Origin of the sequence: Actinomadura sp. SCN-SB (assembly GCF_043906805.1) — a bacterium.
GTDB lineage: Bacteria > Actinomycetota > Actinomycetes > Streptosporangiales > Streptosporangiaceae > Spirillospora.
In genome coordinates, this window is record NZ_JBIMPP010000013.1 from 1 (window position 1) to 57,322 (window position 57,322).

Annotated in this window: 44 protein-coding genes (1 of these 44 cut by a window edge); 26 read left to right on the forward strand and 18 right to left on the reverse strand. The window is 73.2% G+C overall.

Annotated elements, in window-relative coordinates; genetic code table 11:
* Window positions 1-59 precede the first annotated feature (59 nt).
* The 6 genes from ACGWYJ_RS11130 (at window position 60) to ACGWYJ_RS11155 (ending at window position 15,729) form a co-directional block, all read left to right on the forward strand.
* Window positions 60-11,357, forward strand: a complete 11,298-nt coding sequence (locus ACGWYJ_RS11130) for an amino acid adenylation domain-containing protein (protein WP_395105926.1) — start codon at window positions 60-62, stop codon at window positions 11,355-11,357.
* Between the two features lie 188 nt (window positions 11,358-11,545).
* Window positions 11,546-12,508: an iron-siderophore ABC transporter substrate-binding protein gene (locus ACGWYJ_RS11135; RefSeq protein ID WP_395105789.1), complete on the forward strand. Its 963-nt coding sequence runs from the start codon at window positions 11,546-11,548 to the stop codon at window positions 12,506-12,508.
* 87 nt (window positions 12,509-12,595) lie between these two features.
* Entirely contained in the window at window positions 12,596-13,879 is a 1,284-nt protein-coding gene (locus tag ACGWYJ_RS11140; RefSeq protein ID WP_395105791.1) for a lysine N(6)-hydroxylase/L-ornithine N(5)-oxygenase family protein, read from the forward strand.
* The gene (locus tag ACGWYJ_RS11145) at window positions 13,876-14,070 is read left to right on the forward strand and encodes an MbtH family protein (RefSeq protein WP_395105793.1); all 195 of its coding nucleotides are present in this window, start codon (window positions 13,876-13,878) and stop codon (window positions 14,068-14,070) included. Before ACGWYJ_RS11140 ends, ACGWYJ_RS11145 begins: the two co-directional genes overlap by 4 nt.
* Window positions 14,067-14,813: a siderophore-interacting protein gene (locus ACGWYJ_RS11150; RefSeq protein ID WP_395105795.1), complete on the forward strand. Its 747-nt coding sequence runs from the start codon at window positions 14,067-14,069 to the stop codon at window positions 14,811-14,813. The genes ACGWYJ_RS11145 and ACGWYJ_RS11150 overlap by 4 nt, the downstream gene beginning before the upstream one ends.
* 46 nt (window positions 14,814-14,859) lie before the next feature.
* Window positions 14,860-15,729 (forward strand): EamA family transporter, encoded by an 870-nt coding sequence (locus ACGWYJ_RS11155; RefSeq protein ID WP_395105797.1) that lies wholly within the window; start codon window positions 14,860-14,862, stop codon window positions 15,727-15,729.
* On the opposite strand, the gene ACGWYJ_RS11160 is transcribed toward ACGWYJ_RS11155, so the two are convergent.
* Window positions 15,726-18,254 carry a TIM barrel protein gene (locus tag ACGWYJ_RS11160; protein WP_395105799.1) on the reverse strand — a complete coding sequence of 843 codons (2,529 nt, stop codon included), beginning with the start codon at window positions 18,252-18,254 and terminating at the stop codon, window positions 15,726-15,728. The two genes, ACGWYJ_RS11155 and ACGWYJ_RS11160, sit on opposite strands and share 4 nt — an antisense overlap.
* 110 nt (window positions 18,255-18,364) lie before the next feature.
* Between ACGWYJ_RS11160 and ACGWYJ_RS11165 the strand changes: the two genes are divergently transcribed.
* The 4 genes from ACGWYJ_RS11165 to ACGWYJ_RS11180 all read left to right on the forward strand — a co-directional run bounded on the left by ACGWYJ_RS11165 (window position 18,365) and on the right by ACGWYJ_RS11180 (window position 22,342).
* Entirely contained in the window at window positions 18,365-19,312 is a 948-nt protein-coding gene (locus ACGWYJ_RS11165) for a shikimate dehydrogenase (protein WP_395105801.1), read from the forward strand.
* Window positions 19,309-20,724 (forward strand): Nramp family divalent metal transporter, encoded by a 1,416-nt coding sequence (locus ACGWYJ_RS11170; protein WP_395105803.1) that lies wholly within the window; start codon window positions 19,309-19,311, stop codon window positions 20,722-20,724. The genes ACGWYJ_RS11165 and ACGWYJ_RS11170 overlap by 4 nt, the downstream gene beginning before the upstream one ends.
* Window positions 20,725-21,035: 311 nt before the next feature.
* Entirely contained in the window at window positions 21,036-21,791 is a 756-nt protein-coding gene (locus ACGWYJ_RS11175) for a hypothetical protein (protein ID WP_395105805.1), read from the forward strand.
* A gap of 257 nt (window positions 21,792-22,048) precedes the next feature.
* Window positions 22,049-22,342, forward strand: a complete 294-nt coding sequence (locus ACGWYJ_RS11180) for a sulfurtransferase TusA family protein (RefSeq protein ID WP_395105807.1) — start codon at window positions 22,049-22,051, stop codon at window positions 22,340-22,342.
* Window positions 22,343-22,389: 47 nt separating this feature from the next.
* Here the strand turns inward: ACGWYJ_RS11180 and ACGWYJ_RS11185 are convergent, their stop codons facing one another.
* From ACGWYJ_RS11185 to ACGWYJ_RS11200, 4 genes are all read right to left on the reverse strand, one after another.
* Window positions 22,390-23,307 (reverse strand): NADP-dependent oxidoreductase, encoded by a 918-nt coding sequence (locus ACGWYJ_RS11185; RefSeq protein ID WP_395105809.1) that lies wholly within the window; start codon window positions 23,305-23,307, stop codon window positions 22,390-22,392.
* On the reverse strand, window positions 23,304-23,765 hold the full coding sequence (locus ACGWYJ_RS11190) for a PPOX class F420-dependent oxidoreductase (RefSeq protein WP_395105811.1): 462 nt from the start codon (window positions 23,763-23,765) through the stop codon (window positions 23,304-23,306). Before ACGWYJ_RS11190 ends, ACGWYJ_RS11185 begins: the two co-directional genes overlap by 4 nt.
* Window positions 23,765-24,364 (reverse strand): methyltransferase domain-containing protein, encoded by a 600-nt coding sequence (locus ACGWYJ_RS11195; RefSeq protein ID WP_395105812.1) that lies wholly within the window; start codon window positions 24,362-24,364, stop codon window positions 23,765-23,767. The genes ACGWYJ_RS11190 and ACGWYJ_RS11195 overlap by 1 nt, the downstream gene beginning before the upstream one ends.
* Window positions 24,365-24,454: 90 nt before the next feature.
* The gene (locus ACGWYJ_RS11200; RefSeq protein ID WP_395105814.1) at window positions 24,455-25,852 is read right to left on the reverse strand and encodes a glycoside hydrolase family 5 protein; all 1,398 of its coding nucleotides are present in this window, start codon (window positions 25,850-25,852) and stop codon (window positions 24,455-24,457) included.
* A gap of 188 nt (window positions 25,853-26,040) precedes the next feature.
* Between ACGWYJ_RS11200 and ACGWYJ_RS11205 the strand changes: the two genes are divergently transcribed.
* Window positions 26,041-27,078, forward strand: coding sequence for a LacI family DNA-binding transcriptional regulator (locus ACGWYJ_RS11205; RefSeq protein WP_395105927.1), 1,038 nt, complete (start codon window positions 26,041-26,043; stop codon window positions 27,076-27,078).
* An 8-nt stretch (window positions 27,079-27,086) separates the two neighbouring features.
* Here ACGWYJ_RS11205 and ACGWYJ_RS11210 read toward each other — a convergent pair whose 3' ends face one another.
* On the reverse strand, window positions 27,087-27,923 hold the full coding sequence (locus tag ACGWYJ_RS11210) for an NAD-dependent protein deacetylase (RefSeq protein ID WP_395105816.1): 837 nt from the start codon (window positions 27,921-27,923) through the stop codon (window positions 27,087-27,089).
* 258 nt (window positions 27,924-28,181) lie between these two features.
* On the opposite strand from ACGWYJ_RS11210, the gene ACGWYJ_RS11215 reads away from it, so the two are divergent.
* From ACGWYJ_RS11215 to ACGWYJ_RS11230, 4 genes are read left to right on the forward strand one after another with little or no spacing between them, the layout of a single operon-like run.
* On the forward strand, window positions 28,182-28,871 hold the full coding sequence (locus tag ACGWYJ_RS11215; protein WP_395105818.1) for an SDR family oxidoreductase: 690 nt from the start codon (window positions 28,182-28,184) through the stop codon (window positions 28,869-28,871).
* A gap of 2 nt (window positions 28,872-28,873) precedes the next feature.
* Window positions 28,874-29,758 (forward strand): amidohydrolase family protein, encoded by an 885-nt coding sequence (locus ACGWYJ_RS11220; protein ID WP_395105820.1) that lies wholly within the window; start codon window positions 28,874-28,876, stop codon window positions 29,756-29,758.
* On the forward strand, window positions 29,758-31,392 hold the full coding sequence (locus tag ACGWYJ_RS11225) for an AMP-binding protein (RefSeq protein WP_395105822.1): 1,635 nt from the start codon (window positions 29,758-29,760) through the stop codon (window positions 31,390-31,392). Before ACGWYJ_RS11220 ends, ACGWYJ_RS11225 begins: the two co-directional genes overlap by 1 nt.
* A gap of 14 nt (window positions 31,393-31,406) precedes the next feature.
* Complete coding sequence (locus tag ACGWYJ_RS11230; protein WP_395105823.1) at window positions 31,407-31,862, forward strand: MaoC family dehydratase; 456 nt, start codon at window positions 31,407-31,409, stop codon at window positions 31,860-31,862.
* A 61-nt stretch (window positions 31,863-31,923) separates the two neighbouring features.
* Here ACGWYJ_RS11230 and ACGWYJ_RS11235 read toward each other — a convergent pair whose 3' ends face one another.
* A complete protein-coding gene (locus ACGWYJ_RS11235) occupies window positions 31,924-32,808 on the reverse strand; it encodes a PaaX family transcriptional regulator C-terminal domain-containing protein (protein WP_395105824.1) in 885 nt (294 codons plus the stop codon).
* A 215-nt stretch (window positions 32,809-33,023) separates the two neighbouring features.
* Window positions 33,024-35,024, reverse strand: coding sequence for an acetoacetate--CoA ligase (locus ACGWYJ_RS11240; RefSeq protein ID WP_395105825.1), 2,001 nt, complete (start codon window positions 35,022-35,024; stop codon window positions 33,024-33,026).
* Between the two features lie 100 nt (window positions 35,025-35,124).
* On the opposite strand from ACGWYJ_RS11240, the gene ACGWYJ_RS11245 reads away from it, so the two are divergent.
* Window positions 35,125-35,910, forward strand: coding sequence for a putative protein N(5)-glutamine methyltransferase (locus ACGWYJ_RS11245; protein ID WP_395105826.1), 786 nt, complete (start codon window positions 35,125-35,127; stop codon window positions 35,908-35,910).
* Here ACGWYJ_RS11245 and ACGWYJ_RS11250 read toward each other — a convergent pair.
* Window positions 35,907-36,842, reverse strand: coding sequence for a carbohydrate kinase (locus tag ACGWYJ_RS11250; RefSeq protein ID WP_395105827.1), 936 nt, complete (start codon window positions 36,840-36,842; stop codon window positions 35,907-35,909). The two genes, ACGWYJ_RS11245 and ACGWYJ_RS11250, sit on opposite strands and share 4 nt — an antisense overlap.
* Window positions 36,843-36,926: 84 nt before the next feature.
* Here ACGWYJ_RS11250 and ACGWYJ_RS11255 point away from each other — a divergent pair, with 84 nt between their 5' ends.
* From ACGWYJ_RS11255 to ACGWYJ_RS11265, 3 genes are all read left to right on the forward strand, one after another.
* The gene (locus ACGWYJ_RS11255) at window positions 36,927-37,796 is read left to right on the forward strand and encodes an NAD(+)/NADH kinase (protein WP_395105828.1); all 870 of its coding nucleotides are present in this window, start codon (window positions 36,927-36,929) and stop codon (window positions 37,794-37,796) included.
* Between the two features lie 115 nt (window positions 37,797-37,911).
* Complete coding sequence (locus ACGWYJ_RS11260; protein ID WP_395105829.1) at window positions 37,912-38,055, forward strand: hypothetical protein; 144 nt, start codon at window positions 37,912-37,914, stop codon at window positions 38,053-38,055.
* 73 nt (window positions 38,056-38,128) lie between these two features.
* Window positions 38,129-39,211: a C45 family autoproteolytic acyltransferase/hydolase gene (locus ACGWYJ_RS11265; protein WP_395105830.1), complete on the forward strand. Its 1,083-nt coding sequence runs from the start codon at window positions 38,129-38,131 to the stop codon at window positions 39,209-39,211.
* 22 nt (window positions 39,212-39,233) lie between these two features.
* Here ACGWYJ_RS11265 and ACGWYJ_RS11270 read toward each other — a convergent pair whose 3' ends face one another.
* The 3 genes from ACGWYJ_RS11270 to ACGWYJ_RS11280 are packed head-to-tail and all read right to left on the reverse strand — an operon-like array spanning window position 39,234 to window position 42,414.
* A complete protein-coding gene (locus ACGWYJ_RS11270; protein WP_395105831.1) occupies window positions 39,234-40,304 on the reverse strand; it encodes a LacI family DNA-binding transcriptional regulator in 1,071 nt (356 codons plus the stop codon).
* Window positions 40,301-41,503, reverse strand: a complete 1,203-nt coding sequence (locus ACGWYJ_RS11275; protein ID WP_395105832.1) for an MFS transporter — start codon at window positions 41,501-41,503, stop codon at window positions 40,301-40,303. Before ACGWYJ_RS11275 ends, ACGWYJ_RS11270 begins: the two co-directional genes overlap by 4 nt.
* On the reverse strand, window positions 41,500-42,414 hold the full coding sequence (locus ACGWYJ_RS11280) for an ABC transporter substrate-binding protein (RefSeq protein ID WP_395105833.1): 915 nt from the start codon (window positions 42,412-42,414) through the stop codon (window positions 41,500-41,502). The genes ACGWYJ_RS11275 and ACGWYJ_RS11280 overlap by 4 nt, the downstream gene beginning before the upstream one ends.
* Before the next feature lie 163 nt (window positions 42,415-42,577).
* Between ACGWYJ_RS11280 and ACGWYJ_RS11285 the strand changes: the two genes are divergently transcribed.
* From ACGWYJ_RS11285 to ACGWYJ_RS11315, 7 genes are read left to right on the forward strand one after another with little or no spacing between them, the layout of a single operon-like run.
* Complete coding sequence (locus ACGWYJ_RS11285) at window positions 42,578-43,822, forward strand: amino acid ABC transporter substrate-binding protein (RefSeq protein ID WP_395105834.1); 1,245 nt, start codon at window positions 42,578-42,580, stop codon at window positions 43,820-43,822.
* A 3-nt stretch (window positions 43,823-43,825) separates the two neighbouring features.
* Window positions 43,826-44,704, forward strand: coding sequence for a branched-chain amino acid ABC transporter permease (locus tag ACGWYJ_RS11290; RefSeq protein WP_395105835.1), 879 nt, complete (start codon window positions 43,826-43,828; stop codon window positions 44,702-44,704).
* The gene (locus ACGWYJ_RS11295) at window positions 44,701-46,599 is read left to right on the forward strand and encodes an ATP-binding cassette domain-containing protein (protein WP_395105836.1); all 1,899 of its coding nucleotides are present in this window, start codon (window positions 44,701-44,703) and stop codon (window positions 46,597-46,599) included. The genes ACGWYJ_RS11290 and ACGWYJ_RS11295 overlap by 4 nt, the downstream gene beginning before the upstream one ends.
* A 1-nt stretch (window position 46,600) precedes the next feature.
* Window positions 46,601-47,440, forward strand: a complete 840-nt coding sequence (locus tag ACGWYJ_RS11300) for an ABC transporter ATP-binding protein (RefSeq protein WP_395105837.1) — start codon at window positions 46,601-46,603, stop codon at window positions 47,438-47,440.
* Complete coding sequence (locus ACGWYJ_RS11305) at window positions 47,377-48,453, forward strand: alpha/beta hydrolase family protein (protein ID WP_395105838.1); 1,077 nt, start codon at window positions 47,377-47,379, stop codon at window positions 48,451-48,453. Before ACGWYJ_RS11300 ends, ACGWYJ_RS11305 begins: the two co-directional genes overlap by 64 nt.
* Before the next feature lie 31 nt (window positions 48,454-48,484).
* Entirely contained in the window at window positions 48,485-49,543 is a 1,059-nt protein-coding gene (locus ACGWYJ_RS11310; RefSeq protein ID WP_395105839.1) for an NAD(P)-dependent oxidoreductase, read from the forward strand.
* A 1-nt stretch (window position 49,544) separates the two neighbouring features.
* The gene (locus tag ACGWYJ_RS11315) at window positions 49,545-50,792 is read left to right on the forward strand and encodes a M24 family metallopeptidase (RefSeq protein WP_395105840.1); all 1,248 of its coding nucleotides are present in this window, start codon (window positions 49,545-49,547) and stop codon (window positions 50,790-50,792) included.
* Between the two features lie 35 nt (window positions 50,793-50,827).
* On the opposite strand, the gene ACGWYJ_RS11320 is transcribed toward ACGWYJ_RS11315, so the two are convergent.
* The 6 genes from ACGWYJ_RS11320 to ACGWYJ_RS11345 form a co-directional block, all read right to left on the reverse strand.
* Window positions 50,828-51,793, reverse strand: a complete 966-nt coding sequence (locus ACGWYJ_RS11320; RefSeq protein WP_395105841.1) for an NAD-dependent epimerase/dehydratase family protein — start codon at window positions 51,791-51,793, stop codon at window positions 50,828-50,830.
* Window positions 51,794-51,908: 115 nt separating this feature from the next.
* On the reverse strand, window positions 51,909-53,726 hold the full coding sequence (locus tag ACGWYJ_RS11325) for an ABC transporter ATP-binding protein (protein WP_395105842.1): 1,818 nt from the start codon (window positions 53,724-53,726) through the stop codon (window positions 51,909-51,911).
* Between the two features lie 139 nt (window positions 53,727-53,865).
* Window positions 53,866-54,093: a hypothetical protein gene (locus ACGWYJ_RS11330; protein ID WP_395105843.1), complete on the reverse strand. Its 228-nt coding sequence runs from the start codon at window positions 54,091-54,093 to the stop codon at window positions 53,866-53,868.
* Between the two features lie 17 nt (window positions 54,094-54,110).
* Window positions 54,111-56,192, reverse strand: a complete 2,082-nt coding sequence (locus ACGWYJ_RS11335) for a molybdopterin cofactor-binding domain-containing protein (RefSeq protein ID WP_395105844.1) — start codon at window positions 56,190-56,192, stop codon at window positions 54,111-54,113.
* On the reverse strand, window positions 56,189-56,650 hold the full coding sequence (locus ACGWYJ_RS11340) for a (2Fe-2S)-binding protein (RefSeq protein WP_395105845.1): 462 nt from the start codon (window positions 56,648-56,650) through the stop codon (window positions 56,189-56,191). The genes ACGWYJ_RS11335 and ACGWYJ_RS11340 overlap by 4 nt, the downstream gene beginning before the upstream one ends.
* Window positions 56,647-57,322, reverse strand: partial view of a GntR family transcriptional regulator gene (locus ACGWYJ_RS11345; RefSeq protein ID WP_395105846.1) — the 3' portion only. It continues 101 nt past the right edge of the window; the window shows 676 of its 777 coding nt (coding positions 102-777); its start codon lies off the right edge, out of view; its stop codon occupies window positions 56,647-56,649. The genes ACGWYJ_RS11340 and ACGWYJ_RS11345 overlap by 4 nt, the downstream gene beginning before the upstream one ends.

The following is a 57,322-nucleotide window of genomic DNA, read 5'->3' on the forward strand; positions in this document are numbered from 1 at the left end:
GGGGCACCCCCCCCGGTTACGGCGGCCGCCCCCCCCCCCCCCCCCCCCCGCCGCTCGACCTGCCCGCCGACCGCCCGCGCGGCGCGACCGTGTCCGAGCGGGGCGCGCGGGTCGCGCGGCGCTTCGACGACGCCGTCACCGACGGGATGCGGCGGCTCGCGGCCGAGGAGAACCTGACCCCGTACATGGTGATGATGGCCGCGTACGCGGTCCTGCTGCACCGCTACACCGGCGCCACCGACATCTCGATCGGGTCGTCGGTGATGAACCGTGAGCACGCCGATGTGCAACGGCTCGTCGGGAACTTCGGCAACACGCTGCCGCTGCGCACCGATCTGTCCGGCGCGCCCACGTTCCGCGAGGCGCTGCGCCGCGTCGGCCGCACCGTCGAGGAGGGCTTCGCGCACCAGGCGCTGCCCTACGACGCGATGGTGCGGGAGCTGCGCCCGTCCCGGACCGGCGGACGGTCGCCGTTCTTCGACACGATGCTGCTGTTCCTCGTCCAGGAGATCGGCGAGCTTGACCTGCCCGGCGTCACGACGAGCTGGACGCACATCCACAACGGCACGACGCACTTCGACCTGTCGCTGGAGGCGTTCGTACGGCCGCAGGGGATGACGGTCGAGGCCACCTTCCGGCGCGAACTGTTCGACGACGCGCGCATGGAGTCCCTGCTCGCCCACCTTGAGACGCTGCTCGGCGCCGCCGCCTCCGACCCCGACCGCCCGATCGGCGCCTACGACCTGCTGGCCGCCGGCGACCGCGCCGTGCTGGACAAGGCGAACGACACCGGACGCGACGTGCCCGCGACCACCGTGATGGAGCTGTTCGCCGAACAGGCCGCCCGCACGCCGCACGCCGTGGCCGTCGAGGGCGACGGCGGCTCCCTCACGTACTCCGAGTTGGACGCACGCGCCTCCGCGATCGCGACCCACCTGCGGCGCCGCGGTGCCGGGCCCGGCACGGTCGTCGCCATCGCGATGCCGCGCACGCCCGACCTGGTGGCGGCGCTGCTCGCCGTGCTGCGCTCGGGCGCCGCGTACCTGCCGCTCGACCTCGACCATCCCGCCGAACGGCTCGCCTACATGCTCGACGACGCGGACCCGATCTGCGTCGTCGCGACCGCGGAGACGGCCGGCAGGCTGCCGGACGACACCGACGTCCTGCTGCTCGACGGCACGCCCGGCACGGCGCGCCCCGGCGAGCCGTGGCCCGTGCCGTCACAGGACGACCTGGCCTACGTCATCTACACCTCCGGATCGACCGGCAGGCCCAAGGGCGTGGCCATCCCGCACGGCGCGCTCGCCAACTTCCTGCTGATGCAGCGCGAGGAGCTGGCGCTCACCCCGGCCGACCGGCTGGTGGCCGTGACCACCATCGCGTTCGACATCGCGGCGCTGGAACTGTACGTACCGCTGATCAGCGGTGCCACGGTCGTCCTGGCCGGGCGCGCCGCCGTCCGCGACCCGGCCGCGCTCGCCCGGCTGCTGGAGGACGCGACGATCGTCCAGGGCACCCCGTCGCTGCTCGGATCGCTCGACCCGGCGGCGCTCACGGGGCTGCGGGTGCTGGTCGGCGGCGAGGCGCTTCCCCCCGCGCTGGCCGAGACGCTCGCCCGGGTCGCGGCGCGCGCCACCAACGTCTACGGCCCGACCGAGGTGACGATTTGGGCTACGTCCACGGATCTTCCTGCCGAGGGGATCGGGCGGCCGTTCTGGAACACGCGGGCGCACGTCCTGGACGCCTCGCTGCGTCGCGTCCCGGTGGGGGTCCCGGGCGAGCTGTACCTGTCGGGGGCGCAGCTCGCTCGCGGCTACGTGGGGCGGCCGGACCTGACCGCCGAGCGTTTCGTCGCCGACCCGTATGGCCCGCCCGGCACCCGCATGTACCGCACGGGGGACCTGGCCCGCTGGAACCGCGACGGGTCCCTGGAGTACCTGGGACGCACCGACGACCAGGTGAAGATCCGCGGGTTCCGGATCGAGCCCGCCGAGGTGCAGGCGGCGCTGGCCGCGTGCCCGGGGGTCGCGCAGGCGGCCGTGGTCGTGAGGGAGGACCGGCCGGGCGACCCGCGCCTGGTCGGCTACTACGTCCCCGGGAGCCCGGTGGAGGAGAGCGCGCTGCGCGACGCGCTCTCCGCGACCCTGCCCGACTACATGCTGCCGAGCGCCCTGGTGAAGCTGGACGCGCTGCCCCGCACCGTCAACGGCAAGCTCGACCGCGCCGCGCTGCCCGCCCCGTCCGCCGAGGCCGGGGCGGGGGGACGGGAGCCCCGGGACGAGCGTGAGGCGTCGCTGTGCGCGCTGTTCGCCGAGACGCTCGGGGTCGAGCGGGTCGGCATCGACGACGACTTCTTCGCGCTCGGAGGGCATTCGCTGCTGGCGACGAAGCTGGCCGCCCGCGTCCGCGCGGTGATGCGGGCCGACCTCACCATCGCCGACGTCTTCGAGGCCCCGACCGTGGCGGCGCTGGCGCCCCGTCTGGTACGGGCGGAGGGCACCCGCGTCCGGGACGTCGTCCGCCCCGAGGTCGTCCCCGCGTCGGCGGCGCAGCGCGGCCTGTGGTTCGAGGAGCGGCTGCGCGGACCGTCGCCCGCCTACGCGCTGCCGCTCGGGCTGCGGCTGCGCGGCGAGGTCGATCCCGGCGCGTTGCGCGCCGCCTTCGGCGACGTGGTCGACCGGCACGAGGCGCTGCGCACGCTGCTGGTCGAGGACGCCGACGGCCTGCCCGTCCAGAAGATCCTCGACCCGGGAACGCCCGCGCCCTTCGAGGTCGTGGACGCGCGCGGCCGGACGCCACACCGGCCGGCCCAGGCCGTGGCCGAGGCCACGGGGCACGTCTTCGACCTGGGCGCCGACCTGCCCATCCGCGCCACCCTGATCCGGACGGGCGACGAGGACTGGGTGCTGGTCCTGCTCCAGCACCACGCCGCGGCGGACGAGTGGTCGTTCACCCCGCTGCTGGCCGACCTGTCCCGCGCCTACACCGCCCGGCTGGCCGGGAACGCCCCCGGCTGGGAGCCGCTGCCCGTCCAGTACGCCGACTACGCGACCTGGCAGCGCCAGGTCCCCGAGCCGCGGGACGACCTGGAGTTCTGGGAACGGACCCTGGCCGGGCTGCCGGAGGAGGTCACGTTCCCGCCCGACCGTCCCCGTCCCGCCGAGGCGAGCCACAAGGGCGGGCTGGTGGAGTTCCGGCTGCCGCTCGACGGGGTGCGCGACCTGGCGCGCCGGACCGGCACCAGCGTGTTCATGGTGCTGCACGCCGCCGTGGCCGCGCTGCTCCACCGCTCGGGCGCGGGCGACGACATCGCGCTCGGCTCGCCCATCGCGGGACGCGCGGACGACGACCTCACCGACCTGGTCGGCGTGTTCGTCAACCTGCTGGTGCTGCGCACCGACCTGTCCGGCGACCCGACCTTCGCGGAGCTGCTCGACCGGGTGCGCCGCGCCGACCTGGACGCCTTCGCGCACGCGGCGGCGCCGTTCGAGCGCGTGGTGGAGCGGCTGGCGCCGGAGCGCTCGCTGGCCCGCAGCCCGCTGTTCCAGGTGATGATCGTCCACCAGCGGCTGGACGACGTGCGGCTCGCGCTGCCGGGCGTGCGCGCCGAGCCGTTCCTGCCCGAGACCGGCGGGGTCAAGTTCGACCTGGACCTGTACTTCGCCGAGGGCGAGGACGAGGTGGAGGGCTTCGCCGCCTACGCCACCGACCTGTTCGACCGCGAGACGATCCAGGAGCTGCCCGCCCGGCTCGCCGAGCTGCTGGCCCAGGTGACCGCCGACCCCGGGCGCCGGCTGTCCACGCTGGGCGGGGAGACGAGGCACCCGGACACCTCCCGCGCGTTTCCCGTCCGTACGGCCGCCGGCCTGGTGGAGGCCCAGGCCGCCCGCACCCCGGACGCGACGGCCGTGGTCTTCGGCGACACGTCGCTGACCTACGCCGAGCTCGACCAGCGGGCCGAGATCCTGGCCGACCGGCTCGCCGCCGCGGGCGCCGGACCCGAGCGGATCGTCGGGCTGGCGCTGCCGCGCTCACTCGACCTGGTCGTGGGACTGCTGGCCGTGCTCAAGACCGGCGCCGCCTACCTGCCCATCGACATGACCTACCCGAAGGCCCGGATCGAGTTCATGATCGACACGGCCCGGCCGCTGCTGGTGCTGGGCCTGAGCGATCCGCTCCCGGACGCGATGCCGCGCACCCGGCCGGACGTCCGCCCGGACCACCCCGCGTACGTCGTCTTCACCTCCGGCTCCACCGGCACGCCCAAGGCCGTCGTCGGCACGCAGCGGGCCCTGGCCAACCGGCTCGCGTGGGGCATGGAGCTCACCGAGCCGGGCGGCGTGCGGGCCGCCAAGAGCTCGCCCGCGTTCATCGACGGCACCACCGAGCTGCTCGGCGGCCTGGTCAACGGCGACACGGTGGTCATCGCCGACGACGCCACCGCCACCGACCCGCTCGCCCTCACCGCGTTCCTGGACCGGCACGGGATCGGCACGGTCACGCTCGTCCCGAGCCTGCTGTCCGCGCTGCTGGAGACCGGGCCGCCCGCCACGGTGCGCACCTGGATCAGCAGCGGTGAGGCGCTGCCCGCCGCGCTGGCCGGGCGCACCCCGGGGCGCCTGGTCAACCTCTACGGCTGCTCCGAGGCGGCGGGCGACAGCCTGGCCGCCGAGGGCGCGGGCGGGCTGGTCCCCATCGCCAACACCAGGGCGTACGTGCTGGACTCCGCGCTCCGAGAGGTCCCGGTCGGCGAGCTGTACCTGGCGGGGGACGGCCTGGCCCGCGGCTACCTCGGGGATCCGGCGCGCACCGCCGAGCGGTTCGTCGCCAACCCGTTCGGGCCGCCGGGTTCGCGGCTCTACCGGACGGGCGACCGGGTGCGGCGCCGCCGCGACGGCTCGCTGGAGTTCCTGGGACGTGCCGACGACCAGCTCAAGCTGCGCGGCTTCCGGATCGAGCCGGGCGAGATCGAGACCGTCCTCGCCGCGCAGCCCGGCGTCCGCCAGGCCGCCGTCACGCTCGCCGGGGGATCCGGGGCGTCCGGGCCGCGGCTCGTCGGCTACGTCACCGGCGAGGCCGGCGACCCGGACGCGCTGCTCGACCGGCTGCGCGCGCTGCTGCCCGGCCATCTCGTCCCGTCCGAGCTGGTCGTGCTGGACGCGCTGCCGCTCAACCCGAACGGCAAGGTGGACCGGCGCGCCCTGCCCGAGCCCGGACGGCGGCCCGGCGCGGGCCGTCCGCCGCGCACGGGGAACGAGCTGGTCCTGGCGGGCCTCGCCGGCCGCCTGCTGGGCCGCGGCGACCTGGCCGCCGACGACGACTTCTTCCGCGCCGGGGGCGACAGCATCAGCGCGGCCCTGCTGGTGGCCCGTGCCCGCCGCGCCGGGCTGGAGTTCACCGTCCGGGACGTCTTCCGCCTGCGCACGATCGAGGCCCTGGCCGCCGCCGCCACGACCGCGGCCACCGCCGGACCGGTCTCCGCCCGGGAGGAGGAACCGGCGGAGCTGCCGCTGTCGCCGCTCCAGGAGGGCCTGCTCTTCCACCTGATGATGGCGGGCGAGGGCCGCGACATCTACGTGCAGCAGGCCGTGGTGGAGCTGGCCGGGCCGGTGGATCCGGAACGGATGGCCGCCGCCGCGCGGGGCGTCCTGGAGAAGTACCCGAACCTGCGGGCCGGGTTCCGCGCCGACGGCGCGCGCACCGTCCAGTTCGTCCCGGACGAGTTCGAGCCGCCCTTCACGTTCGCGGAGGTCGGCGGTGAGGACGAGCTGGAGGCGTTCATCGAGGCGCAGCGCGCCCGGCCGTTCGACCCCGGGAGGCCGCCGCTGATCCGGTTCGGGCTGGCCCGGCTCGGGGAGCGCGACCACCGGCTGGTGCTGACCTCGGAGCTGATCCTGCTGGACGGATGGTCGGGCGGGCTCCTGGTCACCTCGCTCCTCGGCTTCTACACCGACGCCGCCGCCGAGGCCGCCCGCCCGGTGCCGTCCTTCCGCGCCTACCTGGACTGGGTGAACGGCCGGGACCGGAGGGAGTCGATCGACGCCTGGCGCCGCGAGCTGGACGGGTTCGACGAGCCCGCGCTGCTGCGTCCCGGCCTGCTGGACCGGGCCGCCGACCTGTCCACGGCGGGGGAGGTGCGCCGCGACCTGCCCGCCGGGCTCGCGGAGCGGCTGGACGCGGTGGCGCGCGAGACCGGCGTCACCCCGGGCACGCTGTTCGAGACCGCGTGGGGCCTGGTGCTGATGGGCCTGACCGGGCGTGACGACGTGGTGTTCGGCGCCTCGGTGTCGGGCCGCAACCCCGAGGTCGAGGGCGTCGAGTCGATCGTCGGCCTGCTGTTCAACACGATCCCGGTCCGGGTCCGCGCGGGCGCCGCCGACCCGCTCGCCGCGGTGCTGGAACGCGTCCAGGCGTCCCGGTCGGAGCTGTTCGACCACGACCATGTGGCGCTCGCCGACGTCCAGCGCGCCACCGGCCTGGGGACGCTGTTCGACACGCTGTTCGTCTTCCAGAACTTCCCGGGCATGCCCACCGGCCGCGGCTTCGGCCCGGACGGCGGGCTGCGGGTGCTGGGCCGCGAGGTCCGGGACGCCACGCACTACCCGATCACGATGGTGGTGGAGCCGGGCGCCGGGCTGCGCGTCATGTACCGGGGCGACGCCTTCACCGAGGCCGAGACCCGGCGGATCACCGACCGGTACGTGCGCGTCCTTGAGCAGATCGCCGCCGACCCGGCGACGCCGTGCCACCGGCTGGACATGCTCCTCCCCGAGGAGCACGACCGGCTGCGCGGCGCCTGGGCCGAGGCCGAGAGGCCCGTGCCGGAACGGACCGTCGCGGAACTGCTGGCCGAGCAGGCGGCCCGCACCCCGGACCGGACGGCCCTGGTGTCGCCGCCCGACGTCTCCCTCACCTACGGCGAGCTGAACGCGGAGGTCAACCGGCTGGCGCGGCTGCTGCGGCGGCAGGGCGCCGGTCCCGAACGGGTCGTCGCGCTCGCCCTGCCCCGTTCGGCCGAGATGGTCGTCGCCCTGTTCGCGGTGCTGCGCACCGGCGCCGCGTACCTGCCGCTGGAGCTGGACTACCCCGCCGACCGGCTCGGCTACATGCTGGCCGACGCGGGCCCCGTCTGCATGGTCTCGCACGCGCCGATCGCCGCCGGGCTCCCGTTCGACGGCCCGGTGATCGCACTGGACGACCCCGCCGTCCGGGACGTCCTGCGCGACCTGCCCGGCCACGACCTGGGGCCCGGCGAGCTGCCCGGATTCGCCCCCGGCACGCCCGGACGCATGGACCGTCCCGCGTACGTCATCTACACCTCCGGCTCGACCGGACGGCCCAAGGGCGTGGTCACCCCGTACCGGGGCCTGACCAACATGCAGTACAACCACCGCGCCAACATCTTCGACCCGGTGGTGGCCTCGGCGGGCGGGCGCGGGCTGCGCATCGCGCACACCGTGTCGTTCTCCTTCGACATGTCGTGGGAGGAACTGCTGTGGCTGATCGAGGGCCACGAGGTGCACGTCTGCGACGAGGACCTGCGCCGCGACGCCGAGGCGCTGACCGCGTACCTGCGGCGGCACCGCATCGACGTCATCAACGTGACCCCGACCTACGCTCAGCACCTCCTCGACGAGGGCCTGCTGGACGGCACCGCGCACCGGCCGCCGTTGGTGCTGCTCGGCGGCGAGGCCGTCCCGCCCTCGGTGTGGGAACGGCTGGCCGAGGCGGACGGCGTGCTCGGCTACAACCTGTATGGGCCGACCGAGTACACCATCAACACGCTGGGCGGCGGCACCGAGGACAGCGCCACGCCCACGGTCGGCAAGCCGATCTGGAACACCCGCGGCTACGTGCTGGACCGCTGGCTGCGTCCCGTCCCGCAGGGCGCGCCCGGCGAGCTGTACATCGCGGGCGCCGGGCTGGCCCGCGGCTACCTGGGCCGCCCCGACCTGACCGCCGAGCGCTTCGTCGCCGACCCGTTCGACACGTCCGGCGGGGGCCGCATGTACCGGACGGGCGACCTGGTCAGGGTGCGCGAGGACGGCAACATCGACTTCCTGGGCCGCACCGACGACCAGGTGAAGATCCGCGGCTACCGGGTGGAGCTCGCGGAGGTCGAGGCCGCGCTGGCCGCCGAGCCGGGCGTGGGACAGGCCGCCGTCGTGGTCGCCGGAGGGTCTGGCGAGGCGGACGCGAAGCGGCTGATCGGGTACGTGGTGCCGGACGGCTCCCGCGAGGGGGTCGCGGAGGAGCGGATCGCCGAGTGGCGGCAGATCTACGACGCGGAGTACACCGAGGTCGGCACGGTCGTCCACGCGGAGGAGTTCGCCGGCTGGGACTCCAGCTACGACGGCGCCCCGATCCCGCTGGAGGACATGCGCGAGTGGCGGGAGACGACCGTCGAGCGGATCCGCGCGCTGAACCCGCGCCGCGTCCTGGAGATCGGCGTCGGGACGGGCCTGCTGCTGACCCGGCTCGCGCCCGGTTGCGAGGAGTACCATGGCACCGACTTCTCCGCGCCCGTCATCGCCAAGCTGGAGGCCGACCTCGGCCCGGACACCCACGTCCGGCTGAGCTGTCGTCCCGCGCACGACCTGTCCGGCCTGCCGGAGGAGCACTTCGACACGGTCGTCGTCAACTCGGTCGTCCAGTACTTCCCCGGACCCGGCTACCTGGCCGACGTGATCGGGAAGGCGATGCGGCTGCTGGCGCCGGGCGGCGCGCTGTTCATCGGCGACGTGCGCGACCTACGCTCGGTCCGCGCCTTCCACGCCGCGGTCCAGCTCGGGCGGGGCGGCGAGGTGGACCTGGCCGCGGTCGACAGGGCCGTCCGGATGGAGAAGGAACTGCTGCTCGACCCGGCGTTCTTCGCCTCGCTGGAGGGACCGGCCCGGGTCGAGGCGCGCACCAAGCGCGGCGTCCACCACAACGAGCTGACCCGCCACCGGTACGACGTCGTGCTGTGGAAGGCGCCGTCGCCGCACCACCCGCCGGAGACGCCGGTCGTCGACTACACCGGGCCGGACGACCTGTCCGCCGGGGGGCCGCTGCGCGTACGCGGGATCCCCGACCCGCGGCTGTCCGGTGAGCTCGCCGCGCTCCGGGCCCTGGAGGACGGCGCAGGCCCCGACAAGGCGCGCGAGCTGCTTCGGGCCGAACCCGAAGGCGTCGAGCCCGAGACCCTGTACGCCATCGACCCGGGTGTCGTGACGACCCCGTCCGACCAGGTCGGCCGGTACGACGCCGTCTTCGGCGGCGGCGACGCGTCCCTGCCGCGGACCGAACCCAGCGCCTCGCACGCCAACAACCCGGCCGCCGCCCGGGACCACGGCGTGCTGGCCGCCCGCGTCCGGGAGGGGCTCAAGCGGAAGCTGCCCGGCTACATGGTGCCCAGCGCGATCGTCACCCTCGACGCCCTGCCGCTGACGGTCAACGGCAAGCTCGACCGGCGCGCCCTGCCGGACCCGGCGGGGGCGTCCGGCGGCGGGCCGCGCGCCTCGGGACGGCCGCCCCGCACCCCGGTCGAACGGCTGCTGTGCACGCTGTTCGGCGAGGTCCTGGACGTCGCGAACGTCGGCATCGACGACGACTTCTTCGACCTGGGCGGGCACTCGCTGCTGGCGACCCGCCTCATCGGGCGGGCCCGTGCCGTGCTGCGGACCGAGCTGGCCATCCGCGACCTGTTCGAGGCGCCGACGGTGGCCGACCTGGCGGAACGCGTCCACCAGAAGGCGGAGGGCGAGCTGCGCCCCGCCCTGACGCGCCGGGAACGGCCCGAGCGCGTCCCGCTGTCGTTCGCGCAGCGCCGCCTGTGGATGCTCGACCAGCTCCTGCGCGAGGACGACGGGCCGCGCGACGCCTACCACCTGCCGCTGGCCGTCCGCCTGCGCGGCGACCTGGACAGGGCGGCGCTGGAGGCGGCGATCGGCGACGTGGTCACGCGGCACGAGAGCCTGCGGACGGTGTTCGCCGAGCACGACGGCGCCCCGTACCAGCGGATCCTCCCGCCGGACGAGGCCCGGCCCGCGCTGGAGATCGCGACCTGCCCGCCCGAGGAGGTGATCGCGCGGCCGTTCGACCTGTCCCGCGACCTCCCGCTGCGGGTGGCCGTCTTCCCCGAGGGCGAGGACGAGCACCTGCTGCTGGCCGTCTTCCACCACATCGCGTTCGACGAGTGGTCGTTCGGGCCGTTCGCGAGGGACGTGGCGGAGGCGTACGCGGCACGGCTCGGCGGCAAGGCGCCCGCCTGGGAACCTCCGCCCGTCCAGTACGCCGACTACACGCTGTGGCAGCGCGAGCTGCTCGGCGACCCCCTCGACCCGGGCTCGCCGCACGCCCGTCAGCTCGCGTACTGGACGCGGGCGCTGGCCGGCCTGCCCGAGGAGATCCCGCTGCCGGTGGACCGGCCGCGTCCCCCCACGGTCGGGCAGCGCGGCGCCACGCTCACCGCCGACCTGCCGCCCGCGCTCGTCGACGGGCTGCGCAGGCTCGCGCGGGCGCACGGCGCCACGATGTTCATGGTGTGCCAGGCCGCGGTCGCCGCGCTGCTGCACGGCACCGGGGCGGGCGACGACATCCCGCTCGGCAGCCCCGTCGCGGGCCGCACCGACGACGCGGCGGGCGACCTGGTCGGGTTCTTCGTCAACACGCTGGTGCTGCGCGCCGACCTGTCCGGCGAGCCGACGTTCGCGGACCTGCTCGGGCGGGTCAGGCGGGCCGTGGTCGCCGGGCTGGCCCACCAGGACCTGCCGTTCGAGGCGGTGGTGGAGGCGCTGCGCCCGCCCCGCGTCCCCGGCCGCAACCCGCTGTTCCAGGTGATGGTCGGGTACGAGAACCAGGGCGTCGGCGACGTCCGGTTCCCGGGGCTGGAGCGGCGGGAGGCGCTGTTCGGTCCCGGGGCCGCCAAATTCGACCTCGACTTCATCTTCCGCGAGGGCCCCGGATCCTCGCTCCGGCTGATCGTGGACTACTCGGCCGACCTGTTCGACGCGTCCACCATCGGCACGCTCGCCGACGGGCTGCTCGGCCTCATGGACACCGTCACCGCCGACCCCGGCGTCGCCGTGGGCTCACTGCCGTCCGTCCTGCGGGCGCGGAGCGTCACCTCGGCGGAGGCCGCGGTCACGGGCCCGCGGGACGGCGACCGCGAGGCCACGTTCTGCCGGATCTTCGCCGAGGAGCTGGGCGTGGACGAGGTGGGCCCCGACGACGACTTCTTCGACCTGGGCGGCCACTCGCTGCTGGCGATGCGGCTGGTGCGCAGGCTGCGGCGGGAGCCCGGCTGCGCCGATCTCAAGATCGCCACGCTGCTGGCGGCGCCGACCGTCGCCCGGCTGCTGGACCGGCTCGCATGAGCCCGGCGATCCGGCCAGGGCGCGACAGACCACCCCGGAACCGGTCCGGGACCGATCACCCCGTGTCAGGAAGGACGACGCACATGCGCGGTATCACTGTGGAGGGGCGACCCACCACGTCCCCCACGCCACCCGCGAGAAGAGGCGCCTCATGGATGCGCCGATTGACCGCCGCCTGCGCTCTGCTCGTGAGCCTCGGACTGGTGGCGGCGTGCGGTGACGACGAGCCCGCCGAGACCTCCTCCGGAGGCCAGGGCGCCGGGACCTACCCGGTCACGATCACCCACAAGCTCGGCACCACGACCATCAAGGAGGCGCCCAAGCGCATCGTGGCGCTCGGAGAGGTCGACCAGGACGCCCTGCTCGCCCTCGGCGTCCAGCCGGTCGGGATGACCGAGCTGACCGGCATCCAGCAGGACGGGCTCGCGCCCTGGTCCGCGCCCAAGATCACCGGGGCGCGGCCCAAGCTGCTGAAGATCGGCGAGTCCGGCTTCAACCTGGAGGAGATCGCCGCGCTCAAGCCCGATCTGATCCTCGCCGCCGGCGACTTCACCATCGACAAGGAGTACGCCAAGCTCTCCCGGCTGGCGCCGACCACCGCGTACCAGACCGGCCCCGCCGAGGACACCTGGCAGCAGATCACCCGGCAGGTCGCGCAGGCGGTCGGGCGGAAGGCGGACGGTGACCGGCTGGTCGCCGACGTGGAGGCCAAGATCGCCTCGGTGCGGACGGCGCATCCGCGGCTCGCCGGGAAGGGCTTCGCGCTCACCAGCATCATGCCGAACGGGAACATCGGCGTGATGAAGTCCAAGGACGACATCTCCGTCAAGCTGCTGGAGCAGTTCGGGATGACGCTGCCCGACACCCTCGCCAAGCTGCCCGGCGAGGGCTTCGCCGCCGAGCTGAGCATGGAGAAGGTCTCGACCCTGGACGTGGACGTCCTGCTCAGCCACTACAACGACGACCCCGCCACGCAGCGGAAGGTGGAGGGCAACAAGCTGTTCTCCGGCCTGGACGTGGTGAAGCGCGGCTCGTACGTGCCGCTGGACCTCAGGTCGTTCTGGCCGCTGCGCACCCCCACCGCGCTGGCCGCGCCGTACGTGGTCGACCAGGTCGTACCGAAGATCGCCGCGGCCGCCGGCAAGGCGTGACCGGCGGGCGAACCGATCTCCCCTCCGCGGCCGACCGGGGCTGGACGGCCGCGGAGGGGTTCCGCAGGACTACCAAGAGAGGCGCAAATGGCGACACCCGTCCATGACGTCGTGGGCATCGGATTCGGGCCCTCCAACCTGGCGCTCGCGGTCGCCCTTGAGGAGGAGTTCGGCGCTGGCGTGGACGCGGTCTTCTTCGAGAAGCAGCCGGCCTTCGGCTGGCACCGCGGCATGCTCCTCGAGGGCGCCACGATGCAGGTCAGCTTCCTCAAGGACCTGGTCACGTTGCGCGACCCGACCAGCAGGTACTCGTTCATCTCCTACCTGCACGCGCACGGCCGCCTGGCCGACTTCATCAACCACAAGACGATGTTCCCGACCCGGCTGGAGTTCCACGACTACCTGGAGTGGGTGGCCGCCGCGTTCTCCGGGTCGGTCCGGTACGGATCGGAGGTCGTCGCGGTCCGCCCGCGGGACGACCGGACCCTGGAGGTGGTGGTGCGGCGCGACGACGAGCTGCACACCTGCCTGACCCGGAACCTGGTCATCGGCGCCGGCCTCGAACCCGTCCTGCCCGACGGCGTCCGGCAGGGGGAGCGGGTCTGGCACACCGAGGACCTGCTGCCCCGCCTGGAGACCCTGCCGCCAGGGCCGCGGCGGCTCGTGGTCGTCGGCGCCGGGCAGAGCGCCGCCGAGGCCGTCGCCCACCTGCACGACCGCTATCCGTCCACCGAGGTCTGCGCGCTGTTCGCCCGGTACGGGTACTCGCCCGCCGACGACAGCTCCTTCGCCAACCGCATCTTCGACCCGGAGGCGGTCGACCACTACTTCCAGGCGCCGGACGAGGTCAAGCGGATGCTGTTCGGCTACTCCCGCAACACCAACTACTCGGTCGTCGACCTCGACCTGATCGACGAGCTGTACCGGCGGGCGTACGCGGAGAAGGTCGCGGGCGCCGAACGCCTGCGCGTCCTCAACGTCTCCCGCCTGGTGGACGTGGACGCCGGTCGTGACGGCGTCCGGCTGAAGGTCGAGTTCATGCCCACCGGCGAGGTCACGGACCTGGAGTCCGACGCCCTGATCTGCGCCACCGGGTACCGCGAGCGCAACCCGCTCGACCTGCTCGGCGAGGCGGGCGAGCACTGCCGCACCGGCCCGGACGGCCGCCTCCTCGTGGACCGTGACTACCGCCTGGTCACGAGCCCCGCCTGCTCCTGGTCGGTCTACCTCCAGGGAGCCACCGAGCACACCCACGGCATCACCTCCTCGCTCCTGTCGGTGGTCGCCGTCCGCACGGGCGAGATCGTCGCGTCCATCGCCGCCCACACCACCGGCCCCGCCACCCGCGTCGCCCAGGAGGCCCAGTCATGACCAACCCGTTCGACGACACCGAAGGCCGCTTCCTCGTCCTGGTCAACGACGAGAACCAGCATTCCCTGTGGCCCGAGTTCGCCGACGTCCCCGCCGGGTGGACGACGGTCTTCGGCCCCGAGGAACGCGAGCGGTGCCTGGAGTACGTCCGCGTCAACTGGACGGACCTGCGTCCCAAGAGCCTGACATGAGCTACGGCCACTACACCGCCCACGTCACCCGGGTGACGGACCTGACACCGCATATGAGGCGCGTCACCCTCGGGGGGCTCACCGGCTTCCCGGGCGCCGGGCTGGACCACCGCGTCAAGGTCTTCTTCCCGCTCCCCGGCGAACCGCGTCCCATCTATCCCACGGGTGACGACTGGTGGGAACGCTGGCAGGTCGAGCCGGTACGGGCCGTGTTCCGCACCTACACCATCCGCAAGCACCGCCCGTCCCGAGGCGAGGTCGACATCGACTTCGTCCTGCACGGGGACGGCGGCCCCGCCTCCCAGTGGGCGATCCAAGCGGCCCCCGGAAACGAGGTGGGCCTGTGGGGTCCGCGCGCCGAATACGCCCCGCCCCCGGACACGGACTGGGTGCTCCTGGCGGGTGACGAAACGGCGCTCCCTGCCATAGGCGCCGTCATCGAATCAATGCCCGCCCACACCCGGGGCCGGGTCATGGTGGAGGTCGCGGACGCCGCCGAGGAGCAGCCGCTCGACACACCGGAAGGCGTCCACCTCGAATGGCTTCACCGCGACACGGGCGGCTCCCTGACCACCGCCCTACCCGGAGCGGCCCTGCCACCGGGAACCCCGTACGCCTGGATCGCAGGGGAGTCCAGCGCGGTCAAGCACCTCCGCCGTCACCTGGTCAACGACCGTAAGGTCCCGCGCGAGAACATCTATTTCTCCGGATATTGGCGTCGCGGAGCCGCGTCGGTCGCGTAACGAGAGTCACAAAGGCCGTAGGTGAACTGCGGGTGACAATTGGCGCATGGCGGCGGTCACCGGAGCCTCCGGGCTCCAGCTTTCGGTGTCGCTCGCGGTTCTGGGCGCGGCGGTCGTCCACGCCACCTGGAACGCCATCGCCCACGGCATCAAGGACCGGCTGGTCGGGTTCACGCTGCTCGGAGTCGGCGGCGGGCTCTGCGCGGCTCCGCCGGCGGTCCTCGCGCCGTTCCCCGACGCGCGCAGCTGGCCGTACCTGACCGCCTCGGTGGGGCTGCACATCGGGTACGACCTGATGCTGATGAGGTCGTACCGGTTCGGCGACTTCAACCAGGTCTACCCGCTGGCCAGGGGGACCTCGCCGCTGGTGGTGACGCTGCTGGCGATGGTCTTCGTCGGGGAGTACCCGAGCCTTCCACAGCTCGTCGGCGTCCTGTCGGTCACGGCGGGAATGGGCAGCCTCATTCTCGTCGGGGGACGGCCAGGGAAGGCGGACCGGACGGCGATCGCCGCGGCGCTCGGCACCGGTCTGATCATCGCGGCCTACACCGCCGTGGACGGCGTGGGCGTCCGCCATTCGGGCAGCCCGGCCGGCTACACCGGGTGGCTCCTCCTGTTGCAGAGCCCGGCCGTCCCGATCGCCGCCTTCGCCCTGCGCGGGCGGGAACTGTTCGCGCAGGCGCGTCCCGTGCTGGCCGCGGGGATGACGGGTGGAGCGCTGATGGTGGTGGCCTACGGCCTGGTGCTGTGGGCGCAGACGCGGGGAGCGCTGGCCCCCATCGCCGCGTCACGGGAGACCAGCATCATCTTCGGGGCCATCATCGGGGCGGTCGTGTTCCACGAGGGGTTCGGGCGGGCCCGCGTCGTGGCGACCGTGTTCGTGGCGGCGGGGATCGTCCTGCTGAACGTGCCCTAGCGGCCGGTGCCGGCACCGGTGAGGTAGGCGACGACCATCTCGCCGACCATGGCGCGGTGGCGGGCGCGGTGCTCGGGCGCGGTCAGGTCGCGTCCGAACAGGGCGCCGAAGGTGTGCTGGTTGGCGATGCGGAAGAAGCAGAACGCGCTGATCATCATGTGCACGTCCACCGCGTCGGCCTCGGCGACGAACTCGCCGGTGGCGCGTCCCGCGTCCAGGATCTGCGAGATCAGCCCGGTCACCGGGCCGCCCAGGTTGGTCAGCGCCTCGGACTTGCGCAGGTGCTCGGCCTGGTGGATGTTCTCGATGCTGACCAGCTTGATGAAGTCCTGGTGCGCGTCATGGTGGTCGAAGGTCAGCTCGGCCAGCGTGCGGATCGCGTTGACCGGCGCCAGATGCGCCACGTCGATGCCGGCCTCGGCCGTCCTGACCTCGGCGTAGACCTTCTCCAGGACGGCGATGTAGAGCTTCTCCTTGTTGCCGAAGTAGTAGTAGATCATGCGCTTGGTGGTGCGCATGAGCTCGGCCATGTCGTCCACCCTGGCCCCGGCGTATCCGTGGCGCGCGAACTCCCGCTGGGCCACCTCCAGGATCTCCGCCCGGGTCCGTTCGGCGTCGCGCCGCCGCTCGCCTGCGGGCGTCATGGGCTGTGTCGGCATGGGACTCCACGGGACGGGGGAGCGGTCGGCTCTCATCCTAGGAGCTGTGCGCGTGCTGGGCGGCGAGGCGGATGGGGGCGTTGGGCGCGCCGTAGCCCCGGTACCCGCCGATACGCTGGACGATCTCGAAGAAGACCCGCCCGGTGGTGACGGTGTAGCAGTGCAGGAACTCGCCGTGCTCGTCCCGGTCGTACAGCAGTCCCAGCTCGCGCAGCAGGCGGAGCCGTCCCCGGCCGAGGTCGTGCCGCGCCTCCAGGTCGTCGTAGTAGTTGCCGGGAACGGGCAGCAGCGCGGCGCCGCCGGAGGCGCCGAGCCGGCGGGCCGTGGCGACGATGTCGCGGCTGGCAGCGCGACGTGCTGCCAGGCCACGCCCCGGTCGTGGCTCCCGACGTGGGCGACGTTGACGGCCATGCGGACGCGCCCGTCGTCGGTGGAGACCGCGCGGCTCCGCAGCAGCCCGTACGGGTCGGGCAGCTCCAGGCTCTCGTGCGGGCGAAGGCCCAGGACGCCGCGGTAGAAGAGGGACGCCTCGTCGAAGTGGTGCCAGGGCTGGGTGAGCGCCACATGGTCGATGTGGGTGATCTCGCCGGACGGCTCCGGCGGTGACGAGGGGGCGGAGCCGTCCGTCCGGAAGTCGTCCGTCCAACTGGAGTGGTCGGGACGCGCGGTGCGGCAGAAGAACAGCTCCGTGCCGTCGGGCGCGGCGACGGAGTCGAGCGGCGCGTCCCGCGGTCCGCGCCGCCGGGGCAGGACGGGTGACAGCAGCGCCTCGGCGCGCCTGACCGAGCCGGCCGGGTCGGGCGACTCCAGCCCGATCGCGGCCAGCGCCGGGCCGTCCTCGCTCTCGGCGCTTCCCGTGTTGAGCAGGATTCGGGCCTCCCCCTGCTCCCACAGCTCGACGGGCTTGCCGGAGTGCGTCCCGGTGCGCGTGAAGCCCAGCGCGGTGAGCTGGTCGCCGAGCGGCCCCGTCTCCGGGACGGCGAGTTCGGCGAAGGCGAACCCGGTGGGGACGACGGGCGGCGGCGGAGGGGTGAGGCGCGACGCGCCGCCGAGCCGCCGCCCGGCCTCCTCCTCCAGGTGGATGAGGGAGCGCATGGCGTCCTGCGCGGTGCGCATGGCGGCGGCCTGCCGGAAGATGTCGTTGAACACCTCCAGGGACAGCGGCCCCTCGTAGCCGGCGCGCAGCACGTGTGCCAGCAGGCCCGCCACGTCGAGGTCGCCCTGCCCGGGGAAGCAGCGGTAGTGACGGCTCCAGTACAGGACGTCCATGGGCAGCGCCGGGGCGTCGGCCAACTGGAGGAAGACGATCTTCTCGGCGGGAATGGTCTCGATCGCGTACGGGTCGGCGTCCCGCGCCAGGATGTGGAAGCTGTCCAGGCACACCCCCAGGTTCGGATGGTCGGCCGCCCGGACGATCCGCCAGGCGTGCCGGTAGTCGCTGACGTGCCGTCCCCAGGCCAGCGCCTCGTAGGCGATCGTGATGCCGTGGCGGGCGGCGCGGTCGGCCAGCGCGCGCAGCTGCTCGGCGGCGAGCGCGTCGTCGTCGACCGCGTCGGGCGAGACGCTGGAGCAGACCAGCAGCCGGGTGGCGCCGAGCCGTTCCATCACCGCGAAGGTGTGCTCGGCGCGGCGCAGGTTCTCGGCGAGCAGCCGCGGCGGTACCGCCTCGAAGTCGCGGAACGGCTGGTAGAGCTCGACGGCCAGGCCGAGGTCGGCGGCGCGCGCCCGGACCTCCTCCGGGCTCATCGGGGAGACGACCAGGTCGTTGTGGAAGATCTCCACGCCCTGGAAGCCGGCGGCGGCGACGGCGGTGAGCTTGTCGGCCAGCGTGCCGCTGAGCGAAACCGTCGCGATGGATCTGCGCATCTCTCCTCCATGCCCGTCCGGATCACCCTTGAGCGTACGTACTAGTTCGTACATCATGTGGGAGTGACGCACCAGACGCGTGCGTCGGTGGTGACCTCTGAAGGAGCGGCATGGCGGACGACCGGGCGGACGGGCACCGCGGCGGAGACGTCCCGGCGCGCGTCCCCTGCCGGTACGGCCTGATCGGCTCGGGCATCGGGGCGTCGCTGTCGCCGGCGCTGCACGAGGGCGAGGGCCCCCACCACGGCCTCGACCTGACCTACGAGCTGATCGACGTCCAGGCCCCGGACACCCCGGACGACCTGGACCGGCTGCTGCGCGAGGCCGAGGAGGCGGGCTTCGCCGGGCTCAACGTCACCCACCCCTTCAAGCAGCGGGTGATCCCGCGGCTGGACGGGCTGTCCCGCCAGGCGGAGGACATCGGCGCCGTGAACACCATCGTGTTCTCCGGCGGGCGCAGGGTCGGCCACAACACCGACGCGGCCGGGTTCGCCGAGTCGTTCGCGCGGGAACTCCCCGGGGCCGCGACCGGGCACGTCGTGCAGCTCGGCGCCGGGGGAGCCGGTGCCGCCTGCGCCCACGCCCAGCTCACCGCGGGCACCGGACGGCTGACCATCGCCGACCCCGACCCGGCCCGCCGCGCCGCCCTGGTCGGGCGCCTGACCGCCAGGTTCGGCGCCGGACGCGTCGCCGGCATCCCGCCGTCCGGCCTGGAGACGGCGCTCGCCTCCGCCGACGGGGTCGTGAACGCCAGCCCCGTCGGCATGCGCTCCCACCCCGGCACCCCCATGCCCGTCGACCTGCTGCGCCCCGGGCTGTGGCTGGTCGACATCGTCTACATGCCCCTGACCACCCGCCTGCTCCGGGCGGCGCGCTCCCGCGGCGTGCGCGCCATCGGGGGAGCCGGCATGTGCGTGTTCCAGGCCGCCGCGTCCTTCGAGCTGATCACCGGCCGGGTCCCCGACACCGGCCGGATGCTCCGCCACCTGCGCGCCCTGCTCGACGAGCGCCGGTCGCGCCCGTGCCCCACCCCCGCAACCCCCCGGAGGACCCCATGACCCGCCCCGTCAAGCCGCCCCGCCCGCCCGTGCCCCCGGCCGCCGTCCGCGACCTGCCCGACCCCATGCCGCTGCGGCGGATGGTGGGTCCGGGCGTCGTGGCCGTCGGCATCGGCATGGCCGCCGGAGAGATCATCCTGTGGCCGTACCTGACCGCGATCGGTGGCCTCGGCCTGCTGTGGCTGGCCCTGGCCACGCTGGCGATCCAGTACGTCATCAACATGGAGATCGAGCGCTACACCCTGGCGACCGGGCAGACCGCCGTCGCCGGCTTCTCCTCCTGGTGGACCGGCTGGGGCGTGGTCATCTGCCTGGCCGGTGCCTTCCAGTACGTCTGGCCCGGCTGGGCGACCAGCGGATCGACCGTCTTCACCTACCTGGTCGGCGGCGGCGACGCGGTGTGGATCACCGTCGCGGCGCTGATGGTCATCGGCGTGCTGCTCACCTTCTCCAAGGTGATCTACAAGACGGTGGAGCGGGTCGAGACGGTCAAGGTCGCGCTCACCCTGTTCTTCCTGGCCGTCGCGGTGGTGTTCGTGATCTCGCTGTCCACCTGGGGAGAGGGCGCGGAGAAGACCGTGACCGGGTTCGGGCGCATCCCGGACGGCATCACCTTCACCATGATCCTCAGCGCGCTGGGCGCCGCGGGCGCGGGCGGCGTCCACAACCTGGTGCTGAGCAACTGGATCCGCGACAAGCGGTACGGCATGGGCGCCCACGTCCCGCGCCTGATCTCGCCCATCACCGGGAAGGAGGAGGCGTCCGGCGGCGACCGCTACACCTTCCCCGACACGCCGGAGAACCTCACCCGCTGGCAGGTCTGGTGGAAGCGCGCCAACATCGAGCACTTCACCACGTTCTTCCTGGTCTGCCTGGTCACGATCGGCATCATGTCGCTGCTGGCCTACGAGACCCTCTTCGGACGCGACGACCTGAAGAGCGACCCGTCCTTCCTGCGGGTGCAGGGCGAGGTCATGGCCGGTGAGGTCGGCGAGTGGCTCAAACCGCTGTTCTTCGCGATCGCCGCGGTGTCCCTGTGGGCGGCCGCGATGGGCCTGCTGGACGTCATCGGCCGTGTCGCGGGCGACTTCCTCAGGCGCACCTACCTGTCGGGCTCGTCCCGCTGGACCGAGGCCCGCCTCTACCTGGCGGTGGTCTGGGCCGAGATCGTGCTCGGCTCCCTCATCCTGCTGGCGGGCTTCGACCAGCCGATCGCCCTCCTGATCGTCTCCACCTGCGCCGCCTCGGTGGTGACCCTGCTGTACTCGATCCTGCTGGTCCGGCTGAACACCAGGGACCTCCCGCCCGCCGTCAGGCTCCGCGGCGCCCGCCTGGCCGGCATGCTGATCGCCATCGCCTTCTACGGCTTCTTCGCCCTGGCCATGGTGGTCACCCAGATCCAGGACCTCTAGCGCCCCCTCCCGCCGGGGTGAACGCCCACCCGAGTGCCCTTCCGGGGGCCTCGGGTGGAACTCACCCTTCGTTTACCGGTGCTGGGCCTTACCCGCGCCTGATCGCTGGCACGTTGTCGGCGTGATCGCCAGTCTCCGAGAGGCTCCCGACCGGAAACGGAACGGCACCGCGTCGGCACGAGGAAGGGGCGTCCCGTGGGGGCGGCTGCTACCCGCCGCGCTGCTCCTGGCCTGGCTCGCCGTGCTGCTGGCCCACCTGCGCGTCCCGCAACCCTCGCACCTACCGGGACCTGCCACGGTCGGTCTACCTGATGCGGCTCCCGCGAACGCTGATCGACGAGTACCCGGACGGGCGCCTGCTGGTCGGGCTGATCGGCCTGACGCTGGCGGGAGCCCTGGTCCGGCCCCGCCGGCTGGCCCTGCTCGCGGGGGCCTGCCTGCTGACCTGGGTGCCGCTCACGCTGCTGGGAGGCGTGATCGACCCGTCGGCGCCCAAGCTGCGGCTGCAACTGATCCGGTACTGGTTCCCTATCTTCCCCGCGTTCGTCCTCGGCGGACTGGCCGCGCTGTGGCTGCCGGCGGCCGTCCTGACCGGGCGCCTGCCCGGAGGGCCGCGCACGCGGGCGGTCGTGCCCGCCGTGGTCGTGCTGGCCGCCGCCACGGTCGTCACCGGCGTCGCGGCGCGGTCGTGGTGGGCGTCCGGGGCCACGCGGCTCGGCGGCGCCACCCAACTGGAGGCGTTCCGGTCCTGGATGCACGACCATAACCGCGCGTACGGCCGGGTGTGGGCGGACTCCCGGACCGCCTCCGTCCTGAAGGTCTACAGGTCGGGCCCGTTCGGCGGCCGGGACTGGGACGCCCCCGTTTTCGCGCTCCGGGAAGGCGCGCCCTTCACGCCCCACCGCGGCGACCTCGTCGTGTTCTTCGACGCCGACAAGGGAAAGCTGTGCCCGTGGTGCAAGAGCTCGGCGCGCCGCGTCTGGGGAAGCGTCTCCGGGGACAGGCCGGGCTGGAGTCAGGTCTACGCCACGCGGGACGGCGTCCTGCGGGTGTACGCGATCGGATAGCGTCGGTGGTGTGCGCGCACGACGGCTCGCCGAGGATCTCCGACCGTCACCCCGGACAGCGGGGCGGCGGACCGTGGTCGTCGTGACCGGCGACGCCCACCGCACCGACGCGCCGATGATCGGCGTCATCACCGTCTCGCGCCTGCTGACCAGCCTTCTGGCCGCCGGTTCCGGCCTTTCACCATGAACCACGCGGAGCGCCGCGATCCGCCTATGATCGCCTCACGGGACGGACGGACGGTCGCGGGGGGCGAGGCATGACGGGGGAGCACGACGCGCCGGTGATCATCGACGGCGGCGACAAGTCCTGCGTGCGGCTGCTGCTGGAGCTGCGCGGACGCCTGGCCGAGCTGCCCGCCGGAACGATCGTGCACCTGATCGCGTCCGACCCGGCGGCGCCCCTGGACCTGGCCGCCTGGTGCCACATGACCGGCCACGGCTATCTGGGCACCGTTCCGCCGCCCTACGGCGACACCCCGGCCTACGCCCTCAGCGTCGCCGCCGCCCCGCGCCCCACCGAGGCGTCCAGCCCCTGGCGGCCCCGGGACTGAGCCGCCCCGGGACGGCCGCGGTTCCGCGGCCGTCCCGGGGCCGCCGCTCAGCCGACGGTCAGAATGATCTTGCCGGTGGCGCGGTTGGTCTCGCCGCGCTCATGCGCCCGGGCCGCCTCCTCCAGGGGAACGACGGTGTCGAGCTCGGCCCGCAGCCTCCCGGCCTCGGCCAGCGCCGCGAGCTCCTTCATCCCCTGGTGGTCCGGCTCCACCAGCAGCACCTCGCTCCGGATGCCGGGCGTGTCGGGGACCCGGACGTCGCGGGGCGTGAGGGTGACGATGACGCCGCCGGGGCGCAGCGTCCGCACCGAACGCGGCCCGTACTCGCCGCCGATCGTGTCGAGCACCACGTCCACGTCCCGCACCGCCTCGGCGAAGTCGGTGGTGCGGTAGTCGATCAGCTCGTCCGCGCCCAGCCGCCGCAGCAGCGCGTGCTTCGGCTCGCTGGCGGTGCCGATGACGTACGCGCCGCGCGCCTTGGCGATCTGCACCGCCAGATGCCCCACCCCGCCGGCCGCGGCGTGGATCAGGACCCGCTGCCCCGGCCCGACACCGGCCGTGTCCACCAGGGCCTGCCAGGCGGTCAGCCCCGCCAGGGGGATTCCCGCGGCCTGCACGTGGTCCAGGTTGCCGGGCTTGCGCACGAAGTACCGGGACGGGGCCGTCACGTACTCGGCGTAGGCACCCGCGCCCTGCGGGTACTTCAGCATCCCGAACACCGCGTCGCCCGGCTTGTGCAACGTCACGCCGACACCGGTGGCCTCCACCACCCCCGACAGCTCCCACCCCAGCACGAACGGGGGCTGGAGATAGATCCCGAACGCCCGGTGCTTCCAGTCGGTCGGGTTGACCCCCGCCGCGTGCACCCGTACCAGTACCTCCGTCGGACCCGGCTCGGGCTTGGGCAGGTCGACCTCCTTGAGCACGTCGACGCCCCCGAGCACGTCCTGGCTGATCGCCCTCATGCCAGGTGGGGCGGGAAGCCGCCGGTGGCCACCGGGCCCCATCGCTCGGGAGTGACGCGGATGATCGACTTGCCCTGGTCGATCATGGCGGCGCGGTACTCGTCCCAGTCGGGGTGCTCGCCGGAGATGTTCCGGTAGTACTCGACCAGCGGCTCGACCGAGTCGGGCGCGTCGATCACCTCGGCGGTGCCGTCGATCTGCACCCAGGGGCCGTTCCACTCGTCGGAGACGACGATGACGCTGGCCCTGGGGTCGCGCTTGGCGTTGCGGGTCTTGGCACGTTCCGGGTACGTCGAGACCACCACCCGGCCCGCGTCGTCGACCCCGCAGGTCACCGGCGAGCCCTGCGGCCTGCCGTCGGCGCGGGTGGTGATCAGCAGGGCGCGGTGCCTGGGCCGGACGAAGTCCAGCAGGTCCGGCAGCGCCACCGTGGTGTTGGTCGCGATCGGCCTGGCCATCAGCGGCCCTCGGAGAATGAGTCCATGGCGCGATTATCCCGGGCCAGCATGCGCCGCTTGCCATGGGGAACGTCCTCCTGGAGGAGAACGGTGAACGTGTCCGGCAGCAGGGACGCGGGCTCGTCCTCGCCCAGGCACCACTCCGCGGGCAGGTGGGGGCGGTCGCGCAGCGCCTCCCGGGTGAACGCCTCCCACGCGAGGACTCCGCCGGGCGCCACCGCCCCCACGGCGGGGCCGAAGACGGCGCGATCCCAGAAGCCGGTGCACAGCACGAGCGCGAAGGCGGCCCGGGGCGGCGTCCACGTGCCCAGGTCGGCATGGACGAGCGTGATCAGATGGCGCAGGCCGCGGGCCTCGGCCTCCCGGGCGAGCAGGTCGAGGGCCACCTCGGAGACGTCCACCGCCGTCACGGGGCGCCCGGACGCGGCGGCCAGCAGGGCGCCGCCGGACGGGCCGGACGCGAGGTCGAGCATCGGCCCGTCCGGGGGCGGCAGGGCCAGTGCCCGCTCCGCCAGCGGGTGGGCGGTGAACGAGGCGCCCGCCTCGTACTTGGCGTTCCACCTCAGCCGGTCGGGATGGCCTGGCGGGACATGGCTCATGAGCGGCGCTCCAGCGGTAGGGCGAGCAGGCGGCGGCCGGCGGCTCGCCGATCCGCGTCCCCCATTCCAGGCACTGACGTCAGGCCGGTGTCAAGCGTGCTCCCGGGTGTGGCGTGCGAGGATCTCCGCCAGCGGCTCGCGGTGGTCGCAGGCGGCGAAGGCGAACGAGGCCGCCAGGGCGTCCAGCTCCCCGTCGTCCAGGCCCCGGAACAGCTCGGCGTACTCGACCGTCAGCGGCTGCGCGAACAGGATGTGCCGCACCAGGTCGTCGGCGAACTTGCGGCGCCCGGACGGGTAGGGGTCGAAGCCGGGGAACTCCTCGTCCATGAACGCGCGGATCGGTTCGATCAGATGCCGCACGCCCTCGTCCGTCGAGCCCCAGTGGTCGGCCCCCAGCCGCGCCTTCTTGGCCTGGAAGTCACCGAACCGCCTCATGTACGGGCTGTCCACGCTGGTGTGGACCAGACCCTGCACCCCGATGTCCTTGTACGTCCAGATCGACCACCCGGCGTCGTAGGCGTCGTAGATGGCGAGCTGGTCGCGGAGGATCTGGTAGCGCTGCGCGTCCCGGTCCGGGTCGCCGGTGTAGACCGGGCCGAACTCGCCCACCCAGATGGGCGTGCCGGTCCGCCGCATGTAGTCGCTGCGTTCGAGGAACTTCTCCTCAAGCCTGTCGCGATCGACCCATTCCCCTTCGGTGTACCCGGGGTACGGGCCGCCATGGACGAAGCCCGCCAGCGCGTAGTCGTGGCAGGTGTAGACGGTGTTGTCCGGCGGGTCCCCGAACATGTCGAACCGGGTGGAGTAGGTGTTGCCGTCCAAAAAGATCGTGTGGCGCGGGTCCACCTCGCGGACCGCGCTCACCAGCCGCTCGTAGAACGGGCCGATGACCTCCCCGGAGACGTCGGCGGGCTCGTTCAGCAGGTTGTGCCCGGCGACCCAGGGATGCTCCGCGTACCGGTCCGCGATCACCTGCCACAGGTGGACGAGCCGGTCCTGGAAGTGGGCGTGCTGCCAGAAGGACGGCAGGTGCGTGGGGTTGTCGCTGTGCCAGTGGTGGTTCTGCGCGCCGGGAGCCGCGTGCAGGTCCAGCACGGTGTAGAGGCCGTGCCGGGCACAAATGTCGATCACCCGGTCGAGGTGGCGGAACCCCGACTCGAGGATGGTGAACGGGGCGCGGTCGTCCTCGAAGTGCCGGTAGTTCAGCGGCAGGCGGACGCAGTTCAGCCCGAGCGAGGCCAGGTAGGCGGCGTCGTCCTCGCCGAAGAAGGCGGTCAGCAGCCGGTCGAAGAACCGGTGCGCCCGGTCCTCGCCGAGCACGCGGCCCACCTCCGCCCGCATCAGGCTCTCGGTGGACGGGTAGCCGGTGATGAAGTTCTCCATGTTCATCCAGCCCCCGAGCCCGACGCCGCGCAGCCGGACCTTCGCCCCGGTCCCGTCGGTCAGCGAGGTCCCGCTGACGCGGAGGAACCGCGCGTCGTCGGTCATGTGCTCTCCTTCCGCCACGCTCATCCTTCTCGGCTCACCCCGCCGCCTCTCGAAACTTTGTCGATACATTTCGGAAACTAGGGAGCGACGGTCCCGGGTGTCAATAGCCGAGGAAGCCGTGGCGGGAGACGGGAAGGCCCCGAAACATTTCGGAGTAGGATGCCACCAATCAGAAGGCGAGGTCTGTGTTGACGAATCGGATCCAGCGGCGAGTCACGATCACGACGATCGCCCGCGAGGCGGGGGTGTCGGTCTCCACGGTGTCGAAGGTCCTCAACGGGCGTGCGGACGTCGCCGACGGCACGCGCACGCGGGTGGAGGAACTGCTCGAGAAGCACTCCTACCCCCGGGCCCGGCGGCGTGGCTCCGATCCCGCGGGGCTGATCGACCTCGTCTTCGACGAGCTCGACAGCCCCTGGGCCGTGGAGATCATCCGTGGCGCCGAGGAGGTGGCGCACGCCGCGGGCGTCGGCACCGTCGTCTCGGCCATCCACGCGGCCGTCGAGCCGAGCCGTTCCGAGCCCGCCCGGCAGTGGCTGGACAACGTGGAACGCCGCCGCTCCGAAGGCGTCATCCTGGTGCTGGAGGAGCTGACCCCCGAGCAGCGCACCCGGCTTGAGGCGCTGAACGTCCCGTACGTGCTGATCGACCCGCGCGGCGAGCCCGACCCCGAGGTGCCCTCGATCGGCGCCGCCAACTGGGCCGGGGGGCTCGCCGCCACCCAGCACCTCATCGACCTGGGCCACCGCCGGATCGGCCTCATCGGCGGCCCCGCCGGAGTGCTGTGCAGCCGCGCCCGGCTGGACGGCTACCGGGGCGCCCTGGACACCGCCGGGCTGGCGCTGGACCCGGCGTTGATCCTGTACGGCGACTTCCACCACGAGAGCGGCTACATCCAGGGCGGCCGGCTGCTGGAGCTGCCCGACCCGCCGACCGCGATCTTCGCCGCGTCCGACCAGATGGCCTACGGCGCCTGCGAGGCCGCCCGCGAACGCGGCCTGCGCATCCCGCAGGACCTCAGCATCGTGGGCTTCGACGACCTGTCGGTGTCCCGCTGGTTCTCCCCGCCCCTGACCACCGTCCGCCAGCCCCTGGCCGAGATGGGCACCCTGGCCGCCCGCATGCTCTTCCGCCTCTCCCGCGGCGAGACCCTGGAGACCACCCGCGTCGAGCTGGCCACCCAGCTCGTGAAGCGGGAATCGACCGCCCCGCCGCCGGCGGCCTAGCCGTACACCTAGGCGAGGGCGGCGACCAGGTCCGTGAGGGTCCGGCCCAGCGGGGCGTCCACGCGCACGAGCGCCTCCCCGTCGCCCCGGGTGGGGCCCCGGTTGACGATGGCGACGGGGATGTTCAGGGCGGCGGCGTGGCGGACGAAGCGGTAGCCCGACATGACGGTCAGGGACGAGCCGAGGACCAGGAGGGTGGCGGCCCGCCCGGTCAGGTCGAAGCAGGCCCGGACGCGAGGTGCGGGAACGTTCTCCCCGAAGAAGATCACGTCGGGTTTGAGGACGCCGCCGCAGTGCTCGCAGCCGACCACCTGGAAGCCGGCGACCTGGTCGTCGTCGAGGGCGACGTCGCCGTCGGGGTTGACCACGGCGCTCTCGGCGTGCCAGCCGGGGTTGGCGGCGGTCAAGCGTTCGTGCAGGTCCTGACGGGGGCTGCGCCGGCCGCAGCCGAGGCAGAGGACGCGGTCGAGGGAGCCGTGCAGCTCGATCACGTCGCGGGCGCCGGCGGCCTGGTGGAGGCCGTCGACGTTCTGGGTGATGATCCCGGTCACCAGGCCGCGCCGCTGGAGTTCGGCGACGGCGCGGTGGCCGGCGTTCGGCCGGGCACGGGCGATGTGCCGCCAGCCCAGATGGCTGCGCGCCCAGTAGCGGCGGCGGGCCTCGGCGCCTCCCACGAACCGCTGGTACGTCATCGGCTCGGCCCGCCGCCTGCGCCCGGTCTCTCCCCGGTAGTCGGGGATGCCGGACTCGGTGGACAGGCCCGCGCCGCTCAGCACCACCACGTCGCCGTCGGCGACCAGGTCGGCCAGCAGTTCCCCCGGGGCCGCCTCAACCTGCGTTGTCACCCCTCCATGGTGCACGATCAGGGGCGGACGTCGATCCGGACCATCGGAGCCGGGGAACGGGAAGGTGCGGTCAGCCTCGGCAGCGGGTCGGAGAGAGCGGCCGGAACACCGCGCCCCGCACCGGCCTCAGCCCCTTGGACGGCAGCACGTGGTCGGCCCGCAGGTTGCCCGCCCCCGGCCCGGTAATCAGGCAGATTATTGACGGCCGTAACAGGGATGACTAGCGTCATGGGCAGGCCGGATTCTCGGGAGGGACGCATGCTGGAGGGCAAGGTCGCCGTCGTCACCGGCGCCGGGCGCGGGCTCGGCCGCGCCTACGCGCGGGCGATGGCGGCCGCGGGGGCCGCGGTGGTCGTCAACGACATCGACGCCGACGTGGCCGACGAGACCGTCGCGCTCATCGCGAGTGCGGGCGGGAAGGCCGTCGCCGAGCCCGGAGCCATCGGCGCGGCCGAGACGGCGGACGCGCTGGTCGCGCGGGCGGTGGAGGAGTTCGGCAGGCTGGACGTGATGTGCGCCAACGCGGGCGTCCTGCGCGACCGGACGCTGCGCAACACCTCCGACGAGGACTTCGACATCGTGATCCGCACCCACCTGCGCGGCACGTTCCAGCGCGCGGATCGGGGTGAGCCCGTCCCCGAGGCGATGCGCCGCCGCGGGCTCGGCACGGCCGACGACGCCGCGCCCGCGGTCGTGTTCCTGGCCTCCGACGCCGCGGCGGGCGTCACCGGGCAGTGCCTGGCCGCGGGCGGCGACCGCCTGGCACTGTGGTCCCACCCGCAGGAGGTGGCCGTCGCGGTACGGGACGGCGGGTGGACGCCGGAGACCGTCGCGGCGATCTTCCCGTCGGTGTTCGAGCCGCGCCTCCAGGACTACAAGCAGGCACCCCCGCCGGGAGCGGCCACGCCACCCGGAACCAGCACCCCCGAGAAGAAGGGCGCCCAGTGACCATGGCGATCGACCCAGGCGCCGTCACCGCCATCGATGTCCACGTCCACGTCCACGCCTCCGTCCGCTCCGGCGGTGCGAAGGACGGCGGCGAGACCCTGAAGGACATGGCCGCGTACTTCAAGGCCGGTGACGTCAGGGCCAACACCACCCGCGACATCGCCGCCTACTACCGCGAACGGAACATGGGCGCGGTGGTGTTCGGCGTCGACGTCAAGGGGCAGCGGAACGAGCACGCGGCGAGCAACGCGGAGATCGCGGAGCTGGCCGCCGAGAACGCCGACGTGCTGATCCCGTTCGCCAGCATCGACCCCACGCGCGGGGCGGACGGCGTACGGGAGGCCAAGGAGCTGCTCGCGTCGCACCCCGGCATCCGCGGGTTCAAGTTCCACCCCAACTCGCAGGGCTTCTTCCCCAACGACCGCGAGGTCTACCCGCTGTACGAGGTGATCGCCGAGCACGGCCGGATCGCGCTGTTCCACACCGGGCACACCGGGGTCGGCGCGGGCACCAGAGGCGGCGGCGGGATCCGGCTGAAGTACTCCAACCCGATGCACGTCGACGACGTCGCGGTCGACTTCCCGGACATGCCGATCATCCTCGCGCATCCCTCGTTCCCCTGGCAGGACGAGGCGCTGTCGGTGGCGTTGCACAAGCCGACGGTGCACATCGACCTGTCGGGATGGTCGCCCAAGTACTTCCCGCCGCAGCTGATCCAGTACGCCAACACGCTGCTCAAGGACAAGGTGATGTTCGGGTCCGACTATCCGGTGATCACGCCGGAGCGCTGGCTGGCCGACTTCGACAAGCTGCCGGTCAAGCCGGAGGTCCGGCCGCTCATCCTCAAGGACAACGCCGCCCGCCTCTTCGGGCTCGGGGGCGAATGATGAACGAGAACTTCGCCACCGTGCTGGAGACGGTCGCCGACGAGGCCGGCGACCGCGTCGCGATCATCCACGGGGACACCCGCAGGACGTGGGCCGAGCTCGACGAGCGCGCGTCGCGCCTGGCCGGGTTCCTGTCCGGCCGGGGCGTCGGGCACGGCGACCGGGTGGCCATCGCCATGTACAACGGCCCCGAGTACGTGGAAGTCCTGCTCGCCACGATGAAGGTGCGGGCGATGCCGGTGAACGTCAACCACCGGTACCGGGCACGCGAGCTGACCGAGATCTTCGGCGACTCGTCCGCCTCCGCGCTGTTCGTGGACGCCTCCCTCACCGGGGAGCTGGCCCGCGCCGAGGCGCCCCTGCTCAAGACGATCGTCCGGTTCGGGGAGCACGAGGGCGGCGAGGACCCGCTCGGCGGCCGGGCCGTCCCGTTCGCGGAGGCGCTGGCCGGCGAGCCGATGCCGCGCGTCCCGCGTTCCGGCGACGACCACTGGCTGATGTTCACCGGCGGCACGACCGGACGGCCCAAGGGCGTCCTGTCGCGGCACACCACGCTGTTCTCGATCGCCATCTCCAACGGCTACCGCGTCATGGAGGCCGAGACGCCCTCGGACCTGGAGGGGCTGCGCGCCTCGACCCGGCGGCTGCTGGAGCACCCGCGCCGCATGACCTTGCTGGTGCCGCCGCCGCTGATGCACGCCACCGGCGTCTACACCTCGTTCGGGGCGTTGCTGGCCGGCGGGACGGTCGTCTACCTCACCTCCCGCTCCTACGATCCCGAGGAGCTGGCGGAGCTGGCCGTCCGGCACGGGGCGACCGACCTGTGCCTGGTCGGTGACGTGTTCGCCCGCCCGCTCGTCGCCACCCTGGGCCGCGCGGCGCGGGAGGGACGCCCCTACGACCTGTCCTCGCTGCGCCGCGTGTTCAGCGTCGGGGTCACCTGGAGCGCGGAGGTCAAGGAGCAACTGCTGGCGTACTGCGACGCCATCCTGGAGGACGTGATCGCCGCGTCCGAGGGCGGCCCGTTCGCCCGCTCGGTGACCACCCGGCGCACCGGCCGGGTCCGCTCCACCTTCGAGCTGATGCCGGGCGCGCGGGTCCTGGACGACGAGGGCCGCGACGTCGAGCCTGGCTCGGGCACGGTCGGGAAGCTGGCCGCGCCCTCCTCGACCGAGGTCCGGTATCTGGACGACCCGGAGAAGAGCGCCGCGACGTTCGTCGACATCGACGGAACGCGGTACGTCATGCCCGGCGACCTGGCGACCCTCCAGAAGGACGGCTCGCTGGTCCTGCTCGGCCGCGGCAGCCGGGTGATCAACACCGGGGGCGAGAAGGTGTTCGCCGAGGAGGTGGAGCAGGTGATCGCCCGCTGTCCCGGCGTGGCCGACGTGATCGTGGTGGGCGTGCCGGACGAGCACTGGGGCCACCGCATCGCCGCCGTCGTCTCCCGGGAGCCGGGCGCCGGCGAGGACCTGGACGCCGAGACCATCAGGAACGCCGTGGCGGCCGAGCTCGCCGGCTACAAGAAGCCGCGGGACGTGGTGTTCGTCGAGCGGGTGCGCCGCAGCCCGTCCGGCAAAGCGGATCTGGCCTGGGCGCGTGACGCCGCGGCGCGAGCGCCGCAGGCGGGTTGAGAGAGGAGAGCGCAATGGCGACCACCGCCGTCGGAGTCGAGGGCCTGAAGGCCCTGGAAGGGCAGCACCTCGGTCACAGCGACTGGCTGGAGATCACCCAGGAGCGGGTCAACCGGTTCGCCGAGGCGACGGGCGACCACCAGTGGATCCACGTCGACGTCGAGCGCGCCGCCGCCGGGCCGTTCGGCGGGACGATCGCGCACGGCTACCTGACGCTGTCGCTGGTCCCCGTGCTGATGCCGCAGATCCTGAAGGTCGAGGGCTTCGCGATGGGGATCAACATGGGCACCAACAAGGTGCGGTTCCCCTCGCCCGTGCCGGTCGGCGCCAAGCTGCGCGCCGGCGCGTCCCTGGACCGGGTGACCCCGCTCCAGGGCGGCGTGCAGAACACGATCACGGTGACGTTCGAGGTCGAGGGGGCCGACAAGCCCGCCTGCGTGGCCGAGGTCGTCCTGCGCTACTACACCTGATGGCGGCCGCGCCCCCGGTGGCCGTGGGCCGCGCGCTGGTGCCGGTGACCGCGCGGACGAGTTAGGACGCCTCCAGCCGCGGCGCCCACTCCAGGACCCGCTCGGCGATGCGCTGCGCCGGGGCCTGGTACCGCCGCCGCAGCCGGAGCGTGACGTGCTCGGCGCGCACCGCGGGCCAGTCCGCGGGCAGGTGCTCGACGGGCAGCCGCGGGTCCTCCCTGACCAGCATCAGCCACTCGGTGAGCAGCAGCAGCTGGCGGGCCAGGTCGTCGCGCGCCTCGGGCAGCGGGTCGGGACGGTCCCAGCGGTCGAGGAACGCGCGGTAGCGGGCGGCCAGCGCGTCCAGGTCCCAGGCGTCGGCGATCATCTGGTCGACGTCGGTGGGGGCGAGCATGGTGGCGCGGAACGCCTTGACGTGCTCGACCACGTCCAGCCCGTCCAGCAGCCGGTCGACGTCCACGGCGGCGGGGGTCAGCCACAGCCCGTTCTGCAGCAGCCCGAACCCGGCCCACGACAGCCGGGAGCGCAGCAGGTGCCGGTCGCCCCGCTGGCGTTCGGGGAGGGAGAAGCCCAGCAGCGTCCAGTGGCCGTCCCAGTCGCGGTTGACCGCCGGCTGCCGCCAGATCCGCTCCTCGCCCTCGCGCAGCACCTCCCGGGCGCGGCCGGTGAGCCCGTAGTAGACGCGCTTGCCGTACCGGTAGCGGACCAGCAGGTCCCGGCGGGTCATCCGGGCCAGGGTGGAGCGCGCGGCGTGCTCCTTGACCCCGACCCGGTCGAGCACGTCGACCAGCGCGCCGGAGAACACCGCGTCGTCCGGCCGCCCGTACAGGTGGGTGCCGCAGAAGGTGAGCAGCAGCGACTGGGGGCGCATCCAGGGCGCGTCGGGGGAGCCGCGGCCCGGGGCGCCGCCGGGTGCCGCCTCGCGCAGGTCGTCGCCGCTCGTCACGGTTCCCCATTGTCGCGGTCGCGCGTGCCGGCGCGCGCCCCGCGGCGATCAATCGGCAAAGTCTTGACGCCCGTCATCAGAATTTCAGTGTAATGCCGATCGGCGCGCACGCCCGCCTGGTGGCGCCCGAGGTCTTCTACGCCCACCGGGCCCAGCCGGGACCGCGGGGCCGTCTTCACCCGGTGCAAGCCCGCCGCCGCGGCGGCGGGCCGGCCTCACCCGGCGCCGGCGAACCGCGCGGCGAGCCGCTCGAACACGTCGAGGAGGGCCGGGTCGTTGACGGCGCCGTCGCTGACCACCTTCGCCCGCGGGAGGCCCTGCAGCAGCCGCTTGACCGGGATCTCCAGCTTCTTGCCCGTGATGTTGTACGGGATCCCCGGCACGTCGATCATCTCGTCGGGGACGTGCCGGGGCGAGCACCGGGCGCGCAGCTCGGCGGCGATGTGCTCGCGCAGGCCCTCGTCCAGCTTCGCGCCCTCGACCGGCGCGACGAACAGCACCAGCCGCCCCGGGCCGCCCTCCGGGTCCTCCAGGTGCACCACCATGCTGTCGGCGACCTGCGGCACGTCGTCCAGGACGGCGTAGAACTCGGAGGTGCCCAGCCGGACCCCGCCGCGGTTGAGGGTGCCGTCGGACCGTCCGGTGATCCGGCACGAGCCGTGCTCGTCGAAGATCACCCAGTCGCCGTGCCGCCACAGCCCCGGGTACATGGAGAAGTAGGTCTCCCGGTACCGCACGTCCCCCGGGTCCTTCCAGAAGTAGATCGGCATCGACGGCATCGGCTTGGAGATCACCAGCTCGCCGGGCTCGCCGATCACCGGGCGCCCGTCGGCGTCCAGGGCCTCGGCCAGGACGCCCAGGTTGCGGCAGGCGATCTCGCCCGCGCGGACGGGCAGCATCGGCGACCCGCCGACGAACCCCGTGCACACGTCCGTGCCGCCGCTGCCCGACTGCATGTAGAGGTCCGGGTTGACGTGCGTGTAGACCCAGCGGAAGCCCTCGGCGGGCAGCGGCGAGCCGGTGGACAGCATCCCGCGCAGCCGCGACAGGTCGAACATCCTGCCCGGCTCGTGCCCCTTGCGGCGCGCCCGCATCAGCATCGCCGCGCCGCAGCCGAACGTGGTCACCCCCGTGTCGGCGATGACCCGCCACAGCTCCAGGTCGTCGGGATGGGCGGAGCTGCCGTCCATCAGCACGATCCCCGCCCCGACCAGCAGCGCGGCGATCACGTTGTTCCACATCACCCAGCTGGTCGTGCAGTAGACGAAGTAGCGGTCGCCGGGGCGGATGTCGGCCTGGAAGCTCTGGTTCTTCAGCTTCTCGATGACGATGCCGCCGTGCGAGTGGACGATCGCCTTGGGCAGCCCCGTGGTCCCGGAGGAGAACAGGATCCACAGCGGGTGGTCGAAGGGCACGGCCGCGTACGCCGGCGGCGCCGGCTCGGCGAGCAGCGCGTCCCAGGTGAGGTCGCCGACCGCGCCGCCCTCCTCCGGGTCGAGGTACGGGACGGCGACCGTGGTGCGCACGGTCGGCAGGCTCGCCCGGATCGTCGCGACCTCGCCGCGCCGGTCGATCTCCTTGGTCCCGTACCGGTAGCCGTCCACGACCAGCAGCACGACCGGCTCGATCTGCTGGAAGCGGTCCAGCACGCTGCGCGTCCCGAACTCCGGCGCGCAGGCCGCCCAGATCGCGCCGAGGCTCGCGGTGGCCAGCATCGCGATCACCGCCTCGGGGATGTTGGGCAGGTACGCCGCCACCCGGTCGCCCTCGCGCACGCCCAGCTTGCGCAGGCCCTCGGCGGCCCGCGCGACCGCGTCGCGCAGCTCGCCGCGCGTCAGCTCGCTCGGCCCGCGGGTCTGCGACCGGGCGATGACCACGGTCTCCTCGTCCGGTCCGCGCAGGCAGTTCTCGGCGAAGTTGAGGGTGGCGCCGGGGAACCAGCGGGCGCCGGGCATCGACGCGTCGGCCAGCACCCGCTCGGGCGCCGAGTGCGCGATCGGCTCGAAGAAGTCCCAGACCGCGCCCCAGAAGCCGGTGAGGTCCTGCACCGACCAGCGCCACAGCTCGTCGTAGCCGTCGAACGTCAGGCCGCGCTCGCGGGCGGCCCACTCCAGGAACCGGCCGAGGCCGCTGGCCGCGATCGATTCGGGCGTCGGTGTCCACAGGATCTCGCCACGGGTCTCACCGGACGCGGATTGCTGCACATCGATGCTCATGAACGTCCTTCTCGGGACGGGAAATGCACGCGTTCACCATGCGTTACCGGCGTACCGTCCCGAAAGTCGCCTTCCGCCCTCCGGTAGGGTCGGGGTCCTCATGCCGACACCTCCATCCCTTTCCCCGTCCGCGGTGGCCGCGCGCCTGCGCGCCGCGGGCTGCGTGTTCGCCGAGGACGAGGCGGACCTGCTGATCTCGACGGCGCGCACGCCCGGCGAACTGGAGGAGATGGTCGCGCGGCGCGCCGCAGGGCTGCCCCTCGAACACGTCCTGGGATGGGCGGAGTTCCACGGCCTGCGGATCGCCGTGGACCCCGGCGTCTTCGTCCCGCGCCGCCGCACCGAGTTCCTGGTGGACCAGGCCCTCGGGCTCGCCGCGTCACCGCGCGTCGTGGTCGATCTGTGCTGCGGCTCGGGCGCGGTCGGCGCGGCGCTGGCCGCCTCCCTGGGCCCGGTGGAACTGCACGCCGCCGACATCGACCCCGCCGCCGTCCGCTGCGCGCGCCGCAACCTCGCCGGTGTGGGGCGCGTGTACGAGGGCGACCTCTACGAGCCCCTCCCGGACGGCCTGCGCGGCCGGGTGGACATCCTGGCGTCCAACGTGCCCTACGTCCCGACCGGCGAGGTCGCCCTGCTGCCCGCCGAGGCACGGCTGCACGAGCCGAGGACGGCCCTGGACGGCGGCGCGGACGGGCTGGAGGTCATGAGGCGGGTGACCGAGGGCGCGCCCGAGTGGCTGGCACCCGGCGGGATCCTGCTGTTCGAGACCAGCGAACGGCAGGCGCCCGCGGCCCTCGACGCCGTCGCGGACGGCGGCCTGGAGACGCGGCTCGCGTCCTCCGGCGACCTTCACGCCACCGTCGTCATCGGGATCCGCGCCCCCTAGACGTCGCCGCGCCACGGCGGGTCCGCGCCGGGGACCAGGCAGGTCCGCGCCGCGTTCTGCACGGCGAACTCCACGGCCCGCTCCACCTCGTCCAGCGTCAGATCGGGCAGGCGCCCGCCCAGCCTGCCGTGCTCGTCCAGCCAGTGCAGGAGCCCGGCGTTGAACGCGTCCCCGGCCCCCACCGTGTCCACCGGGTCGATCGGGGGCGCGGGGACGGTGACGCGGGCGCCGTCCAGCGAGGCCAGGGCGCCCCGCGCGCCGAGGGTGACGACGACGAGCCGGACGCCGTCGCGGTGGAAGGCGTCGCAGGCCCGCTCCGGCGCGGCGCCGGGCCACAGGTGCTCCAGGTCCTCGTCGCTGAGCCGGAAGAGGTCGGCGAGCGACGTCCACCGGCCGAGCCGCTCGCGGTACAGGTCCGGCGCGACGAACGACGGCCGGACGTTCGGGTCGATCGAGACGGTCGCCCCGGCCTCCCGGGCCGCGCCGAGCAGGGTCTCGATGAGCGGGCCTCCCGGATCGCGGGCCAGGGCCATCGACCCGGCGTGCACGCACCTCACCCCGCCCGGGTCGAGGCGGGCGAGCTCGTCCGGCGTCCACTGCCAGTCGGCGGTTCCGTCGGCGTAGAACGCGTAGGCGGCGCGCCCGCTCGGGTCGAGCGAGGCGATGGCGAGGGTGGCGGGCTCGGGGGCGGCCACGGCGGCGGACAGATCGACCTTGGATCCGGCCAGGTGGTCCCGGATCAGGTCGCCGAGCGGCCCGGTGGCCAGCCGTCCCAGGAACGTGGTGGGCGTGCCGAGCCGGCTCAGGCCCACGGCCGTGTTGACGGGGCTGCCGCCGGGGCGCACCCGCAGGTTCAGGACGCCCGTCCCGGCCTGACCGGACGGGAGGAAGGCGTCGGCCACCGCCTCGCCGATCACCGCGATGTGGTTCATGGGCCAAGCCTCCCGCGAAGGCGTCCGGCGGGAAAGGCCGGGTCGGCCGTCGCCGCGGGCGGCCCCCTCCCGTACGGTGCTGGCATGGGGGAGATTGGCACGGTCGGCCTGGTGCTGCATCCCGAGCGGAACCCGCAGACCGCCGTCAACACGATCGTCGGATGGGCCACGAGCCGGGAGGCCACCGTGCTCGGCCTGCCCGACGAGGTGGACAGGATCGACTGCGCCGCCGTCCCGGTGGAGGAGCCGGAGCTGGTGGACCGCGCCGACCTGGTGGTCAGCCTGGGCGGGGACGGCACGATGCTGCGGAGCATGCGGCTGGTCTGCGGACGTCCCACGCCGGTGCTCGGCGTCAACCTGGGCCGCCTGGGCTTTCTCGCCGAGATCGACGTCGACCAGCTGCCCGACGCGCTGACCTCCATCGACCGGAACCGCTACACGGCCGAGCCGCGGATGGCGGTGATCGCCACGCTGCCGGACGGACGGTCCCTCCCCGCGTTCAACGACATCGCCATGGTGCGCTTCCCCGGCGACGGGCTGACCGCCGTGGACGTGTCGGTGGGGGGCCACTCGTTCGTCCGGTACTCCGGGGACGCGGTGATCGTGGCGACGGCGGCCGGGTCCACGGCCTACAGCTTCGCCGCCGGGGGGCCGATCGTCTCGCCCGCCGTGGAGGGCTTCCTGGTGATCCCGGCCTCGGCGCACTCGGCGTTCAACCGGGCGATCATGCTGTCGGCGGAGGAGCGGGTCACCCTGGAGCTGCTGCCGACCTCGGGGACGCTGGCCCTGGAGGTGGACGGCCAGGTCCATGCCCATCTGGAGGTGGGGGACCGGGTGACCGTCGCCGCCATCCCCGCCGCGGCCCGGGTCGTCCGGCTCGGCGTCAGCACCTTCTACGAGCGGGCACGCCGCAAGCTCCGGGTCAGCGGGAGCGTGGAGGCCGACATCCTCTAGGGTCCCTTCGCCCCAAGATCCTTTACCCGGTTCGGATGGGAATTTTTCGGATGTCCTCCGACTTGGATGGGGTGTCCCGACGACGTACTCTCTCGTTCAAGGAGGTCAGCGACCCATGAGCGCGTCTCTCGCCAACCCCCGCCGCACGCGCCTTGATCACTGGCCCGTGCGCGTTCCGGCGCCCAAGCGCGACGAGGACCGCGACCGCGAGCGCGACACCGCGCCTCGCGAGGAGGACCGGCGGCCCGAGGCGGCCTGACGGCCCTTGGCGCCGCCGTCCCCGGCCCCGCCGCCCATGGCGGGCGGCGGACCGCGCGCCCAGTATGGGAGGCATGGCCTTCCCCGCGTACATCGGCACCGGCACCACCGATCCCGCTCGCCGCGGCAGGGACTTCGGCGAGCGCGCCCGTGACGGGATCCGCCGGACGTTCGACTCCTACCTCGACCTGTTCGCCCTGATGGGCGGCGACGACCGGGCCGCGATCCGCGGCTGGGGCGAGCAGGCCCTGCACCGCACCGCCCTGTGGGCGCCCGCGCTGGCGGACGAGATCGCCGCGATCGCGGCCGGGGCGGACCTGCCCGCCTGGCGGATCGGCGCCCTCAACGCCCGCACCGAGATCCTCGCCGCCCTCCGCGCCGGGAACCGGGGCGAGTGCTCCACGGCGGTCGCGCTCCCCGGACGTGGCCTGCCTCCCCGCACCATCCAGACCTGGGACTGGCACGTCCGCATGCGGCACGTGGGCGTGCTCCGCGCCTACCGGCCGCGGGAGGGGCGTGAGGTCCGCACCTTCACCGAGTTCGGCGTGCTCGCCAAGATCGGGGTGAACTCCGCCGGGCTCGGCGTCCACTTCAACATCCTCAAGCACACCGCCGATGGCGACGGGATCGGCGTGCCCGTCCACCTGGTGGCCCGCCGCATCCTGGACGAGGCGTCCACACTGGACGAGGCGATCGGCATCGCCGGCGACGCGCCCGTCTCGGCGTCCAGCGCCATCACCGTCGCGACGTACGACGGCCGCCAGGGCGACGCCCGCGTGCTGGAGCTGTCACCCGCCGGGCTCGGCGTCGTCCCGCCGGGCGGGGACGGTTTCCTCCCGCACACCAACCACTTCCTCGACCCGGCGCTCGCTCCGGGGGAGTGGCACACCGACGACCGTCCCGGCAGCCACGACCGTCTGGCGCTGCTGCGGAAGCGATCGTACGCGCTGGCGAGCCGCGATCCCGGACTGCGGGCCGGGGCCCTGCTCAGCCACGCCCCCGGCCCTCCCGTGTGCGCGCACGCCGACCCGTCCCGGCCGCCGGACGAGCACTGGGAGACGCTCGCCACGATCATCCTCGACCTGAAGGACCACCGCCTGCGCGTCCACGAGGGCGGCCCGTGCGAGGCGACCCCCGCCACCTGGCAGACGTTCTAGCCGGCCGTTCTGGCCGGCCGATCTAGCCGGCAGCGTTCGGGGGAGCGGTGGAGTCACGGACGATCAGGCTCGCCGGAAGCAACAGAGAGCGAGGCGGGCGCTCGGGGTTGTCCAGGCAGTCGAGCAGCATGCGGGCGGCCTCGGCGCCGAGCTCGTGGTGCGGGACCCCGATGGTGGTGAGCGGCGGGCGCAGCTTGTCCAGGAACGGCATCCCGTTGTACCCGACCACGCTGATGTCGCGCGGACAGGCGATGTCCCGCTCGGCGAACACGTCGTAGCAGCCCAGCGCGATCAGGTCGTTGCCGGCGACGACGGCGGTGAACTCCGCGCCGCCGTCCAGGAGCAGGCGCATCGCGGCGGCGCCGTCGTCCTCGCTCCAGTGCGCGCATTCGACGATGAGCTGCGGGTCGTCGTCGAGCCCGTGGTCGCGGACGGCGTGCCGGAACGCGCGGGCGCGCGTCACGCCCGTGGACGTGTTGAGCGGCCCCGCCAGATGCGCGATGCGGGTGTGGCCGAGACCGGCGAGATGGGAGACGGCCAGCGCGACGCCGGCCGCGTCGTCCCCGGCCACGAACGGCAGCGCCGGATCCTGGACGCGGCGGTTGACCAGCACCATCCGCACGTCCTGCTCGCGCAGCCTGCGCAGCAGCGGGTGGTCCAGCACCGCGGTGGCGATGATCAGTCCCTCGACCTGCCGGGACCGCAGCGACTCGATCAGCGACCGCTCGCGCTCCGGATCGTTGTCGGTGTTGACGATCAGCGCGCTGTAGCCCGCGTCCTCCAGCACCGCCTCGATGCCGCGCACGATCGGCGGGAACAGCGGGTTGGTCAGGTCGGGCAGGACCAGGCCGACCGTGGCGGACCGCGCGGTCTTGAGGCTGCGCGCGATCGGGTTGGGCTGGTAGCCGAGCGCGTGCGCGGCCCGCGTCACGCGCCGCACCGTCTCGGGGCTCACCAGGTCGCGCGCCTTGGGGTTGAGCGCGCGGGACGCGGTGGCGGGGTGGACGCCCGCGGCCTCGGCGACGGTGCGGAGCGTGGGCTGCCTCGGCTCGCCGGAGCCGCCCGGCTCCTCCTGGGGCTGGTCCGGCTTCATCGTCCGTGCTCCCCCTCCGGCCGTGTCCAGCGGGTGCGTCCCACGGTCGCGGCCAGGCCGAGCGGCACCGCCAGCGCCGCGGCCATGGCGAAGATCTCGGCGTACCGTCCCGCCTCGGCGTACCCCCCGGCCAGGACGGCGGCCAGGGCGCTGCCCAGGAACAGGGCCATGGCGAAACCGGCGATGACGGTGGCACGCGCGCAGGGCAGCACCTCGGTCGCCCAGGTCTGGAGGGACGAGTGCATCGACACCCACGCCAGGCCCAGCAGCGCCGCCGCGGGCAGCGCCAGCTCGGGAGCGCGCGACAGCGCGGTCAGCGCGCAGGCCGCCGTGGCCGACACGGCGCCGAACGCGATGAGCCTGGACGTGTGGACGCGCTGCGCCGCCTTCCCCGCGAGGCGCGCGCCCCCGAGCACGGCGATCCCGTACGCGGCGGTGACCGCGCCCGCGACCGACCCGCTCGCGCCCGTCGCCTCCACGGCCGCGGGCAGCAGGGTCAGCGCGCCGAGCACCACCATCCCCTCCACGAACGCCAGCCCGAGCACCATCAGGGTGGGACGGGAGCGGGCGACGGCCGCCACGGGGGCGAGCACGCTGGCGTTGGCGCGCAGCAGCGGCGGCTCCGGGACGCGCCCCAGCGAGGCGGCGAGCAGCAGCGCCGCGGCGCCGGTGATGGCGAACACCAGCCGCCAGCTCGTGTACTGCGCGAGCGCGCCCGCGCCCGCCGAGGCCAGCGCGGTGCCCAGCGCCGCCCCCGTCATCAGGTTGGTGATCTGCGGCTGGCGGCGCGGTGCCGGGACCGTGTCGCCGACGTACACCAGGCACGCCGGGATCGCCGCGCTGAAGCAGGCGCCGGCGAGCCCCCGGGCGATCGCCAGGCCCGGCGCCGACCCGAGCGTCGCCGCGACGGCCGTCGCGGTGGCGGCCAGGACGAGCGCGGTGCGCATGGTGCGCACCAGCCCGAAACGGTCGGCGATCATGCCCCACAGCGGCTGCGTCAGCCCGTACGCCAGGAAGTAGGCGCTGGCCGCGTGCACCATCGCCGACAGCGGCGTGCCCAGGTCGCGGGCCATCGCGACCAGCATCGGCGCCATCGCGAACCGGTCCAGCGTGCTGACGAAGGTGACCAGGAGGAGCTGGCGGGGCGCCCGTTCGGGGCGGTCGCCGGGGGCCTGGCCGCGCCGGCGGGTTCGCCTCATCGGGCGTTCGCGGCGGGCAGGTCGAACAGCCCGCGGGACGGGTCGAGCGCGCCCGTGAGCGCGTCGCCGCCGCCCCGCCCGCCGGGCAGGTGACGGCGGCGCAGGGCGATGGCGGCCTCCAGCGCGGGCAGGTCGACGGATCCGTCCGCGATCAGCCCCTCGTGCGGGTCCTTCAGCCGGTCGAGGTAGCGGACCGCCAGCGTGCCGTCCAGGCCGAGCGCCGCGGCCGCCTCCTTGGCGACGACGTCGTCGGCGGTGCCCGTGGCGATCCGCCCGGCGGTGTCGCGGAGCGCGGCGGCGAGGGCGTGCACGGCCTCGCGGTCGCGGTCGCCCGCCATCGCCAGCACCGTCCCGAGGTACGGGCGGGGGACGCTCGCGATGCGGAGGGCTCCGGCGTCCTCCGCGCGCAGCTCGTTGCCCGCGTTCAGCATCGTGGCGTCGCAGCGTCCGGACAGCAGCGCCTGGAGCCTGCGGGGCGTGGAGCCGAGCGGCAGCACGCGGTAGGCGTCGCGGTCCAGGCCGAACGACTCCAGCAGCGCGTACATCGCGAGCGCGAACCCGGAGGCGGACACGTCCACCCCGATGGTCGCGCCGCGCAGGGCGTGCGCGGAGACGACGCCGGGACGCCCGTACAGCGCGAGCCCGAGACCGCGGTCGACGCCCGCGACGATCCGCACGTCGGCGGTGGCTCCCAGCGGGTTGTCCGGGACGAAGCGGTAGGCGATGACGTTGTCGGGGCTGGTGAGCGCCGCGTCGAGCTCGCCGTCCAGCAGCGAGCGGAACTGGGCCGGCGAGGACGGAACCGGGCGTTCCTCCACCTCCAGGCCGTACCGGGCCAGCACTCCCAGCCGCGCCGCCGCGCGCAGCGGCACCGACGGGCTGAACGTGCCGACCACCAGACGCCGCGTCACGAGAGGCCCTCCCTTGCGCACCCGGCCACCACACTCGATTGCATCCTCCGCGCGAAAGACGCGCGACACCCTTGACAGTAGCAGGAACACACAACATGCTCGGGCCCATCGCAATCGATTGCGGTGATCGATCAGGCGTCACCAGGCTCACCGAGGAGGGCTCATGACCGCCTCATCCCCCCGGCCATCCACCCTGCGGCGCGCGACGGCCCTCGCGGCGGCACTCACCCTCCTTCTCCCGCTCACCGCGTGCGGCGAGCGGCCGTCGGAGCAGTCGAGGGACAGCGACAAACCGCTGGTCATCGGCGCCTCGCTGCCGCTGACCGGCGACTTCGCCCAGCCCGGCAGCGAGGCGAAACGCGGCTACGAGATCTGGCGCACCATGGTCAACGCCAAGGGCGGCGTGCTCGGCCGCCAGGTCCAGCTCAAGATCACCGACGATGCCAGCAGCCAGGACACGGTGGTCGCCGACTACACCAGGCTCATCACCCAGGACCGGGTCGACCTGCTGCTCGGCACGTTCTCCTCGCTGCTGAACCACCCCGCGTCGGCGGTGGCCGAGAAGAACCGGATGGTCTTCGTCGAACCCGCGGGCGGCGCGCCCAACATGTTCGACCGCGGCTTCAAGTACCTGTTCTTCGCGCAGCCCGCCACCGCGCCGCGGCAGGCCGACGTGTTCGTCGACTACATCAAGTCGCTGCCCGCCGACCAGCGGCCCAAGACCGCCGCCTACCCCAGCCAGGACGACCCGTTCGCCGCGCCCGTCATCGAGTCGATGCGGCGGCAGCTCGAACCGCTCGGCGTGCGGACCGTCTACAGGTCCACGTACCCGGCCGACACCACCAACTTCCAGAGCGTCGCCAGCACCCTGGCCGACCGCAAGCCCGACCTCATCGCGCAGGGCGCGGTGTTCGAGGACGGCGTCGGGCTCGTGCGCTCGCTCAAGCAGCTGAACTACTCGCCGAAGATGCTGTTCCAGACCTCGGCGCCCAGCAACTCCAGCCAGTACGCCAACGGCGTCGGCGTGGCCAACACCGAGGGCGTCTTCTACACCGTCAGCTGGAACCAGGCGGCCAAGACCCCGCTGAACGCCGAGTTCGTCGCCGCGTACAAGAAGGCGTACGACAACGCCGACCCGGCCGAGGACGCCGCCGACGCCTTCGCCGCCGCGCAGGTGCTCCAGGCGGCCGTCGAGGCGGTCGGCGAGGTCGACCAGGACAAGATCCGCGACTGGCTGCACGCCAACACCGTCCAGACCATCCTCGGCCCGCTCAGCTGGAAGCCCACCGGCGAGCCCAACGGCAAGTTCCTGCTCGCCCAGTGGCAGTCCGGGCGCGTCCAGGTCGTCGGCCCGCCCGACCTGGCCACCTCGCGCGTCATCATCAACCCCAAGCCGGGCTGGAAGTAGCCGATGACGCAGCTCACTCAGGCGATCGTGCTGGGGCTGCTGATCGGCGGGGTGTACGCGCTGATGGCCTCGGGACTCACCCTGATCTTCGGGGTGATGAACATCATCAACATCGCGCACGGCGCGTTCCTGGTGCTGATCGCCATGGTCACGTGGTGGATGTGGCGGGAGACCGGCATCGACCCGATCGTCGCGTCGGTGGTCACCACCCCGCTGATGTTCGCCTTCGGCTGGGTGGTCTACACGCTGGTGATCTCCCGGGTGCGGAACGCGCCGCCGTCCATGTCCGTCCTGCTGACCTTCGGCTTCGCGATGGTCATCGAGGGCGTGCTGAACGTCACGGCGGGCAACAAGTTCAAGTCGGCCGCCCCGTCCTACTTCGAGGAGTCGTTCAGGGTCGGCGGGATCTCGCTGCCCAAGGCGCAGCTGTTCGGGTTCCTGGCGGCGATGGCGGTGCTGGCCGTCCTGTACTTCGTGCTCACCCGCACCTGGACGGGACGCGCGATCCGCGCCGCGACGCAGAACCCCTCGGGCGCCGCGCTGGTCGGGGTCGGCGCGTCCGGCACCGCCGCCCTGGCGTTCGCGATCGGCGCCGCCACCACCGGCGTCGGCGGGTCCATCCTGTCGGTGCTGTACCCGTTCTTCCCGGCGTCCCACTACGACTGGATCTCGCGGCTGCTGGGCATCGTGGTGCTCGGCGGCATGGGCAGCCTGCCCGGCGCGCTGGCCGGCGCGACCATCCTGGGCCTGGCCGAGACGCTGACCGCCACCTACGGCTCGCTGGCCTGGTCGACCCTGGTCTTCTACCTCGTCATCATGGCCGTCCTGCTCTTCCGCCCGCACGGCCTGTTCGGCGCGCGGCTGCGGGAGGACGCGCCATGACGGAACGGGAGAGCGCGCCGAAGAGCACGGGGCCGCTGAGGCGGATCCCCCGGATCCATCTGATCGCCCTGGCATGCCTGCTCGCGCTGCTGCTGTACCCGGTGATCAACCCGTGGGAGCCGTACCCGCAGGGCGTCCTGCTGCTCGGGTTCCTGCTGGCGGTGCAGGCGTCCGCCTGGAACATCATCTCCGGGTACGCGGGCTACGTCTCCATCGGCCACAGCATGTTCCTCGGGCTCGGCGCGTACACCGCGGGCATCATGGCCGTGCGGTGGGACGTCAACCCGCTGCTGTCGGCGCCGCTGGGCGGGGTCGTGGCGACGGTCATCGCGGTGGCGATCGGGTCGGTGGTGCTGCGCACGCGCGGCCACGCCTTCGTCATCATCACGATCGCGATGCTGCTGGCCGCGCAGATCCTCGCGGTGAACGCCCGGGGCCTGACGCTGGGCTCGGACGGCATCACGCTGCCCCTGCCGTTCTGGGGGCGCGACTACCAGAACATCCCCTTCTACTACATCTTCCTGGTCATGGTCGTGCTGACCGTGGCGTTCAGCGCGTGGCTGCGCCGCACCAAGTTCGGCGCCGGGCTGGTCGCGATCCGCGAGGACGAGGGCAAGGCCGCCTCGATCGGCGTCAACACGACCCGCTTCAAGATCGTGGCCTATGCGGCGAGCGCGTTCCCGATCGGGGTGGCGGGCTCCGTCTACGCCTACTACCTGACCTTCATCAACCCGGTCGGGTCGTTCGCGATCCTGGGCAGCGTCACGATCGTCCTGGCCTGCCTGGCCGGTGGGCGCGGGACCCTGTACGGCCCCGTCCTCGGCGCGTTCGTGGTCAACCTGGTCAGCGAGGCCGCCAACGTCTACGGGGGCGGTGACTCGGCTCGGGTGCTGCTGTTCGGGCTGGCGCTGATGGTGGTGGTGCTGTTCCTGCCCAGGGGATTGCTGCCCACGGTCGAGTCGTGGTGGCGCCGCCGTCACCCCGCCGACGTCGAGTTCATCGACCAGAAGGGCGCGCTGGAGGCACGGGCCGCGCGGTCCGGTCCCGACCTGCCGTCTCCGGCCGTCTCACGCGCCGCGCGGGCCTCCGACGAGGCCGGCGCGGGACGGGTGCTGCTGGAGGTGCGCGGCGCGTCCAAGCGGTTCGGCGGGCTGAGGGCGGTGGACGGCGCCGACCTGACCGTGCGGCAGGGCACCATCACCGGGCTGATCGGGCCCAACGGGTCCGGCAAGACCACGCTGTTCAACCTGGTCACCGGCGGGATGACGGCCGACGCCGGGGAGATCTGGTTCGACGGGCGGCGGATCGACCGGCTACGGCCCTGGGTGCGGGGCCACCTCGGGCTCGGCCGCACCTACCAGGTGACCCGGCTGTTCAAGGACATGACCGTCCAGGAGAACGTGGTCGCGCCGCAGCCCGACGCGCGCTGGCGGACGATGGTGGCCGGCGCCGTGCGCGGCCACGAGGCCGAACGGGCGCGCGAGCTGCTCGACATCGTCGGCCTGGCGCGGTTCGCGGACGAGCCCGCGGGCTCGCTGTCCTTCGGGCAGCAGAAGCTGGTCGAGCTGGCGCAGGTGCTGATGCTGGAGCCGAAGCTGATCCTGCTGGACGAGCCCGCGGGCGGCGTGAATCCCAGCATGCTGGGCGTGCTGACCGGGGTGATCCGCGAGCTGAACGCGGCCGGGATGACCTTCCTGATCGTCGAGCACAACATCCCGCTGGTGCTGGAGCTGTGCGACCCGATCGTGGTGTTCTCGCGGGGCAGGCCGATCGCCGAGGGCCCGCCGGGAACGATCCGCGAGGATCCCGCCGTGATGGACGCCTACCTGGGCGAGGACTTCCGCCTGGAGCCGGCGGGGCCCGCCGGGCCTCCGGCCGGGGAGGGGGCGCGCTGAGATGCTGACGCTGACCTCGGTGGTCGCCGGCTACGGCGGCGGCATGGTGCTCCGCGGCGTGGACCTGCACTGCGCGGAGGGGACGATCACCTGTGTGGTCGGCCCGAACGGCGCGGGCAAGTCCACCGTGCTGCGCGTGATCAGCGGGCTGCTGCGGTGCGGCGAGGGCGAGATCACGATGGACGGCGAGCCGATCGGCGACCGCACGCCCGACGAGATCCTGCGCCGCGGGATCGCGCAGGTGCCGCAGTCGCGGGCGCTGTTCCCCACCATGTCCGTGCACGAGAACGTGCTGATGGGCGGGTACCTGATCCGCAAGGACCGGGCGCTGCTGCGCGAGCGCCTGGACATGGTGCGCGAGCGCGTCCCGATCGTGGCGGAGCGGGCCCGCGACCACGCCGGCAACCTCAGCGGCGGGCAGCGCCGGATGGTGGAGATCGCCCGCTGTCTGATGCTGGACCCCAAGATCATCCTGCTGGACGAGCCGTCGCTGGGCCTGGACCCGCAGAGCCTCGCCGGGGTGGCCGGGCTCATCGGCGACCTGCACCGGTCCGGCACCACGGTGCTGCTGGTGGAGCAGAACGTCCGGCTCGGGCTCGGGCTGGCCACGCACGGCGTGGTGATGGAGGGCGGCAAGGTCAGGATGGCCGGTCCCGCCGCGTCCATCAGGGACGACCCGGAGATCGCCGCGCTGTACCTGGGCGGCGCTCCCGGCACGGCGCCGCCACCGCTCCCGGGCGGCACGGCGGCGCCCTCCGATTCACAGAAAGGCGGAGCATGGACGATCGGGTCGCGTCGGCCATCGCACACTGGGGACCGCGCTTCACCACCAATGGGGTGACCGTCGCCGACTTCGGCCGGGTCACCCAGGGGCTTGAGCACTGGCGGGACTGGTGCGCGGCCTGGTCGGCGGTCGCCGCCGAGCACGAGACGCTGGGACGGGACGCCCTGGCCGAGGGCCGCGCGCTGTCGGCGGGACAGCATCTGGAACGCGCCGCGATCTACTACCACTTCGCCAAGTTCGTGTTCGTCGAGGACCTGGACCAGATGCGCGAGGCGCACGCGAACGCGGTGCGGTGCCTGAACGACGCCCTGCCGCACCTGTCCCCGCCGGGGCACCGCGTCGAGATCCCGTTCGAGGGATCGCGGCTGGCCGGCGTCCTGCGGGTCCCCTCCGGCGGCGCCGCTCCGTACCCGGCCGTGCTCCTGATCTCCGGGCTCGACTCCACGAAGGAGGAGCAGCGCACCGTCGAGCGGACCTTCCTCGACCGCGGGATCGCCACGTTCAGCGTGGACGGCCCGGGGCAGGGCGAGGCCGAGTACGACCTGCCCATCCGCGGCGACTGGTCACGTCCCGGCGAGGCGTTCCTGGACGCGCTGGGCGCGCGGCCGGAGATCGACGCGGACCGGATCGCCGTGTGGGGCGTCAGCCTCGGCGGCTACTACGCGCCGCGCGTCGCCGCCGCCGTGGGCGACCGCGTCAAGGCGTGCGTGGCGCTCGCCGGCCCGTACGACTTCGGCGACTGCTGGTCCGGGCTCCCCGCGCTCACCCGCGACACCTTCCGCGTCCGGTCGTCCGCCGGGACCGACGAGGAGGCGCGCCGCATCGCCTCGACGCTCACCCTGGACGGTCACGCGAAGCGGATCACCGCGCCGCTGCTGATCGTGTTCGGCCGCAAGGACCGCCTCATCCCCTGGCGGCACGCGGAGCGCCTGGCCGGGGCGGCGGGCGGCGAGGTGGAGTTGCTGATGCTGGAGGAGGCCAACCACGGCTGCGCGGACCGCGCGCCCTGGCACCGCCCGTACACGGCCGACTGGGTCGCGGCCCGGCTCGGAACGGCGGAAAACCCATGAGAATCGCAAACGATTGTGGAGGCAGGGGCAGATGACACGAGTCGATTCCCGGTGGGGGGACGACCCCCCACACCCCCCGCAAGAACCAGCCGATGCCCGGTGGGGGGACGACCCCCCACACCCCCCGCGAGGGCAAGCCGACCGCCCTTCGGACACTCGAGCGGTCGGCTGGATCGGAACCGGCCGGATGGGCGCCGCGATGGCGGAGCGGCTGGCGCGGGCGGGCGTGGACCTCACCGCCTGGAACCGCACCCTCGCCAAGGCCGAACCGCTGAAGGAACACGGCGCGTCCGTGTGCGCCTCGCTCACCGATCTGCGTGACAGGGACGTGGTCTTCACCACGGTCGGCACCTCCGAGGACCTGGAGGACGTGCTGCTGGCCGAGGGCGGGTTGCTGGGCGGGGACGCCGTGCCCGGCGTCGTCGTGGACTGCTCCACGGTGTCGCCGGAGGCGTCCGCCCGGGTACGGGCCGCCTGCGAGGAACGCGGCGCCGCCTTTCTCGCCGCGCCCGTCAGCGGCAACGCCAAGGTCGTCAAGTCCGGGAAGCTCAGCCTGGTGGTGTCCGGGCCCCGCGAGACCTACGACAAGGTCGCGCCGCTGCTGGACCTGCTCGGCCGCGGCTCGACCTACGTCGGCGAGGGGGAGAAGGCGCGGCTGGTGAAGATCGCGCACAACCTGATGCTGGGCGTGGTCACCCAGACGCTGGCCGAGATCACCGTCCTGGCCGAGAAGGGCGGCGTCCCGCGTCACGCCTTCCTGGAGTTCTTCAACAACAGCGTGATGGGCTCGGGCTTCACCCGCTACAAGTCGCCCGCGTTCGTGAACCTCGACTACCGGCCCACGTTCACGCCCGTCCTGCTGCGCAAGGACTTCGACCTCGGCCTGGACGCGGCACGGCGGCTCGGCGTCCCCCTGCCCGTCACCGCGCTCACCGCGCAGCTCATCCAGGCCAGCGTCGCGACCGGTCGGGTGGACGAGGACTTCGCGATCCTGCTGGACCTTCAGGCCGCCGCGGCCGGGCTCGACCTCGTCCCGGAGAACGTGGAGGTCGACGACGGCCTCGGCACCGGCCCCGAGGAAGGAGACTGAGATGACGGCGGAGGCCGCCCCGCTGCCCGCCCCAGGGCACATGGGCGTCGACTACGAGCAGCGCGTCGACTTCGACCGGCTCCGCGAGTACCGGCTGGGCCGCGCCAAGGCGTCCCTGGAGGCCAGCGAGTGCGGCGCGTTCCTCCTCTTCGACTTCTACAACATCCGGTACGTCACGCAGACCTGGATCGGCGGCGCGCTCGGCGACAAGATGACCCGCTACGCCCTGCTGACCCGCGGCGGCGAGCCGAAACTGTGGGACTTCGGCTCCGCCGCCCGCCACCACCGCCTCTACAGCCCGTGGCTGGACCCCGCCGACTGCCACGCCGGGATGCTGGGCCTGCGCGGCGCCATCGCCCCCAGCGCCGGGCTCATGGAGGACGCCGTCCGCCAGATCAAGGGCCTCCTGGAGGACGCGGGCGTGGCGGACGCGCCCGTCGGCGTCGACATCGTCGAACCCCCGTTCCTGTTCGAGATGCAGCGCCAGGGCCTCACCGTCGTGGACGCCCAGCAGCTCATGCTGGACGCCCGGCAGCTCAAGTCCCAGGACGAGATCACCCTGCTCACCCAGGCGGCCGCGATGGTCGACGGCGTCTACCAGGACATCGTCGAGGCGCTGAAGCCCGGGATCCGCGAGAACGAGATCGTCGCCCTGGCCAACCAGCGCCTCTACGCGATGGGCTCCGACCAGGTCGAGGCGATCAACGCGGTCAGCGGGGAACGCTGCAACCCGCACCCGCACAACTTCTCCGACCGCCTGATACGGCCGGGCGACCAGGCGTTCTTCGACATCATCCACTCCTTCAACGGCTACCGGACCTGTTACTACCGCACGTTCAGCGTCGGCAGCGCCACCCCCAGCCAGCGCGACGCCTACACCAAGGCGCGGGAGTGGATGGACGCCTCCATCGACATGATCAAGCCCGGCGTCACCACCGACCAGGTCGCCTCCGTCTGGCCCCGCGCCACCGAGTTCGGCTTCGAGGACGAGATGGCGGCCTTCGGCCTCCAGTTCGGCCACGGCCTGGGCCTGGGCCTGCACGAACGCCCCATCATCTCCCGCCTCAACAGCATGCGCGAACCGATCGAGCTGCAACCCGGCATGGTCTTCGCCCTGGAGACCTACTGCCCGGCCGACGACGGCTTCTCGGCGGCCCGCATCGAGGAGGAGGTCGTCGTCACCGAGACCGGCTCCCGGATCCTCACCCTGTTCCCCGCCCAGGACCTGGTCGTGGCCAACCCGTACTGACAACCCGCACTCGCCACGGCCCGGCCGCCCGCCGGTCAGGCCGCCGTGCCGGGGGCCGCGGGCGAGTCTTCGAGCAGGGCGTCGCGGAAGCCCTCACGCCAGGAGGGGTGGCTCGGCGCCCAGCCCAGTTCCCGCTTGGCCTTGGCGTTGGAGAAGGCGCGGCCCTCGGTCATCACCGACACCGCCACCGTCCCGCCGAGCGGGCGGGCCAGCCACGCGGGGACGCGCAGCGGCGGCTTCGCTCCCGCGCACGCGGCCAGGTGCGGCACCCACTCGCGGGCGGGGGCCGGATCGTCGTCGACGATGTTGAACACGCCCCTGGCCCGCGACTCCACCGCCAGCACGGTCGCGGACGCGGCGTCGTCCAGATGGATCCACGAGCAGTGCCCGGCGCCGCCGCCGATGACGGGGAGCTGCCGCTTGCGCACCGGCTCGACGAGGGCGTCCATGGCGCCCGGCCCGTAGAACCAGCCGTAGCGCAGGACGGCGCCGCCGACCCGGCCGACCGCGTCCTCGACGTGGCGGATCGCCGCCATCCCGGGCTCGGCGGGCGTTCCCGTCATCGGGTCCAGCGGGTCCTCCTCGGTCTTCACCCAGCCGCCCCCGCGGATGCCGTTCCAGCCGGCGTAGCTCTGCGCGACGACATGGGGGACACCGGCCGCCTCGGCGGCGGCCAGCAGGTGGTCCGTCCCCTCGGTGCGCAGCCGGTTGGTGCCGGCGAACCACCGGTCCATGTGCTTCATGTCGGCCTTGCCGGCGTGCGCCGTGCCGATCGCCGTCATCTGATGCACGATCACGTCCGGACGGGCCGCCGCCACCGCCTCGCGGACCGACGCCGCGTCCAGCCCGTCCATCACGACGCCCTCCGCGCCCAGCCGCGCCAGCAGGCCCAGCCTGGCCGCTCCCGTCGTCGTGGCCGTCACCTGGTGGCCCCGCTCCACCAGCCGCGGCACCAGCGTGCGGCCCAGCACCCCGGACCCGCCTGCCAAGAACACCCGCATGATCGTTCCTTCCCTGGCCCTGTTCATAGAACGTGTCTCCACAACCCGAGACGAGTCACTCCGCCCGTCCGTGACATGCGGCGGAGCGGAGCAGGGAGGCGCGGCGGCCGATCCGTCAGGCCGGGCGGCGGGTGTCCTCGGTGAGGTCCTCGGTGAGGAAGCCGCCGGACTGGTGATGCCAAAGGCGGGCGTAGGGCCCCTTGGACTGGAGGAGCTCCCGGTGCGAGCCCTGTTCCACGACCCGGCCGCGGTCGAGGACGACCAGGCGGTCCATGCGGACGACCGTGCTCAGCCGGTGCGCGACGACCAGCGCGGTGCGGTCGCGCATCAGGCGCCACAGGGCCTCCTGGACGAGGAGTTCGCTCTCGGAGTCCAGGGCGCTGGTGGCCTCGTCCAGCAGCAGGATCGGGGCGTCCCGCAGGATGGCGCGGGCGAGCGCCACGCGCTGCCGCTGGCCACCGGAGAGCTTGACGCCCCGCTCGCCGACCAGCGTGTCGAAGCCGTGCGGCAGCCCTTCGGCGAACTCGGTGACGTGCGCCGCCCGCGCGGCCCGCATGATCTCGGCCTCGGTGGCGCCGGGCCGGGCGAAGGCGATGTTGTCGCGCACCGACCGGTGGAACATCGCGGGTTCCTGCGGGACGTACGCGATCAGCCCGCGCAGGTCGGCCTGGCGCAGCCGCGCGATGTCCTGGCCGCCGACCAGGATCCGGCCGCCGTCGACGTCCATGAGGCGCAGCAGCAGCCGGGTCAGGCTGGTCTTGCCGCCGCCGGACCGGCCCACCAGGCCGACCTTGGCACCGCTGGGGATCTCCAGGTCCAGCTTCTCGAACAGGGGCGGGCCGTCGCCGTACGCGAAGCGCACCCGCTCGAAGCGGACCGCCGTGTCGGCCGGGCGCAGCGGCAGCGGATCGGGCGGATCCACGACCGTCGGCGGCACCAGGAGCAGCTCGGTGAACTGGGCGGACTCGGTGAGGGTGCTCTCCAGCCGCCGGTAGATCTGGTTGAACTCGAACATGATCCGGGTGGCGTGGGTGTAGTAGGAGAACGTCACCACGACGGCCTCCACCCCCAGCCCGCCGCGCAGCGCCACCGCGGCGAGCAGCCCGAGGGTGGCGGTCAGGATCGACATCGGCGCGACGATCGTGTCCACCCGGAGGTTGCCGTAGTCCCAGGACCGCAGCGTCAGGCGGTACTGCTCGGCGACCCGGCCGCGGAACTCGGCGGCCTCCCGCCGCTCGGCGGCGAACGCGCGGACCGTCTCCATGTTGGTCATCACGTCGGCGACGTGGCCCGACACCCGCACCTTGGCCGCCTCGCGCTCGTCCACCAGCACCTGCCGGCGGCGGATGAACGGGAAGACGAGGAAACCGGTGACGATGATCAGTCCGACCAGCACGAGGACGAGGACCGGGTGATACCGCCACAGCACCACCGAGGCGAAGGACAGCGGCACCACATTCGCCATGATGGAGAAAACGAGGGCGTCGGCGAAGTGCTCGAAGCCCCCGGAATAGCCCAATATCCGTTTGGTCAGCGAACCGGCGAAATTATCTTGGAAAAAGGCGGCGTCCTTGGCCAGCAACTCGTCCATGCCCTCGATGGCGAGCCGCTCGATGCCCCGGCCCTCCATCCGGTTGACGAAGTGCAGCCCCGCCCGCCACAGCGACTCGCCCGCCAGCATCAGCCCGGCGAAGCATAAGAGGTAGGGCAGGAGCGCCGCGAGATCGCTCTCGCCGCCGCCGGCCAGATGCCCCACCAGGGCCGCCACCACCAGCGGTGTCAGATAGAACAGGAAGGTGTTCCCGAGCGCGGGCAGCGCCATCGCCGGCAGCGAGACCCGCCATTGACGGCGCAGCACGCGGCCGTAATGACGCACGGCCAGCAGAACCGCCCGCCGCCGGAGCGACCGGCCGCCGCCTCGTTCCGCCAGCACGGCCCACCACCCTCCCCAAGCCGGTGCCCGTCCATGCTGCCGTGGGCCACCGGAAATGGCGAGCGCTTTTTCGTGCGTACCGTTTTTCGGCGCAGGGTTTATCGCGTTCCGGCCTTGACCTTGCCGAAGGCGCGGGCGGTCACGGTCGTGCCCGCTCGGCGAGCAGGCGCCAGGCCGTCATCGGGGTTCTGCCCTTGTCGTCGCGCGGCCATTCGCTGATCTCACCGAGGCCATCGGGCACCACCCCGAGAATGCTCGCGGGCTCCAGCGCCTCGATGTCCCAGCCTTCGGCGAACAGGTCGCGTAGCCGGGGCTCGGTGAGCCGGCCGCGGTCCGGAGTGTCTGGGGGCTGTGGATCGTCAGGCATGGGTTCTCCATCGGCGGTCAGCCGTTGATGGCGTCCATGACGGCTTCTGGGGTGAGGGGGAGATCGCGGACCCGGACGCCGTCGAGGGCGTCGGCGACGGCGTTGGCGAGGGCGGCCGCGGTGGGGCCTTGGGCGGCCTCCCCGGCGCCCACCGAGGGCGTGCCGGGGTGCTCGACGATGTCGACGGTGACGTGCGGGGTCTCGGAGAAGCGGAGGATGGGGTAGGACTCCCAGTCGCCGCTGGTGATCCGGCGGCGGTCGAAGCGGACCCGTTCCTTGAGCGTCCAGCTCGTGGCCTGGACGGCGCCGCCTTCGATCTGGTTGCGGACGCCGTCGGGGTTGACCACCCGGCCCACGTCCACCGCGATGGTCAGGCGCCGCGCGCGGATCCGCCGCCCGGCCTCGACGTCGGCGACCACCGCGCAGTAGGCACCGGCGTTCTTGTACTGGGCGAAGCCGAGGCCGCGGCCGCCGTCCTCGAAGGGCGGGGGAGTGCCCCAGCCGGCGGCCTCGGCGGCGCGTTCGAGGACGGCGCGGGCGCGGTCGTCGGTGAGGTGGGCGAGGCGGAACTCCAGCGGGTCGGCGCCGGCGGCCCCGGCCAGCTCGTCCATGAAGGACTCGATCGCGAAGACGTTCATGAACGCGCCCAGCGAGCGCAGCGCCGACGACCGGATCGGGGTCTCCAGCAGCCGGTGCCCGGTGACGCGGCGGTGCGGGAACGCGTAGATCGGGACGGCGTTGCGGAGCGAACCGCCGCCGCGTTCGAGCGGGGGGTCGGCCGCGGCGGGCAGAGCGAGCGGGTTCTCCAGGTACGCGCCGGCGAGAAGGCCGGGGGCGCCGGCGAAGCCGGGACGGGCGGCGTGGCCCTGGCTCCACAGCTCGTACTCCCAGGAGGTCACGCGGCCCGTCGCCTCGTCGAGGGTCGCCGACACGTCCGCCGACATCGCGGAGCCGAACGGCGCCCAGGTCAGCTCGTCCTGCCGGGTCCACTGGACGAGCACGGGCCGGCCGGGAACGGCCCGTGCCAGCAGGACGGCGTCGAAGGCCGCGTCGTCGGCGGCGTTGTGACCGTAGCAGCCGGCGCCGTCGACGTGGTCGACGTGGACGCGGGACTCCTCCAGTCCGAGGGAGCCGGCGATCGCGGTGCGCAGAGGGTGGATGCCCTGGCTGTGCGTCCAGACCGAGAGGGTGCCGTCGTCGTTCCAGCGGGCCGCGGCGCAGCTCGGCGCCATGGACGCGTGCGCGATGAAGGGCCTGCCGTAGCGTGCCCGCAGCCTGCGGCCGGTGGCGGGCGGCTCGCCGACGGTGGGTGTCTCGATGGTCCGATGGGGGCCCGAGCGCAGGTAGGCGTGCAGGTCGTTCTCGTCGGGGAGGGTGTCGCGCTCGTCCCATTCGGCGGTGTCGCGGAGGGTCGCGAGGGCTCGGGTCGCCGCGGCCTCGTCCGCGGCGACGACACCGAGGAACGAGCCGTCCCGGACCACGGTGACCTGGGGGTCCAACCGCGACGCGCCGTACCGGAGGAGCCTGGCGCCCGGGGAGGGCGGGCGCAGCACGCGGCCGAAGAGCTGGCCGGGGAGGCGCAGGTCGTGCAGGTAGGCCGGTCGCCCCGCCACCTTGGCCGGCAGGTCGAGCCTGGGCAGGCTCCCGCCGATCTGCCCGGTGGGTTCGGCGGGCGCGCCCGCCGCCGCGTCCGGGTCCACGGGGACGCCGAGGTCGACGCTCTCGGCCAGCTCGCCGTAGGAGGTGGTGAGGTCTCCGCAGGAGAGCCGCCCGTCCCGGACGGTGATCATTCCGGGGCCGACCTCCCAGCGGCGGGCGGCCTCGGCCACGAACAACGCGCGCGCCTGGGCGCAGGCCGCCCGCAGCGCGGGGCCGGACGTGGCGATCGACAGGCTTCCGGCGGTGAAGCCCTCGTTCGGGCCGTACCGGGTGCTGGCGGGCAGCATCCGTATCCGCTCCGGAGGGACGCCCAGCGTGTCGGCGGCGATCTGCGAGAGGGCGGTGACGATCCCCTGGCCGATCTCGACCTTGCCGACCCGCACCTCGATCGTCCCGTCCGGTCCGACGGTCACATGGCGGGAGACCGGGGCGCCCGTCATTTCCGCACCTCCGCCAGGATGGCCTGGACGACGCGTCGCTGCACGCCGCAGCGGCACAGGTTGCGGTCCAGGGCCTCGGTGACCTCCTCCTCCGACGGTTCCGGGGTGGCGTCCAGCAGCGCGGCGGCGTTCACCGCGATCCCGGAGATGCAGTACGCGCACTGCGCCGCCTGGCCGTCCAGGATCGCCTGCTGGACGCGGTGCAGGACGCCGTCGCCGCCCAGCCCCTCCACCGTCACCACCGTCTTGCCCTGCGCCGACCACATCGGGGTGTCGCAGGACGGGACCACGGCGCCGTCCAGCATCACGAAGCACGCGCCGCACTGGCCGAGGCCGCAGCCGAAGCGGGTGCCGCGCAGGCCGAGCTCGTTGCGCAGGACGTGCAGCAGCGAGGTGCCCGGATCGGCCTCCACGGTGACGTGCTCGCCGTTGACGGTGAGCGTGAACGACTGCGTCATCCGGCGGGCCTCTCCGATCCGGCCGGGCCCTCCGAGAAGACCTCCGGGTGGCGGGACAGCTCGATGCGGGTGCGGCGGATGTGCCCGCTCAGATACCGCTCGGCGTCGACGGCGTCGCGGCGCTGCACGGCGTCCAGCAGCAGCCGGTGCTCGGCGTGCACCACCCAGCGCCGCTCCGGGCCGGTGAGGTGCATGAACGCGCGGCGGTAGTGCTGGGTGGAGTTCCACAGCCGCACCACCATCGCCAGGAGCTGGTCGATCAGGCAGCCCCGGTAGGTCAGCAGGTGGAACTCGCGGTCGAGGGTGAGGAACTCGCCGACGTCGGTGTTCGCCTCGATCCGGAGCTGGAGGTCCCTGAGGCGGTCGAGGTCGTCCTCGGTGAGGTGCGGGAGGCTCTCGGCGAGCGCCAAGGGCTCCAGGCGCTCCCGCATCTGGTAGATCACGTCCACCTCGTGCATGTCGAGCCGGGGGACGCGGGCGCCCTTGTGTGCCTCGTGCTCGGTGAGCCCCTCGGCCTCCAGCATGCGCAGGGCCTCGCGCACCGGCAGCCTGCTCGCGCCGAACCTCGCCGCGACCTCCTCCTGCCGGATCCGCTCGCCGGGCGCGATCCGGCCGCTGAGGATCTCCTCCCGCAGACATCCGGCGATCCGCCTGCTCGCCGCCTCCGGGGTC

What these genes read in the sequence shown, in the direction of transcription:
- ACGWYJ_RS11140 (WP_395105791.1), top strand. Translation starts at nt 12,596, where the DNA reads ATGGCGACACCCGTCCATGACGTCGTGGGCATCGGATTCGGGCCCTCC.
- ACGWYJ_RS11145 (WP_395105793.1), top strand. Translation starts at nt 13,876, where the DNA reads ATGACCAACCCGTTCGACGACACCGAAGGCCGCTTCCTCGTCCTGGTC.
- ACGWYJ_RS11150 (WP_395105795.1), top strand. Translation starts at nt 14,067, where the DNA reads ATGAGCTACGGCCACTACACCGCCCACGTCACCCGGGTGACGGACCTG.
- ACGWYJ_RS11155 (WP_395105797.1), top strand. Translation starts at nt 14,860, where the DNA reads ATGGCGGCGGTCACCGGAGCCTCCGGGCTCCAGCTTTCGGTGTCGCTC.
- ACGWYJ_RS11160 (WP_395105799.1), bottom strand. Translation starts at nt 18,254, where the DNA reads ATGCGCAGATCCATCGCGACGGTTTCGCTCAGCGGCACGCTGGCCGAC.
- ACGWYJ_RS11165 (WP_395105801.1), top strand. Translation starts at nt 18,365, where the DNA reads ATGGCGGACGACCGGGCGGACGGGCACCGCGGCGGAGACGTCCCGGCG.
- ACGWYJ_RS11170 (WP_395105803.1), top strand. Translation starts at nt 19,309, where the DNA reads ATGACCCGCCCCGTCAAGCCGCCCCGCCCGCCCGTGCCCCCGGCCGCC.
- ACGWYJ_RS11175 (WP_395105805.1), top strand. Translation starts at nt 21,036, where the DNA reads ATGCGGCTCCCGCGAACGCTGATCGACGAGTACCCGGACGGGCGCCTG.
- ACGWYJ_RS11180 (WP_395105807.1), top strand. Translation starts at nt 22,049, where the DNA reads ATGACGGGGGAGCACGACGCGCCGGTGATCATCGACGGCGGCGACAAG.
- ACGWYJ_RS11185 (WP_395105809.1), bottom strand. Translation starts at nt 23,307, where the DNA reads ATGAGGGCGATCAGCCAGGACGTGCTCGGGGGCGTCGACGTGCTCAAG.
- ACGWYJ_RS11190 (WP_395105811.1), bottom strand. Translation starts at nt 23,765, where the DNA reads ATGGCCAGGCCGATCGCGACCAACACCACGGTGGCGCTGCCGGACCTG.
- ACGWYJ_RS11195 (WP_395105812.1), bottom strand. Translation starts at nt 24,364, where the DNA reads ATGAGCCATGTCCCGCCAGGCCATCCCGACCGGCTGAGGTGGAACGCC.
- ACGWYJ_RS11200 (WP_395105814.1), bottom strand. Translation starts at nt 25,852, where the DNA reads ATGACCGACGACGCGCGGTTCCTCCGCGTCAGCGGGACCTCGCTGACC.
- ACGWYJ_RS11215 (WP_395105818.1), top strand. Translation starts at nt 28,182, where the DNA reads ATGCTGGAGGGCAAGGTCGCCGTCGTCACCGGCGCCGGGCGCGGGCTC.
- ACGWYJ_RS11220 (WP_395105820.1), top strand. Translation starts at nt 28,874, where the DNA reads ATGGCGATCGACCCAGGCGCCGTCACCGCCATCGATGTCCACGTCCAC.
- ACGWYJ_RS11225 (WP_395105822.1), top strand. Translation starts at nt 29,758, where the DNA reads ATGAACGAGAACTTCGCCACCGTGCTGGAGACGGTCGCCGACGAGGCC.
- ACGWYJ_RS11230 (WP_395105823.1), top strand. Translation starts at nt 31,407, where the DNA reads ATGGCGACCACCGCCGTCGGAGTCGAGGGCCTGAAGGCCCTGGAAGGG.
- ACGWYJ_RS11240 (WP_395105825.1), bottom strand. Translation starts at nt 35,024, where the DNA reads ATGAGCATCGATGTGCAGCAATCCGCGTCCGGTGAGACCCGTGGCGAG.
- ACGWYJ_RS11245 (WP_395105826.1), top strand. Translation starts at nt 35,125, where the DNA reads ATGCCGACACCTCCATCCCTTTCCCCGTCCGCGGTGGCCGCGCGCCTG.
- ACGWYJ_RS11250 (WP_395105827.1), bottom strand. Translation starts at nt 36,842, where the DNA reads ATGAACCACATCGCGGTGATCGGCGAGGCGGTGGCCGACGCCTTCCTC.
- ACGWYJ_RS11255 (WP_395105828.1), top strand. Translation starts at nt 36,927, where the DNA reads ATGGGGGAGATTGGCACGGTCGGCCTGGTGCTGCATCCCGAGCGGAAC.
- ACGWYJ_RS11260 (WP_395105829.1), top strand. Translation starts at nt 37,912, where the DNA reads ATGAGCGCGTCTCTCGCCAACCCCCGCCGCACGCGCCTTGATCACTGG.
- ACGWYJ_RS11265 (WP_395105830.1), top strand. Translation starts at nt 38,129, where the DNA reads ATGGCCTTCCCCGCGTACATCGGCACCGGCACCACCGATCCCGCTCGC.
- ACGWYJ_RS11270 (WP_395105831.1), bottom strand. Translation starts at nt 40,304, where the DNA reads ATGAAGCCGGACCAGCCCCAGGAGGAGCCGGGCGGCTCCGGCGAGCCG.
- ACGWYJ_RS11275 (WP_395105832.1), bottom strand. Translation starts at nt 41,503, where the DNA reads ATGAGGCGAACCCGCCGGCGCGGCCAGGCCCCCGGCGACCGCCCCGAA.
- ACGWYJ_RS11285 (WP_395105834.1), top strand. Translation starts at nt 42,578, where the DNA reads ATGACCGCCTCATCCCCCCGGCCATCCACCCTGCGGCGCGCGACGGCC.
- ACGWYJ_RS11290 (WP_395105835.1), top strand. Translation starts at nt 43,826, where the DNA reads ATGACGCAGCTCACTCAGGCGATCGTGCTGGGGCTGCTGATCGGCGGG.
- ACGWYJ_RS11295 (WP_395105836.1), top strand. Translation starts at nt 44,701, where the DNA reads ATGACGGAACGGGAGAGCGCGCCGAAGAGCACGGGGCCGCTGAGGCGG.
- ACGWYJ_RS11300 (WP_395105837.1), top strand. Translation starts at nt 46,601, where the DNA reads ATGCTGACGCTGACCTCGGTGGTCGCCGGCTACGGCGGCGGCATGGTG.
- ACGWYJ_RS11305 (WP_395105838.1), top strand. Translation starts at nt 47,377, where the DNA reads ATGGACGATCGGGTCGCGTCGGCCATCGCACACTGGGGACCGCGCTTC.
- ACGWYJ_RS11310 (WP_395105839.1), top strand. Translation starts at nt 48,485, where the DNA reads ATGACACGAGTCGATTCCCGGTGGGGGGACGACCCCCCACACCCCCCG.
- ACGWYJ_RS11315 (WP_395105840.1), top strand. Translation starts at nt 49,545, where the DNA reads ATGACGGCGGAGGCCGCCCCGCTGCCCGCCCCAGGGCACATGGGCGTC.
- ACGWYJ_RS11320 (WP_395105841.1), bottom strand. Translation starts at nt 51,793, where the DNA reads ATGCGGGTGTTCTTGGCAGGCGGGTCCGGGGTGCTGGGCCGCACGCTG.
- ACGWYJ_RS11330 (WP_395105843.1), bottom strand. Translation starts at nt 54,093, where the DNA reads ATGCCTGACGATCCACAGCCCCCAGACACTCCGGACCGCGGCCGGCTC.
- ACGWYJ_RS11335 (WP_395105844.1), bottom strand. Translation starts at nt 56,192, where the DNA reads ATGACGGGCGCCCCGGTCTCCCGCCATGTGACCGTCGGACCGGACGGG.
- ACGWYJ_RS11340 (WP_395105845.1), bottom strand. Translation starts at nt 56,650, where the DNA reads ATGACGCAGTCGTTCACGCTCACCGTCAACGGCGAGCACGTCACCGTG.